Annotated in this window: 49 protein-coding genes (1 of these 49 running past the window's edge); 8 read left to right on the forward strand and 41 right to left on the reverse strand. The window is 69.9% G+C overall.

The features are described from left to right. Positions 1–33: 33 nt before the first annotated feature. The 4 genes from ACT3UL_RS00005 to ACT3UL_RS00020 form a co-directional block, all read right to left on the reverse strand. Positions 34–1,899: an ABC transporter ATP-binding protein gene (locus ACT3UL_RS00005; RefSeq protein WP_444575945.1), complete on the reverse strand. Its 1,866-nt coding sequence runs from the start codon at positions 1,897–1,899 to the stop codon at positions 34–36. Next, on the reverse strand, positions 1,896–2,855 hold the full coding sequence (locus tag ACT3UL_RS00010) for an ABC transporter permease (protein ID WP_444575946.1): 960 nt from the start codon (positions 2,853–2,855) through the stop codon (positions 1,896–1,898). Before ACT3UL_RS00010 ends, ACT3UL_RS00005 begins: the two co-directional genes overlap by 4 nt. After that, on the reverse strand, positions 2,845–3,774 hold the full coding sequence (locus tag ACT3UL_RS00015; RefSeq protein ID WP_444575947.1) for an ABC transporter permease: 930 nt from the start codon (positions 3,772–3,774) through the stop codon (positions 2,845–2,847). Before ACT3UL_RS00015 ends, ACT3UL_RS00010 begins: the two co-directional genes overlap by 11 nt. A 138-nt stretch (positions 3,775–3,912) precedes the next feature. Further along, positions 3,913–5,562 carry a peptide ABC transporter substrate-binding protein gene (locus ACT3UL_RS00020; RefSeq protein WP_444575948.1) on the reverse strand — a complete coding sequence of 550 codons (1,650 nt, stop codon included), beginning with the start codon at positions 5,560–5,562 and terminating at the stop codon, positions 3,913–3,915. Positions 5,563–5,765: 203 nt separating this feature from the next. Between ACT3UL_RS00020 and pgi the strand changes: the two genes are divergently transcribed. Beyond that, positions 5,766–7,463: a glucose-6-phosphate isomerase gene (pgi, locus tag ACT3UL_RS00025; protein ID WP_444575949.1), complete on the forward strand. Its 1,698-nt coding sequence runs from the start codon at positions 5,766–5,768 to the stop codon at positions 7,461–7,463. Positions 7,464–7,545: 82 nt separating this feature from the next. Continuing rightward, a complete protein-coding gene (locus ACT3UL_RS00030; RefSeq protein ID WP_444575950.1) occupies positions 7,546–8,292 on the forward strand; it encodes a GH25 family lysozyme in 747 nt (248 codons plus the stop codon). Between the two features lie 16 nt (positions 8,293–8,308). On the opposite strand, the gene ACT3UL_RS00035 is transcribed toward ACT3UL_RS00030, so the two are convergent. Further along, positions 8,309–9,763, reverse strand: coding sequence for an MFS transporter (locus tag ACT3UL_RS00035; protein ID WP_444575951.1), 1,455 nt, complete (start codon positions 9,761–9,763; stop codon positions 8,309–8,311). A 171-nt stretch (positions 9,764–9,934) separates the two neighbouring features. On the opposite strand from ACT3UL_RS00035, the gene ACT3UL_RS00040 reads away from it, so the two are divergent. Then, positions 9,935–11,491, forward strand: a complete 1,557-nt coding sequence (locus tag ACT3UL_RS00040; RefSeq protein WP_444575952.1) for a flotillin family protein — start codon at positions 9,935–9,937, stop codon at positions 11,489–11,491. Between the two features lie 63 nt (positions 11,492–11,554). Here the strand turns inward: ACT3UL_RS00040 and ACT3UL_RS00045 are convergent, their stop codons facing one another. From ACT3UL_RS00045 to ACT3UL_RS00180, 28 genes are all read right to left on the reverse strand, one after another. Further along, entirely contained in the window at positions 11,555–12,493 is a 939-nt protein-coding gene (locus tag ACT3UL_RS00045) for an epimerase (RefSeq protein ID WP_444575953.1), read from the reverse strand. Positions 12,494–12,498: 5 nt separating this feature from the next. Next, the gene (locus ACT3UL_RS00050; protein WP_444575954.1) at positions 12,499–13,794 is read right to left on the reverse strand and encodes an acyl-CoA dehydrogenase family protein; all 1,296 of its coding nucleotides are present in this window, start codon (positions 13,792–13,794) and stop codon (positions 12,499–12,501) included. Positions 13,795–13,816: 22 nt separating this feature from the next. Continuing rightward, positions 13,817–14,662: an endonuclease/exonuclease/phosphatase family protein gene (locus ACT3UL_RS00055; RefSeq protein WP_444575955.1), complete on the reverse strand. Its 846-nt coding sequence runs from the start codon at positions 14,660–14,662 to the stop codon at positions 13,817–13,819. Between the two features lie 47 nt (positions 14,663–14,709). After that, positions 14,710–18,264: a DNA polymerase III subunit alpha gene (gene dnaE / locus ACT3UL_RS00060; RefSeq protein ID WP_444575956.1), complete on the reverse strand. Its 3,555-nt coding sequence runs from the start codon at positions 18,262–18,264 to the stop codon at positions 14,710–14,712. Between the two features lie 108 nt (positions 18,265–18,372). Beyond that, positions 18,373–19,425 (reverse strand): hypothetical protein, encoded by a 1,053-nt coding sequence (locus ACT3UL_RS00065; protein ID WP_444575957.1) that lies wholly within the window; start codon positions 19,423–19,425, stop codon positions 18,373–18,375. Between the two features lie 33 nt (positions 19,426–19,458). Beyond that, positions 19,459–20,196: a hypothetical protein gene (locus tag ACT3UL_RS00070; protein ID WP_444575958.1), complete on the reverse strand. Its 738-nt coding sequence runs from the start codon at positions 20,194–20,196 to the stop codon at positions 19,459–19,461. 61 nt (positions 20,197–20,257) lie between these two features. After that, positions 20,258–21,181, reverse strand: coding sequence for an RluA family pseudouridine synthase (locus ACT3UL_RS00075; protein WP_444575959.1), 924 nt, complete (start codon positions 21,179–21,181; stop codon positions 20,258–20,260). Beyond that, positions 21,178–21,801, reverse strand: coding sequence for a signal peptidase II (gene lspA / locus ACT3UL_RS00080; protein ID WP_444575960.1), 624 nt, complete (start codon positions 21,799–21,801; stop codon positions 21,178–21,180). The genes ACT3UL_RS00075 and lspA overlap by 4 nt, the downstream gene beginning before the upstream one ends. After that, a complete protein-coding gene (locus ACT3UL_RS00085; RefSeq protein WP_444575961.1) occupies positions 21,798–22,517 on the reverse strand; it encodes a DivIVA domain-containing protein in 720 nt (239 codons plus the stop codon). Before ACT3UL_RS00085 ends, lspA begins: the two co-directional genes overlap by 4 nt. Before the next feature lie 131 nt (positions 22,518–22,648). After that, a complete protein-coding gene (locus ACT3UL_RS00090; protein ID WP_444575962.1) occupies positions 22,649–22,939 on the reverse strand; it encodes a YggT family protein in 291 nt (96 codons plus the stop codon). 8 nt (positions 22,940–22,947) lie between these two features. Continuing rightward, positions 22,948–23,436, reverse strand: a complete 489-nt coding sequence (locus ACT3UL_RS00095; RefSeq protein WP_444575963.1) for a cell division protein SepF — start codon at positions 23,434–23,436, stop codon at positions 22,948–22,950. A gap of 189 nt (positions 23,437–23,625) precedes the next feature. Further along, on the reverse strand, positions 23,626–24,366 hold the full coding sequence (gene pgeF / locus ACT3UL_RS00100) for a peptidoglycan editing factor PgeF (protein WP_444575964.1): 741 nt from the start codon (positions 24,364–24,366) through the stop codon (positions 23,626–23,628). Further along, a complete protein-coding gene (gene ftsZ / locus ACT3UL_RS00105) occupies positions 24,363–25,691 on the reverse strand; it encodes a cell division protein FtsZ (RefSeq protein WP_444575965.1) in 1,329 nt (442 codons plus the stop codon). Before ftsZ ends, pgeF begins: the two co-directional genes overlap by 4 nt. Before the next feature lie 231 nt (positions 25,692–25,922). Further along, on the reverse strand, positions 25,923–26,660 hold the full coding sequence (locus ACT3UL_RS00110; RefSeq protein ID WP_444575966.1) for a cell division protein FtsQ/DivIB: 738 nt from the start codon (positions 26,658–26,660) through the stop codon (positions 25,923–25,925). A gap of 434 nt (positions 26,661–27,094) precedes the next feature. Then, the gene (gene murC, locus ACT3UL_RS00115) at positions 27,095–28,648 is read right to left on the reverse strand and encodes a UDP-N-acetylmuramate--L-alanine ligase (protein ID WP_444575967.1); all 1,554 of its coding nucleotides are present in this window, start codon (positions 28,646–28,648) and stop codon (positions 27,095–27,097) included. 35 nt (positions 28,649–28,683) lie between these two features. Next, positions 28,684–29,775: a UDP-N-acetylglucosamine--N-acetylmuramyl-(pentapeptide) pyrophosphoryl-undecaprenol N-acetylglucosamine transferase gene (locus tag ACT3UL_RS00120; protein ID WP_444575968.1), complete on the reverse strand. Its 1,092-nt coding sequence runs from the start codon at positions 29,773–29,775 to the stop codon at positions 28,684–28,686. Next, positions 29,772–31,322 (reverse strand): putative lipid II flippase FtsW, encoded by a 1,551-nt coding sequence (gene ftsW / locus ACT3UL_RS00125; protein WP_444575969.1) that lies wholly within the window; start codon positions 31,320–31,322, stop codon positions 29,772–29,774. The genes ACT3UL_RS00120 and ftsW overlap by 4 nt, the downstream gene beginning before the upstream one ends. Beyond that, positions 31,319–32,848 carry a UDP-N-acetylmuramoyl-L-alanine--D-glutamate ligase gene (gene murD / locus ACT3UL_RS00130; protein ID WP_444575970.1) on the reverse strand — a complete coding sequence of 510 codons (1,530 nt, stop codon included), beginning with the start codon at positions 32,846–32,848 and terminating at the stop codon, positions 31,319–31,321. The genes ftsW and murD overlap by 4 nt, the downstream gene beginning before the upstream one ends. Then, complete coding sequence (gene mraY / locus ACT3UL_RS00135) at positions 32,845–33,945, reverse strand: phospho-N-acetylmuramoyl-pentapeptide-transferase (protein ID WP_444575971.1); 1,101 nt, start codon at positions 33,943–33,945, stop codon at positions 32,845–32,847. Before mraY ends, murD begins: the two co-directional genes overlap by 4 nt. After that, positions 33,942–35,420: a UDP-N-acetylmuramoyl-tripeptide--D-alanyl-D-alanine ligase gene (locus ACT3UL_RS00140; RefSeq protein ID WP_444575972.1), complete on the reverse strand. Its 1,479-nt coding sequence runs from the start codon at positions 35,418–35,420 to the stop codon at positions 33,942–33,944. Before ACT3UL_RS00140 ends, mraY begins: the two co-directional genes overlap by 4 nt. Positions 35,421–35,422: 2 nt before the next feature. After that, positions 35,423–36,937: a UDP-N-acetylmuramoyl-L-alanyl-D-glutamate--2,6-diaminopimelate ligase gene (locus ACT3UL_RS00145; RefSeq protein WP_444575973.1), complete on the reverse strand. Its 1,515-nt coding sequence runs from the start codon at positions 36,935–36,937 to the stop codon at positions 35,423–35,425. Positions 36,938–37,064: 127 nt separating this feature from the next. Then, a complete protein-coding gene (locus ACT3UL_RS00150) occupies positions 37,065–38,798 on the reverse strand; it encodes a peptidoglycan D,D-transpeptidase FtsI family protein (RefSeq protein ID WP_444575974.1) in 1,734 nt (577 codons plus the stop codon). An 83-nt stretch (positions 38,799–38,881) separates the two neighbouring features. After that, entirely contained in the window at positions 38,882–39,400 is a 519-nt protein-coding gene (locus ACT3UL_RS00155) for a septum formation initiator family protein (protein ID WP_444575975.1), read from the reverse strand. Position 39,401: 1 nt separating this feature from the next. Further along, positions 39,402–40,397 carry a 16S rRNA (cytosine(1402)-N(4))-methyltransferase RsmH gene (gene rsmH / locus ACT3UL_RS00160; RefSeq protein WP_444575976.1) on the reverse strand — a complete coding sequence of 332 codons (996 nt, stop codon included), beginning with the start codon at positions 40,395–40,397 and terminating at the stop codon, positions 39,402–39,404. 198 nt (positions 40,398–40,595) lie between these two features. After that, a complete protein-coding gene (mraZ, locus tag ACT3UL_RS00165) occupies positions 40,596–41,027 on the reverse strand; it encodes a division/cell wall cluster transcriptional repressor MraZ (RefSeq protein WP_193116275.1) in 432 nt (143 codons plus the stop codon). Between the two features lie 531 nt (positions 41,028–41,558). Further along, a complete protein-coding gene (locus tag ACT3UL_RS00170) occupies positions 41,559–41,966 on the reverse strand; it encodes a DUF3040 domain-containing protein (protein WP_444575977.1) in 408 nt (135 codons plus the stop codon). 135 nt (positions 41,967–42,101) lie between these two features. After that, positions 42,102–43,373, reverse strand: coding sequence for a DNA polymerase IV (dinB, locus tag ACT3UL_RS00175; RefSeq protein ID WP_444575978.1), 1,272 nt, complete (start codon positions 43,371–43,373; stop codon positions 42,102–42,104). Between the two features lie 56 nt (positions 43,374–43,429). After that, positions 43,430–43,912, reverse strand: a complete 483-nt coding sequence (locus ACT3UL_RS00180) for an SAV_6107 family HEPN domain-containing protein (RefSeq protein ID WP_444575979.1) — start codon at positions 43,910–43,912, stop codon at positions 43,430–43,432. A 202-nt stretch (positions 43,913–44,114) separates the two neighbouring features. On the opposite strand from ACT3UL_RS00180, the gene ACT3UL_RS00185 reads away from it, so the two are divergent. Then, entirely contained in the window at positions 44,115–44,969 is an 855-nt protein-coding gene (locus ACT3UL_RS00185; RefSeq protein WP_444575980.1) for a spermidine synthase, read from the forward strand. A gap of 106 nt (positions 44,970–45,075) precedes the next feature. Here ACT3UL_RS00185 and ACT3UL_RS00190 read toward each other — a convergent pair whose 3' ends face one another. Together ACT3UL_RS00190 and ACT3UL_RS00195 are read right to left on the reverse strand one after the other, a co-directional pair. After that, positions 45,076–45,279 carry a cold-shock protein gene (locus tag ACT3UL_RS00190; RefSeq protein ID WP_193116280.1) on the reverse strand — a complete coding sequence of 68 codons (204 nt, stop codon included), beginning with the start codon at positions 45,277–45,279 and terminating at the stop codon, positions 45,076–45,078. Between the two features lie 311 nt (positions 45,280–45,590). Further along, positions 45,591–46,568 (reverse strand): proteasome assembly chaperone family protein, encoded by a 978-nt coding sequence (locus tag ACT3UL_RS00195; RefSeq protein ID WP_444575981.1) that lies wholly within the window; start codon positions 46,566–46,568, stop codon positions 45,591–45,593. Between the two features lie 153 nt (positions 46,569–46,721). On the opposite strand from ACT3UL_RS00195, the gene ACT3UL_RS00200 reads away from it, so the two are divergent. Beyond that, entirely contained in the window at positions 46,722–48,968 is a 2,247-nt protein-coding gene (locus tag ACT3UL_RS00200) for a HelD family protein (protein WP_444575982.1), read from the forward strand. Positions 48,969–49,159: 191 nt separating this feature from the next. Here ACT3UL_RS00200 and nrdR read toward each other — a convergent pair whose 3' ends face one another. Both nrdR and ACT3UL_RS00210 read right to left on the reverse strand, forming a co-directional pair. After that, positions 49,160–49,618 carry a transcriptional regulator NrdR gene (gene nrdR / locus ACT3UL_RS00205; RefSeq protein ID WP_444575983.1) on the reverse strand — a complete coding sequence of 153 codons (459 nt, stop codon included), beginning with the start codon at positions 49,616–49,618 and terminating at the stop codon, positions 49,160–49,162. Between the two features lie 28 nt (positions 49,619–49,646). Continuing rightward, entirely contained in the window at positions 49,647–49,928 is a 282-nt protein-coding gene (locus ACT3UL_RS00210; RefSeq protein ID WP_444575984.1) for a LysM peptidoglycan-binding domain-containing protein, read from the reverse strand. Between the two features lie 284 nt (positions 49,929–50,212). Between ACT3UL_RS00210 and lexA the strand changes: the two genes are divergently transcribed. Next, the gene (gene lexA, locus ACT3UL_RS00215) at positions 50,213–50,908 is read left to right on the forward strand and encodes a transcriptional repressor LexA (protein ID WP_444575985.1); all 696 of its coding nucleotides are present in this window, start codon (positions 50,213–50,215) and stop codon (positions 50,906–50,908) included. Positions 50,909–51,069: 161 nt separating this feature from the next. Here the strand turns inward: lexA and ACT3UL_RS00220 are convergent, their stop codons facing one another. Then, on the reverse strand, positions 51,070–53,100 hold the full coding sequence (locus ACT3UL_RS00220; RefSeq protein WP_444575986.1) for an ATP-dependent DNA helicase: 2,031 nt from the start codon (positions 53,098–53,100) through the stop codon (positions 51,070–51,072). Between the two features lie 35 nt (positions 53,101–53,135). After that, complete coding sequence (gene hflX / locus ACT3UL_RS00225) at positions 53,136–54,713, reverse strand: GTPase HflX (RefSeq protein WP_444575987.1); 1,578 nt, start codon at positions 54,711–54,713, stop codon at positions 53,136–53,138. Positions 54,714–54,871: 158 nt separating this feature from the next. Between hflX and ACT3UL_RS00230 the strand changes: the two genes are divergently transcribed. Beyond that, a complete protein-coding gene (locus tag ACT3UL_RS00230; RefSeq protein ID WP_444575988.1) occupies positions 54,872–55,492 on the forward strand; it encodes a class I SAM-dependent methyltransferase in 621 nt (206 codons plus the stop codon). Here the strand turns inward: ACT3UL_RS00230 and dapF are convergent. Both dapF and miaA read right to left on the reverse strand, forming a co-directional pair. Next, positions 55,479–56,327: a diaminopimelate epimerase gene (gene dapF, locus ACT3UL_RS00235; RefSeq protein WP_444575989.1), complete on the reverse strand. Its 849-nt coding sequence runs from the start codon at positions 56,325–56,327 to the stop codon at positions 55,479–55,481. The genes ACT3UL_RS00230 and dapF overlap by 14 nt on opposite strands. A gap of 9 nt (positions 56,328–56,336) precedes the next feature. Next, on the reverse strand, positions 56,337–57,356 hold the full coding sequence (miaA, locus tag ACT3UL_RS00240) for a tRNA (adenosine(37)-N6)-dimethylallyltransferase MiaA (protein ID WP_444575990.1): 1,020 nt from the start codon (positions 57,354–57,356) through the stop codon (positions 56,337–56,339). Between the two features lie 146 nt (positions 57,357–57,502). Here miaA and ACT3UL_RS00245 point away from each other — a divergent pair, with 146 nt between their 5' ends. Further along, on the forward strand, positions 57,503–57,671 hold the beginning of the coding sequence (locus ACT3UL_RS00245) for a YbjN domain-containing protein (RefSeq protein WP_444575991.1). Its footprint extends 317 nt past the window's final position; 169 of the gene's 486 nt are visible here — the first part of the coding sequence; the start codon lies at positions 57,503–57,505; its stop codon lies beyond the right edge, outside the window.

Genomic DNA, 57,671 nt, shown 5'->3' on the forward strand with positions numbered 1-57,671 from the left:
GCAGCGGTCGGACGTGATGGTCGGGAGGGACGGTCAGACATGGCCCGCCTCGGAGAACGGGTCGATGACGCCATCGCCCTGCTGCGGGCCGTCGACCTGCTCGTCCTCGACCGCGACCTCCGGGGCGTCGACCTCGATGGTCTCCGACCCCGCGAGCGGGATGGAGCCGCCGGGGATCGCCGCCAGCAGACGCTTGGTGTAGTCCTGCTGCGGGGCATGGAAGACCTCATCGGTGGTCCCCTGCTCGACGACCTTGCCCTTCTCCATGACCAGAGTGTTGTCCGCGATCTGCCGAACCACGGCGAGGTCGTGGGTGATGAAGAGGTAGGACAACCCCAGCTCGGACTGCAGATCGTTGAGCAGCTCGAGGACCTGGGACTGGACGAGGACATCGAGCGCGGAGACCGCCTCGTCGCAGATCACGACCTCCGGGTCCAGGGCCAGGGCGCGGGCGATCGCGATGCGCTGGCGCTGCCCGCCGGAGAGCTCGTTGGGGTACCGGCGCATCATCTCCGCCGGCAGCGCGACCTTGTCGAGCAGGTCGCGGACCTTCGCCTCACGGCTCTTCGCATCCCCGACGCCGTGCAGCCGCAGCGGCTCCTCGATCGTGTTGTAGATCGAGTACATCGGGTCCAGGGTGCCGTACGGGTTCTGGAAGATCGGCTGCACACGACGGCGCAGCGACTTCAGCTCCTTGCCCTTGTAGGTCGTGACGTCCTTGCCCTCGAACAGCACCCGGCCGGACGTCGGCTCGAGGAGCTTGAGGACCATCTGCGCGACAGTCGACTTGCCCGAGCCGGACTCCCCCACGATCGCGGTGGTGGTGCCGCGCGCGATCGAGAAGGAGACCTTGTCGACGGCGGTGAACGGCGTGGTCCTCCAGGGCACGTTCCCGCGGATCGGGAACTCCTTGGTGAGGTCCTGCACCTGGATCACCGCGTCCTCGTCGAGCTCGCCGTAGCCGAATTCCGGACCGACGGACTCCGGACCGGCGGACTCCGCGCGCGCCGACGCAGCTGCCGCCCTGGTCGTGCCCGATCCGGAGACCAGACGCCGGGACGCCAAGGAGGGCGCCGCCGCGATCAGCCTCTTCGTGTACGGGTGCTGGGGGTTCTGCAGCAGCTCGATCGCGGGGCCCGATTCGACGATCTGCCCCTTGTACATGACCACCAGGTGCTGGGCGCGCTCGGCGGCCAGACCCAGGTCGTGGGTGATCAGCAGGACCGCGACGCCGAGCTCCTCGGTGAGGGTGTCGAGGTGATCGAGGATCTGCTGCTGCACGGTCACGTCGAGCGCGCTGGTCGGCTCGTCCGCGATGAGCAGCTTGGGGCGGGCCGCCAGGCCCATCGCGATCAGGGCGCGCTGCTTCATACCGCCGGAGAACTCGTGGGGGTACTGGTTCGCCCGGCGTGCCGCATCGGGCAGGCCGGCCTCCTCGAGCAGCTCCACAGAGCGGGCACGGGCCTTGGCCCCCCGAGCGACCCCGTTGGCGGCGAGCGCCTCGGTGATCTGGGCGCCCACCTTCCACATGGGGTTGAGGTTGCTCATCGGGTCCTGCGGGACGAGGCCGATCTCGCTGCCGCGCAGGGCGAGGATGTCGCGCGTCGGAACCGAGGTGATGTCCCGACCGCCGAAGCGGATGCTGCCGCCGGTGATCGAGCCGTTCTTCGGCAGCAGACGGGCGATGCTCATCGCGGTCGTCGACTTGCCGGAGCCGGACTCGCCGACGATCGCGACCGTCTCCCCGGGATAGACGGACAGGCTCGCCCCACGGACGGCGCGGACCTCTCCGTTCGTGGTCCCGAAGGTGATCTCGAGATCGGAGATCTCCAGCAGCGGGTCATTGCCCGCTGCGCTCTCCGCGTCGGGAGCTGCTGCGGTGTTCGTGGAGGTGGTCATCGCTTCCTCGCCTTCGGATCGAGGGCGTCGCGCACCGCGTCGCCGAGCATGATGAAACTCAGCACGGTGATCGCGAGCGCCATCGAGGGGTAGAAGAGCATCATCGGCTGGGTGCGCAGCGCCGGTCGGGCGTCGGAGATATCCCCGCCCCAGGAGACCGAGCTCGCAGGGAGGCCCACGCCGAGGAAGGACAGCGTCGCCTCGGCCACGATGTACACACCGAGATTCACGGTGGCGGTGACGATCACCGGGGCGATCGCGTTGGGCACCACGTGCTTGACGAGGTTGGTCACCGAGTTGGCGCCCAGTGCCGTCGAGGCGGTCACGAAGTCCTGGTTCTTCACCGAGATGACCGAGCCGCGCATGATGCGGGCGACGTTGGTCCAGCCGAAGACGCCCAGCACCAGGATCACCATCGGCACGTTCATCGACTCGACGCGGTTGGCGATGACGATCGCCCCCAGGATCAGCGGGATCGCGAAGAAGATGTCCGTGACGCGGGACAGGATCGCGTCGAAGACGCCGCCCACATAGCCGGCCAGGGCACCCAGGACGCCGCCGATGAGCGTCGCCAGGATCATCGTGAAGAAGCCGACCATCACGGAGGTTCGAGTCCCGTAGAGAACGCGGGCCAGGACGTCGTAGCCCTGCCTCGTGGTACCGAAGGGATGCTCGCTGCTCGGCGGCTGATTGGCCTTCGAGATATCCCCGTAGTTCGGGTCCTGTCCGGTCAGCAGGCCCGGGAAGGCCGCGACGAACAGGATGACCACGATCAGTGCCGCGGAGATCAGGAAGACGGGGTTCCGGACCAGGTTGCGGCCGGCTTCGGCCCACATGGAGCGGGGCGCGGACGTGGTGTCCACGGCGTCGACCGCCTGCAGGGGGGTCTCGTCCAGCGGGGCGACGAAGTGCTCCGCGGCGGGTCGGACGGAACGGGTGACGGGTTCACTTCGCATAGCGGATCCTCGGGTCGAGAACGGCGTAGAGCAGGTCCACGATCAGGTTGGCGACCAGGAAGATGATCACCAGCAGCGTCACCACGGACACGATCATCGGGCTCTCGCCGTCGTTGATGGCGCGGAAGAGCAGCGAGCCGATGCCGCTGATGTTGAAGATGCCCTCCGTGACGATCGCGCCGCCCATCAGCGCACCCAGATCCGCACCAATGAAGGTGACGACCGGGATCAGGGAGTTGCGCAGGATGTGTTTGGAGACGACCCCGCCGCGGGAGAGCCCCTTGGCGGTCGCCGTGCGCACATGGTCCGCGGTGGCGACCTCGGCGATCGAGGTGCGGGTCAGGCGCAGCACATAGGCGAAGGACACGGCACCGAGCACGGCACCGGGCACCAGCAGGTTCTGCCACGAGGGGTCGCGACCCACGTTCACCGGGGCGATACCGAGCTGCACGCCGAGCACGAACTGCGCGATGAAGCCGATGACGAAGGTGGGGACCGCGATGACGAGCAGCGACACCATCAGCAGCGTGGTGTCGATCAGCGTGCCCTTCTTCAGGCCCGAGATGACACCGGCGACCACGCCGAAGACCGTCTCGATGACGACGGCGATGATCGCGAGCCGGAAGGTGACCGGGAACGCCGCCCTGATCTGGTCGATGATCGGCCGGCCGTTGAACCCGATGCCGAAGTCTCCCTGGAAGAGATTCCCCAGGTAGATCAGCCACTGGATGATCACGGGCTTGTCGAGGTTGTACTGCGCGCGCAGCTTGTCGGCCACGGCCGGGGAGATCGGCTTGTCACCCGCGATCGCCGCGATGGGGTCGCCGGAGGAGACGAAGGCCATCAGGTAGACGATGAGGGTGGCGCCGAGGAAGACGGGGATCATCTGCAGCAGTCGCCGCCCGATGTACCAGATCACGTCGGTCACCTTCGGTTGAGAGAGCGCGGGGCGAGGAAAGAAGGAGAACATCCGCACGTCCATGGCCCCGGCACATGGACGTGCGACGGCGGGAGACGGCGCCAGGGCCGCCTCCCGCCGAAGGTCGCGATCAGAGGATCACTTGGTGATCGCGTAGTACAGCGGGACCGTGTCCCAGCCGTACTGCACGTTCGAGACCAGGTCCGAGAATCCGCCGAAGGTGTTCTGGTACCAGAGCGGGAAGGCCGGCAGGTCCTCCATGAGGATGGCCTCGGCGGCGTGGAACTTCTCGTTCGCGGCGTCGATGTCCGGTGCGGCGAGGCCTTCCTTGAGCAGGTCGTCGAACTCCGGGTTCTTGTAGTCGCCGTCGTTGCTGCCCTTGCCGTCCGCCGCGGCGGAGGAGTAGATCGGGCCGAGGAAGTTGTAGACGGAGGGGTAGTCCGCCTGCCAGCCGGAGCGGAAGGCACCCTCCATCGTGCGGGCCGTGATCTGCTCGCGGAACTCGCCGAAGGCGGGGAACGGGTTCGGCGTGGCCTCGATGCCGAGGGTGTTCTTGACCGAGTTGCACACGGCCTCGACCCAGTCCTTGTGAGGGGAGTCGGCGTTGTAGGCCAGGGTGAAGGGGCCCTTGAAGGGCTGGATCTTCTCGGCCTCGGCCCACAGCTCCTTGGCCTTGGCCTCGTCGAACTCGAGGACCTCCGCGCCGGGGATGTCGGTGGCGCCGCCGCCGTCGATCACGGGGGCGACGAAGTCCGTCGCCGGGCTGCGGGTGCCGTAGAACAGCGAGTCGCAGATCGCCGTGCGGTCGATGGCGTACGAGAGCGCCTGGCGGCGGATCTTACCCGCCTCGCCGGAGAAGTCGGGATCGTCCTGCGGGATGGTGAAGGACTGGAACACCGCGCCCGGGGCGTTGATGGCGCGGTCACCGAGCTCGTCCTCGAAGGTCGACAGGGCCGAGGTGGGGATGATGTCCGAGACGTCGACGTTGCCCGAGAGCATGTCGTTGTAGAGCGTCTCGTCATCCGCGTAGACGACGAAGGTGACGCCGGCGTTCTGGGCGGCGCGCGGCCCGTCGTACTCGGGGTTCGGGACGAGCACGATCTCGGAGTCGTGGGTCCAGGAGTTGACCATGTAGGGGCCGTTGCCGATGGGGGCCTCGCCGAAGGCGTCGATGTCCTCGAAGGCCGAGGGCGGCAGCGGCGAGTAGGCCGAGTAGCCCAGGCGCGAGGAGAAGTCGGCCTGTGTGGAGACCAGCTTGACGGTGAAGCTCGTGTCGTCGACGACCTTGAGGCCGGAGAGCGTGAGGTCCTTGGTGGCATCGTCGGCGGCGACCTCGTCGAAGCCCTCGATGGGCTGGAAGAAGGACTGGCTCTTCTGGGCGTTGGCGGTGTTGGCGCCGAAGTTCCAGGCGTCCACGAAGTTCTGCGCGGTGAGCGCGGTGCCATCGGAGAACTTCAGGCCCTCACGGATCGTGATGGTCCAGTTCTGGTTGTCCTCGGACTCGATGGACTCCGCGACCTCGTTCTCGACCTTGCCCTCGGCGTCGTAGTACACGAGCCCGGAGAAGACGGACGTGATGATGCGGCCGCCGCCCACCTCGCTGGTGTTCGTCGGGACCAGAGGGTTCTCCGGCTCGGTGCCGTTGGCGAGGATGGGCTCGCCCGTGCCTCCGCCGGCATCGCTGCCGGAACCGGAACCGCTGTCGCCGCCGGAGCAGGCGGCCAAGGTGACAGCTGCGGCACCGCCGGCGGCGGTGCCCAGCATCATCGATCGTCGCGAAATAGCCATGGGGTCTCCTGGGATGACTGAGCTTGATTCGTCGCGCTCCGTTGCGCACGACGCACCCCTCAGTGTGCACCCTCGCCTGTCAAGAACTATCCATCAGCCGGTCACAAATCGGTCTCGGGCCCTTTTCAACCATTCCGGCCGGGGCTGCTGCAACACGCTGACCGGGCACGACGTTCCTCCCGAGAAGGGTGTTCAATGGCCATATGACTGCTTCGAACTCTCCTTCTGCCCCCATCGATCCCACGACCACCGACGCGTGGGCGTCCCTCGAGGCGCACAACCTCGAGCTGTCCGGGTCCCTGCGCGAATGGTTCGACGCGGACCCCGAGCGGGCGCAGCGCTTCAGCGCCGACGCCGCGGACCTCCATGTGGACCTGTCCAAGAACCTCGTGACCGCCGAGACCCTCGAGCTCCTGCAGCAGCTCGCCCGTGAGGTCGGCGTGGAGGCGCACCGCGATGCCATGTTCGCCGGCGCCCACATCAACACCACCGAGGACCGCGCGGTGCTCCACACCGCCCTGCGCCGCCCCGCCGAGGCCTCCCCTGCCCTCGAGATCGACGGGCAGCAGATCGACGAGGACGTTCACGAGACCCTGCAGCGGGTCTACGACTTCGCCGACTCCGTGCGCTCGGGCGAGTGGACCGGCGTGACCGGCAAGCGCATCGAGACCGTCGTCAACATCGGCATCGGCGGCTCGGACCTGGGCCCCGTCATGGTCTACGAGGCGCTGAAGCCCCTGGCACAGGACGGCCTCACGGCCCGCTTCCTCTCGAACATCGATCCGACGGACGCCTACGAGACCACGCGGGACCTCGACCCCGAGACCACGCTCGTCATCGTCGCCTCGAAGACCTTCACGACGCAGGAGACCCTCACCAATGCGCGACTCGTGCGCGAGTGGCTGCTGCGGGGGCTGCGCGAGAACGCGGGCCTCACGGCCGAGCAGGAGAAGGAGGCCATCGCCAAGCACTTCGTCGCCGTCTCCACCGCGCTGGACAAGGTCGAGGCCTTCGGGATCGACCCCAAGAACGCCTTCGGCTTCTGGGACTGGGTGGGCGGCCGCTACAGCGTCGACTCCGCGATCGGCACCGTGCTCGCCACCGTGCTGGGCCCGGACACCTTTGAAGAGCTGCTGGCCGGCTTCCACGCCATGGACGAGCACTTCGCCACCGCCCCCGCGGAGAAGAACGTGCCGCTGCTGATGGGCCTGCTCAACATCTGGAACGTCAACTTCCTCGAGGCGGAGACCCACGCGGTGCTCCCCTACTCGCAGTACCTGCACCGCTTTCCCGCCTACCTGCAGCAGCTGACCATGGAGTCCAACGGCAAGGCGACCCGCCGGGACGGCTCCCTCGTGACCACCGAGACCGGCGAGGTGTTCTGGGGCGAGCCCGGCACCAACGGCCAGCACGCCTTCTACCAGCTGATCCACCAGGGCACCCGGATCATCCCGGCGGACTTCATCGCCTTCGCCACCCCGAACCATGCCCTGGCCGACGGCGAGCAGGACGTGCACGAGCTGTTCCTCGCGAACTTCTTCGCCCAGACCAAGGCACTCGCCTTCGGCAAGACCGCCGAGGAGGTGCGCGCCGAGGGCACCGAGGGCGCGCTCGTGGCGGCCCGCGAGTTCTCCGGTGATCGCCCCACCACCTCGATCATGGCCCCGAAGCTCACGCCGTCGGTGCTGGGCCAGCTGATCGCGCTGTACGAGCACATCACCTTCGTGCAGGGCGTCGTGTGGGGCATCAACTCCTTCGACCAGTGGGGCGTGGAGCTGGGCAAGCAGCTCGCCAAGGGCCTCGCCCCCGCCGTCGCCGGCGACGAGGAGGCGATCTCCTCCGAGGACTCCTCGACCTCCGCGCTGATCCGCTACTACCGCGAGCACCGCCAGCAGGGCTGATCGACGAATCGAGAGTGGGAGATCCGCACTGTCGGGACCGTCCGCACCGAGCCGGGGAGCACACCGCCTCCCCCGCTCGGTGATGCTCGGCTCCGGACTGCTGGGAACGGTCGTCCTCGTCGCCGTGCTCGCGATGCTGGTCTCGACCGGTGTCATCTGGCCGGGCCGGATCTTCGCGAGCGGCCACGAGGTGCGAGGCGTCGACGTCTCCTCGTACCAGGGCGAGATCGACTGGCCGGCTCTCGTCGGGGGCGACCTCGACTTCGCCTATCTCAAGGCGACCGAGGGATCTTCGTACGTCGATGAACGATTCGTGGAGAACTGGGAGCATGCCCGCTCCACGGATCTGCTCGTGGGTGCCTACCATTTCGTGAGCTTCGAGAGCCCCGGTCGCGCGCAGGCGCAGCACGTCATCGACACTGTGCCCACGGGCGGGACCCTGCCGATCGCGGTCGATGTCGAGTTCTACGGCGATTATTTCGAGGACCCTCCGTCACGGGCGCAGGTGGACGCGATCCTCGTCCCGCTCCTGGACGAGCTCACCGCCCACTACGGCGTCGCTCCGGTCATCTACACCACCGCTGACGCCTACGAGCTCTACATCGACGGCTCTTACCCCGACTCCCCGATCTGGATCCGCTCGGTGGTGCTGCCACCGGACCTGGGTGATGAACGGCCATGGGCCTTCTGGCAGTACTCCCACCGGGACCGGCGAGAGGGCTACGACGGTCAGGAGCGGTACATCGACATGAACGTCTTCGCCGGTTCACGTGCAGAGCTGGCCATGCTCGTCGAACGCGCTGAGGACGCCGAACCGGCCGAGGGCTAGGACCACGTCTTGCTGCTCAGGCCAGGTAGTCGACCTCGCGGGTCTCCTTGCCGAGCAGCAGGGCCACGATCGTGATGATCGCCGCGAGGGTCAGGTACCCGCCCACGAGCCACAGCGGGCCGTCCAGCCGCTGCCACAGCGCGATCATCGCGTACGGCGCAGGGGCGGCGCCGATCACCGAGGCCATGTTGTAGCTGACGGCGCTGCCGGTGTAGCGCACGTCCGAGGCGAACATCTCCGGCAGGAACGCGGCCATCGGGCCGAAGGTCAGGCCCATGAGCGTGAAGCCGAGGATCAGGGTCGCCATCGCGCCGACCGTTCCGGCCTGCACCATCGGCTCGATGAGGAGCCCGAAGACCCCGATCCCGGCGGTGACGGCCAGCAGCAGCTTGCGGCGGCCCAGCCGATCCGCGAGCGGGCCGGAGACGAGGGTGAAGATCCCGAAGAACACGACGCCGATGATCAGCATGGTGAGGAACTGCGGCCGGTCGAAGCCGAGGCCGGGCGCGAACCCGGCGGCGTCGAACGGCTTGCCGGCGGCCTCCGCGGCGGCGCGGGCGGTCTCCTCGTCGGCCGGGGTGGTCCCGACCACCATGAGGAAGGCGGTCATCAGGTAGAAGAGGACATAGGTCGCGACCATGGCGACCGTGGCGAGGATCAGCGGCTTCCAGGCGGTGCGGAACACGCGCGCGATCGGGATGGCGGCGACCCGCTCCTCGTCGATGACCTTCTGGAAGGCGGGGCTCTCCATGAGCTTCAAGCGCACCCAGAGGCCCACGATCACCAGGATCGAGGACAGCAGGAACGGCAGGCGCCAGCCCCACGACATGAACTGCGCGTCGGTCAGCTGCAGGCTGAGGACCACGAACAGCAGGTTGGACAGGATGAAGCCGATGGGGGCGCCGAGCTGCGGGAAGGTGCCGTAGAGCGCGCGCTTGCCCGGCGGGGCGTTCTCGGTGGCGAGCAGCGCCGCTCCGGACCATTCACCGCCCAGGCCGATGCCCTGGCAGAACCGCAGCAGCACCAGGATCGCCGGGGCGAGGACGGTGAAGCCGGGAGTCGAGGCGGCAGGCAGCACCCCGATGAGGAAGGTCGCGATACCCATCACGAGCAGGCTCGCGACCAGGGTGGTCTTGCGGCCGACCCGGTCCCCGAAGTGGCCGAAGATCAAGGAGCCCAGCGGGCGGGCCACGAAGGCGACACCGAAGATGGCGAACGAGCTCAGGAGCTGGTTCGCGGGGGTCTGCGTGGGGAAGAACAGAGCCGGGAACACCAGCGAGGCGGCGGTCGCATAGGCGTAGAAGTCGAAGAACTCGATCGTCGTGCCGACCATCGAGGCGGTGATGACGCGGCCGCGGGTGTTCGCGGGGGCCGCGGGAGGCGCCGAAGGGGTCGGGGACTGTGCTGGTGCGGTACTCACGGCGACTGACTGTAGACCCCTCGTCCCGACATGCGGACACGCCTGACACATCGTGAGACGCCTTCCGGTGGACCCCGAGGCCACGAGACAGCTGAACTCGGAGGTCACAGGTCAGCGGGTTCCAGAGGTCACGAGACAGCCCCGGTCCTGGAGCACCGCACCGCTCCTGCTCATTCGATGAAAGACTGACGGAGGCATGCCTGAAGAACTCGAGGGGAACCCATGGAAGCACTGATACCACTTGCCGGTGGCGCGGTCGTCGTCATCGTCGTCATCCTGATCCTGCTGCTCATCCTGATGCGCAGCTACCGGATCGCGGCGCCCAACGAGGCGCTCATCATCACCGGTCGCAATGCGAAGGCCAGCCCGACCGGCGACATCGACCTCGAGTCCGGCAGCGCTCGGGTGATCATCGGTGGTCGTGCGATCGTGCGCCCGATCGTCGACCGCGCTTTCGTGCTGAGCCTGAGCTCGCGCCAGATCCCGGTCGAGGTCGAGGGCTACTCGATGAACGGCATCTTCCTGCGCCTGCGCGGCGTCGCGCAGGTCAAGGTCGGGGGCAACATCGACGACGTCCGCAAGGCCTCGCAGCGATTCCTCGATCAGCAGCAGCAGATCGACCACTACACCCAGGAGATCCTCTCGGGCACGCTCCGCGCCGTGGTGGGCACGCTGAGCGTCGAGCAGATCATCCGCGACCGCGCCTCGTTCGCCAACCAGGTCCAGGCCGAGGCCGAGCATTCGATGAACAACCAGGGTCTGGTCATCGACACCTTCCAGATCTCCTCGATCGAGGACGACGGATCGTACCTGCGCGACTGGGGGCGGCCCGAGGCCGCTCTGGTCGCCAAGCGCGCCGCGATCGCCGAGTCGGACGCGAACCGTGAGTCGACCCAGGCCACGAACCTCAACCTCCAGCAGGAGGCGGAGTCGAAGCAGTCCTTCGACATCCGCAACGCCGAGATCAAGGAGCAGACCGACGCCCGCCAGGCCGTCGCCGATGCCTCCGGTCCGCTGGCGCGCGCCGCGCAGCAGCAGAAGATCATCGAGCAGGAGGAGCTCATCGCGGTCCGCAACAACGACCTGCGGGAGAAGCAGCTGATCGCCGAGGTCCACAAGCCGGCCGAGGCGAAGCGCTACGCCGAGCAGCAGGATGCGGACTCCAAGAAGTACGCGCACATCGCCGAGTCGGAGGCCCAGCTGCAGGACGAGCGCAACCGCGCCGAGTCCCGCAAGGTCACCGCCGACGCCGAGGCCCACGCCATCGAGGCCCGAGGTCGGGCCGAGGCCGAGATCGAGCTGCAGCGCCGCTCGAAGGACGCCGAGGCCGTGCGCCTCGAGGGTCAGGCCGAGGCCGATGCCCTGCGCGCCAAGGGCGACGCCGAAGGTGCATCGATCCGTGCCAAGGGCGATGCCGAGGCGGAGACCACCCGTGCCCGCGCGGAGGCGTACAAGCAGTTCAACGACGCCGCGGTGCTCAACCAGGTGCTCGAGGTGCTGCCTGCCGTCGCCAACGAGCTCGCCGCGCCGTACTCGAACATCTCCAACCTGTCGGTGTTCTCCACCGATGGCGAGTCGAAGATCGGGCAGAACATCTCGCTCGGTCTCGCCCAGGTGCTCGACATGGTCAAGTCGACCACCGGGGTCGACTTCCAGGACACGCTCCAGCGCGCCGCCGACAGCGGTCGTGACGTGCGCGAGCAGGCGGAGCAGACGCCTTCGGCGAGCGCTCCCGTCCAGGACGACGACACCGAGGACACCCCCGCCGACGAGGCCTGATCGCCTCTCGGACGCTCCAGGCGCCCCGGCTCCTCCTCACGGAGGAGTCGGGGCGTCTCTCGTTCACGCCAGCAGATCCTGGATCGCACTGTCGAGCTGAGGGTGCTCGAACCCGAATCCGGCCTGCTCGAGCACCCTCGACGTGGCATGACGCCCGGTGAGTCCCAGATCCGGGTCCGTGCGCAGCAGCAGCGCGCCCAGTCGGAGCACGGGGGCCGGCGTGGGCAGACCGACGCGCCGGCCGACCGCCCGACGCAGGGTGCGCATCAGCTCGGCGTTGCGCACCGGATGGGGCGCCGAGGCGACCACCACCCCTGCCGGCAGCGCGGGTCCCTCGAGGCCGAGGGCCGCCAGGACGATCCGCACCCAGTCCCGGACGTGGATCCAGCTGACCCATTGGCGACCGGTGCCCACGGGCCCGCCGAGGCCGAGCCTGGCCAGGAGAAGCAGACGGTCCAGCGCCGGGGTGTTCGCCTCGAGCACGACGCCGGTGCGCAGGATGACCGTGCGTTCGCTGTGCGCTCCGTCCAGAGCCCGCTCCCACTGCTCGGCGACCCCGGTCATCTGCGGCAGGCCGATCGGGATCGGACTGCTCTCGTCCAGTCGCTCCTCGCTCGCGTCGGACCAGATCGCCGTGGTCGAGGCCTGCACCCAGCGTCGCAGGGGACGTTCCAGGTCGCGGCTCGCCTCCACCAGCGCTCTCGTCGCCTCGACCCGGGAGCGGGTGAGGTCTGCGATGGTCGCCGGGGTGGGCCGGGCATCGACGAGCCGCCCGGCGAGGTTGACGAGGGCAACCTCCTCCCCCGCGAGCTCAGCGGCCCAGCCGCCCGCAGTGCGGGCATCCCACCGGACGTCGCGGACCATGCCGCGCTGCCGTTCAGGATGTTCACCCTCCGGCCGCGGGGACCGGGTGAGGACCACGACCTCGTGCCCGGCGGCGGTGAGAGCTGCGCTCAGGGCACGCCCGAGAGTGCCGGAGCCGCCGGCGATGACGACCTTCACGGCGCTCAGCGATCCTGCGGCGCGTCGGCCGTGTCCGTCGCACCGTTCGTGCCCGTCGGACGGTTCTCGCCCGTCGCACCGTTCTCGCCCGTCGCACCGTTCGCGCCGATCTCGCCGAGCAGCGCCTTCGCGTAGGTGGCGTGCACGGACTCCTCGTCGCTGGGGTGGTACATGCCTGCGCGCACATCCCTCGAGAGCCTCTCGAGCTCGCTGCGGCGGAAGTACTGGGAGCCACCGCTGGCGCGCAGCACCTGGTCGACAGCGCTGATCGCGGCCTCGGTGGCCCGGGACTTCACGCCGGAGAAGTGCAGGAACCAGCGTGCTCCGTGATCGGTGATCCCGGGGCCGGTCTCCCCCGTTCCCAGGGCGTCGAGGTCGGCCATCACCTTCTCGATCTGCAGCACCGAGCCGTCGATACCGATCGCCGCCTGCGCGAGGCGCCGGCGGATGTCGGGATCGTCGGCGTGGACCATGTCCCGGGTGACGTTGCGGCGCGTCGCGGCGATCTGCGCCCCGAGGGCGACGGCACGTTCGGCGACGCCCGTGTAGACCGAGGCGATCAGCAGCTCGAACGCGCCGAAGATGCCCATCACGAAAGGGTCGGGGTTCGGGCCGACGGGGGTGTCGGTCAGGACCCGGTCGGATTCGATCCGGGCTCCGTGCAGACGGGTGGTGCGGGACTGGGAGGGGCGCATGCCGTGCGTGTCCCAGTCGTCCAGCGTCTCGACGTCCCCGGTCCGCTCCAGCACACCGAAGACGAGCCGCGCCTGCGTGGAGGTGTCGCCGGCGACCCGTCCGTGGACGATCAGTCGGTCCCAGACCGGGGCGAGGGAGGTGAAGATCTTGGTGCCGGTGAGCCGGTATCCACCGTCCTCCTCCGATTCGGCGCTGGTCCCGGAGTCGAAGAGCATCGCGTCGTTGCCGGGCTCGGAGATCCCGAAGGCGAAGAGACGATCGGCGGCGGCATCCTCGAGGATCATGCGCACGGAGCCGACGCCGAGCCGGTGGGCGTGCAGGGCGGCGCCCGTGACCACCAGATGCATGTTCATCGACAGGGCGGTCGCCGGTGCGGCCTGGGCGAGCCGGCGCTGGATCCTGCTGGCCTCCAGCAGGCTCGCGCCGAGCCCGCCGAGCTCCCGGGGCACCAGCAGGCGCAGATAGCCGGCCTCGCGCAGATCGGCGAGATCCTCGCGCGGGAAGGTGTTCTCCCGGTCATGGACGACGGCACGGTCGCGGAAGGTGTCCAGCAGGTGGTCAGGGAGAAAGCTTGCCGGGTCCGTGGACGGTTCAGGAGCGCTCATGTCCCCACGATAGTGGTGCCGCTCAGCGTCCGGTCGGGACCCGGTCGAAGGTCGCCACCACGGGGCGGTGATCCGAGGCGCGGCTGGTCCCGACCTCGAGCGCCGTCGCCTCGAGTCCGCCACGCGCCCAGATCGAGTCGATGCGATGAAGGGGCAGGCGAGAGGGGAAGGTCGGTCGCCCCGGGAAGCTCCCCAGCGGCAGCGCCGCCGCGAGCATCGAGGTCAGCGGCGAGCGCGGCAGGTTCCGGGTGAGGTCCGTGGCTGCCTCCCGCCATCCGCCCGCCGAGAGGGCCGCGAGCTCCGGGGCGCCGGGGTCGGCGTTGAAGTCCCCGAGCAGCAGGGCGGGGCCCTCCAGGGCGGCGGTGTGCTCGAGGATCCGCAGCACCTGCGCGGTGCGGTGCCGGGGGTCCTCGTGGTCGAGGTGCGTGACCAGCACGTGGAGCGGTTCCTGTCCGGCGGGGCGCACCGTCGTGCTCAGCAGACCGCGGGGTTCATGGAGGGCGTCGAGGGCCGGGTGGCCGGGCAGCGGGTGCATCGCGTGCGCGACGATCTCGTGCCGGGTCAGCAGCGCGAGGCCGTACTGCTGCCGCCTCCCGCCCCCGTCGGCACCGTCAGTGCCGGAACGGTCGACGCCGGGACGGTCGATCGCCGCCCCGAAGCACACCTGCAGGCCGAGCAGCTCCGCCAGGCGGGCCGCCTGATCCTCGAAGCCCGACCGCGCACCGTAGCCGACATCGACCTCCTGCAGGCCGATCACGTCGGCCCGCAGGGCGGCGATCGCCGCCGCAGTGCGGCTCAGGTCCAGACGGTCCTGGCCGTCGGCCCCATGGTGGATGTTGTAGGTCCCGACCCGCAGCGCGCCTGTCATCTCACTCCTGTCGTGTCACGCCCGTCGGGCCGCTCTCATCCGCCGGGTCACTGCAGGCAGCTGGGGCCCAGCAGCGTCTTGAGCGAGGCGTACAGCGCGGCCGACGGGTTCACGGAGAGCCGCTTGTCGAGCTGCATGAGCGTGGTGCGGCCGGGCTCCTGCAGGCGCAGACGCACCTCGCTGGATCCCGGGTTGTCCTCGAGCACCCCGCGCAGCTGCTGGGCCACCTTGGTGGTGGCGCGCATCGCCGGCAGGGCGATGGTGACCGGGCCATCGGGTCCGCCCCCGGTCTCCGGGATCGACATCTCCATGACGCGCAGCTCGGGCATGCCCTTGGACGTGTCCACACGGCCCTTCATCGACACGATGAGGTCCTCGGCGAGCTCGGTGGCGACGGTCTGATAGGTCGAGGGGAACATCAGGCAGTCGATCGAGCCCTCGAGGTCCTCGACCGTGGCGATCGCCCACATGTCGCCCTTCTTGGTGGTCTTGCGCTGCAGGGTCGTGATGAGCCCGGCGATCGTGACCATGGCGCCGTCCTCGACGGCCCCGTCGTCGGCGAGGGCGCTGATCGATGTCGAGGAGTTCTGGGCGATGACGTGCTCGAGGCCGTACAGGGGGTGGTCGGAGACGTACAGGCCCAGCATGTTGCGCTCGAAGGCCAGCTTCTCCTTGCGGTCCCACTCGGGCAGGTCCGGGATCACGATGGTCGCCGCGGAGCCGGTCGCCACGTCGTCCCCGCCGGCGTCGCCGAAGACGTCGCCGAAGAGGTCGTACTGGCCCTGGGCCTCCTTGCGCTTCACGTCGACCACGGAGTCGACCGCATCCTCGTGGATGAGCACGAGGGCGCGACGGTTCGCACCGAGCTCGTCGAAGGCACCGCCCTTGATGAGCGACTCGATGGTGCGCTTGTTGCAGACGCTCAGCGGGACCTTGTCCAGGAAGTCGGTGAAGGACGTGAACGCGCCCTTCTCCTGACGGGTCCTGATGATCTCCTCGACCACGTTCGCGCCGACGTTCCGGATCGCCGAGAGGCCGAACCGGATGTCCTCCCCCACCGCGGAGAAGTACAGGTCGGACTGGTTGACGTCCGGCGGGAGCACCGTGATGCCGCGGTGCCGGCAGTCGCCGAGGTACAGGCCCAGGCGGTCACGGTTCTCCTGGGTGGAGGTCAGCAGCGCCGCCATGTACTCGGTGGGGTGGTTCGCCTTGAGGTAGCCGGTCCAGTAGGAGACCACCCCGTACGCGGCGGAGTGCGACTTGTTGAAGGCGTAGTCCGCGAACGGCATCAGGGTCTCCCACAGCGCCGTCACCGCGGCGGTGGAGTACCCGTTGTCCTTCATACCGGCCTCGAAGGAGGCGAACTGCTTGTCCAGCTCCGCCTTCTTCTTCTTGCCCATTGCACGGCGGAGGATGTCCGCCTGACCCAGGCTGTAGCCGGCGACCTTCTGCGCCGTCTGCATGACCTGCTCCTGGTAGACCAGCACGCCGTAGGTCTCGCCGAGGATCTCCGAGAGCGGCTCCTCGAGCTCCGGGTGGATCGGCGTGATCTCCTGCAGCCCATTCTTGCGCAGCGCGTAGTTGGTGTGGGAGTTCATGCCCATCGGACCCGGGCGGTACAGCGCCGAGACGGCGGTGATGTCGCCGAACTGGTCAGGCTTCATCTGCCGCAGCAGGGTGCGCATGCCCGAGCCGTCCAGCTGGAACACGCCCAGGGTGTCTCCGCGCTGCAGGAGCTCGTAGGTCTTCTCATCGTCGAAGGGCAGCGTCTCCAGGTCCGGGGGAACCTTCCCGTTGCGCTCCATGTTCGCGACCGCGTCGGAGAGCACGGTGAGGTTGCGCAGCCCCAGGAAGTCCATCTTCAGCAGGCCGAGGGTCTCCAGCGTCGGGTACTCGAACTGGGTGATGATCTGGCCGTCGGAGGGGCGGCGCATCATCGGGACGATGTCGACCAGGGGGTGGCTGGACATGATCACCGCGCAGGCGTGGACGCCCCAGCCGCGGGTGAGGCCCTCGACGCCCTTCGCGATCTCGACGACCTTCTGGACGTCGGGGTCCTCGTCGTGGATCCGACGGAACTCCCCCGCCTCCGCGTAGCGCTTGTCCTCGGGGTCGAAGATCCCCTTGATGGAGATGTCCTTGCCCATGACGGTGGGCGGGAGCGCCTTGGAGAGGCGGTCGCCCATCGCGTAGGGGTAGTCGAGCACGCGCGAGGCGTCCTTGAGGGAGTTCTTCGTCTTCATGACGCCGTAGGTGATGACCTGCGCGATGCGGTCGTCGCCGTACTTGCGCTCCACGTACTCGATGACCTCGCCGCGGCGGCGGTCATCGAAGTCGACGTCGAAGTCGGGCATGGAGACGCGGTCGGGGTTCAGGAACCGCTCGAACAGCAGGCCGTGCTCGAGAGGGTCGAGGTCGGTGATGCGCATGGCGTAGGCGACCATCGAGCCGGCGCCGGAGCCACGGCCCGGTCCCACCCGGATGCCCTGTTCCTTGGCCCACTTGATGTAGTCCGAGACCACCAGGAAGTAGCCGGGGAAGCCCATCTGCAGGATGACGCGGACCTCGTAGTCGGCGCGCTTCTGCACGTCGTCGGGGATGCCCGCGGGGTAGCGGTACTCCAGTCCGCGCTGGATCTCCTTGATGAACCAGGACTCCTCGTCCTCGCCCTCCGGAGTGGGGAAGTTGGGCATGTAGTTGGCGCCGTCGTCCGTGGTGCGGAACTCGACCTCGCTCATCTCGGCGACGCGCAGAGTGTTGTCGCAGGCCTCGGGGAACTCGCGGAAGAGCTCGCGCATCTGCTGCGCGGACTTCAGGAAGTACCCGGAGCCGCCGAACTTGAACCGGTCGGGGTCGTTCAGGCGCGACCCGGAGTTGATGCACAGCAGGACGTCCTGGATCGTCGCGTCCTGCTCGGTGACGTAGTGCAGGTCGTTGGTGGCCAGCAGGGGCGCGCCGACGGCCTTGGACACCTCGATGAGGTCCTTGGTCACGCGCTGCTCGATGGACAGCCCGTGGTCCATCAGCTCGATGAAGTAGTGCTCCTTGCCGAACATGTCCTGGAACTCGCCGGCGGCCTTGACCGCCTCGTCGAACTGGCCCAGACGCAGACGGGTCTGCACCTCGCCGGAGGGGCAGCCGGACGTGGCGACGAGACCCTCGGAGTACTTCGAGAGGATCTCGCGGTCCATGCGGGGCCACTTGCCCATCTGCCCGTCGAGCGAGGCGGCGGAGCCCAGACGGAACAGGTTGTGCATGCCCTCGGTGGAGCGCGACAGCAGGGTCATGTGGGTGTAGGCGCCACGCGCGGAGACGTCGTCGCCGGCGAGCTGCTGCTCCCGGGTGCCCCACTGCATGCGAGTGCGGTCATGACGGCTCGTCCCGGGCGTCACATACGCCTCGATGCCGATGATCGGCTTGATGCCGGCCGCCTTGGCGGTCTTGTAGAACTCATAGGCGCCGAACAGGTAGCCGTGGTCCGTGATCGCAACGGCCGATTGTCCCTGGCGGACGGTCTCGTCGACGAGTTTGTCGATCTTCGCGGCCCCGTCCAGGAGCGAATAATCGGTATGGACGTGGAGGTGCACGAAATCGTCGGACATGCCCTCCAGAGTAGCCAGTCCGGAGGCCCGACATGCCATCGGGAGGGCGTCGGGGAGGTCACCCCGGCGCGTCCGACGGACCGGGGAGGAGCAACAGGGCGGGGAACCTCAGCGACGGGGCGCAGCGACCTCGGCGTGAGTGCGCAGGATGCCGTCGGTGGTGCCCTCGGGGGCGCGGCCGATGCCGCATTCGGTGGCGACGCCGAATTCCTGCCGGACAGCGGCGGAGGCGGCGGCGATCCGGCTGCGGGCACCGTCGGAGCCGTCCTCCCGATGCACGAGGCCGAGGTACAGCTCGGGAACCTCGACGAGCTCGCCGAGCGGGGTGAAGTACTCGGCGTCGTCCCGGCCGATCGGGACCGGAAGATGCAACCAGGTCAGCTCGCGACCGGCCGCGGACGTCACGGCGTTCGCGACGCGCACCAGGTTCGCCGTATCGGTGGGTTCGACGAAGTGCTTCTCCCCCGCGTCGCCGTAGCAGAGGTGGATCCCGACCTCGACGTCACCGGGCACGGAGTCGACCAGAGCGGCGAGGCGTCCGACGATCCCCTCGAGCACGTCCCCGATCCACCAGTGGTCCATCACGGCGCCGTACCCCTCGGCCCCTTCGAGGATGCCCATCTCGCTGGCCACGTCCCACTGGATCGCGAGGTCGTCGTGGTCGATCGCCTCGAGGATCTGCTCGAGCTCACCCAGCATCGCGTCCGCGTAGACGGGTTCGATCGCTGCGCGCTCCTGCCCGGCGAAGAACGAGGAGACGACGGCGACCGGCGTGGGCAGCGAGACCTGGAAGCGGATCCCCGCGGGGATCGTCCCCTCCTGGCGGAGCCGGACGAAGGTCGCATAGGACTCGATCGCGGCGGCCGCGTAGCCGAGCGGTGGCAGCTCGATACCTCCGGCCTCGACACCCTCGGCGAGACGCAGCGGACGCGCATCGATGCCCGCCGGGAAGGGGACCGGCTCGTCGCCGACGCGGTCGATCCCCGCGGCCTGTCCGAGCACGTCGGGCTGGAACATGATCCAGTGGAACCGCTTCCCCACCTCGCCGTCCGGGATGCGCCTCACATGGGCGCCGAGGATCTCGGCGACCGTCCGCATCGTCTTCTCGGCATCGTCGTAGTTCACGCTGCCTGTGAGCAGGGCACCTCGGGGTTCAGTCATGGGCTCAGCGTACGGGGCGGCCGCTCCTCCCGTTCACGCCGTGTCGCTGTCACCCTCGGCGTCCTGCGCGCGGCGCGTCTCGGCCAACAGGGAGTTCAAGTAGTCGTGGACGTCCTCGAAGCTGAGGCTGCGCTCGTCCCGACGCGGCGGGATCCCGCCCACGAAGGCGCCGCCGTGCCAGGACATCGAGTCGTCGGGCAACGTCGGGTCGTCATCGCGCCACAGGTCGATCGGGATCGCGTGGGCGGCGAGGTCGCGGGCGATCTCGTCGGCCTGGGCCGGTGATCCGGAGCGCTGGAGCACGGAGACCAGCAGGGACTGCGCGGCCCAGGCGAAGGCGTCGCGGCGGTCGTCCTCCCCCGGGTCCACGGACTCCTGGACCAGAGCGATGTAGCTCGCGGCGAGTTCGTCCGCCCCGTCCTCGTAGTGGTCCTTGGCGACCCGCAGCGCGACCGACGGCACCAGTTCGCGAGCCTCCCACAGCACGGCGGCGCCCACCAGCGCCATCCCCACCCCGGTCGGGAAGTCCGGGTCCAGGGCCATCGCCGTGGAGGGGGCGCGCCCGGCCCGACGGGCATCGTCCGCCTCCAGGAACTCGCGGAGGGAACGCGCGATCGCGGCGCGAGCACGGTCATCGTCCCGCAGGGCCACCTCGGCCTCGGCCGGGTCGATGCCGAGACGGCGCGCCACCCTCATGAAGGGGAAGTCTTCTCGGGCCAGGGCCGCATCTCGCGTCGGGCTCAGCGCGGTGGGGGTCTGCTCGTCGGTCATGCCTCGACGCTACCCCGGCTCCGGCCGTCCCCTCGACTCCTGCACGAGGTCAGGGACGAGCTCAGCCGCGCAGCGCGTCGAGCGCGTCCTGCAGGTCCAGCGGGTACTGCGAGGAGTAGGTGACGGGACGCCCGGTCGCGGGATGGATGAAGGTCAGCTCCATCGCGTGCAGCCACTGACGGATCAGCCCCACCTTCTGGGCGAGGCCCGGATCGGAGCCGTACAGCGGATCCCCCACCAGCGGATGCTTCAGGGCCGCCATGTGCACACGGATCTGATGGGTGCGGCCCGTCTCCAGGCGGACCTTGAGCAGCGTGGAGCCGTGCAACGCCTCGAGAGTCTCGTAGTGGGTGACGGAATGCTTGCCGTCCTGGAGCACCGCGAACTTGTAGTCGTGGTTCGGGGACCGGCCGATCGGCGCCTCGATGGTGCCTTCTGCCTGGTCCGGGGTGCCCTGGCAGATCGCGTGATAGATCTTGCCGACCTCGCGGGCACGGAAGGCGTCCTTCAAGGTGGTGTAGGCGCGTTCCGTGCGGGCCACGACCATCAGGCCGCTCGTGCCCACGTCGAGACGGCTCACGATGCCCTGCCGGTCGGGGTCGCCGCTGGTGCGGATGCTCACGCCCGCCGCGGCCAGGTGCCCGAGCACGGTGGGACCGGACCAGCCGGTGCTGGGATGTGCCGCGACGCCGACGGGCTTGTCGACCACCACGATGTCCTCATCCTGGTGGACGAGGGTCATGCCGTCGGCGATCTGCGGCCGCAGCAGAGAGGCGGGCCGCTCGTCCGGGAGCTCCACGTCGACCACCGAGCCTGGCTCGAGCCGGGTGGAGCGGGCCGGGACGCTGCCATCGACCTGGACCAGACCCGCCATCACGAGGTCTGCGGCGCGGGTGCGGGACAGGCCCAGCATCCGTGAGATGCCGACGTCGACCCGTTCACCGGCCAGCCCGTCGGGGACCATGAGGGTGCGCGAGGAGCTCACCGGGTCTCCTCCGGATGCTCGACGTCGTCGGTCCCGGCGGTGCCGACGGCCTCCGCGCGGGCACGTTCCTCGGCCTCGGCGGGGTCCGGCGACATCCCGATCACGCCCAGGAGCACGACGAGGATCGCTCCGGCGACCACTGCCATGTCGGCCACGTTGAACACGGGCCAATGGGGCAGTTCGAGGAAGTCGACGACCGCACCGTGGAAGGGGCCGGGAGCGCGTAGCACGCGGTCGTGGATGTTGCCCAGCGCCCCACCGAGGATCAGGCCCAGGGCGAGCGTGTACCAGTACGACCGGACCGAGCGGACGGCGAAGACGATCACGCCGATCACGATCGCGATCTGCAGGCCGGTGACGACCGGCGTGATCTCCGAACCCATCCCCCAGGCCGCACCGGAGTTGTACAGCAGGGTCAGGTGCAGGATCTCGCCGAGGAACGGCTGCGGGTCCAGCTCCGGCAGGTTCGCGACGGCCCAGTTCTTGGTGAGCTGGTCGACGACGGCCAGCAGCAGCCCCACGACTGCCATCCCGCCGAGGACCGTGCCCCGGCTCGGACGGCGACGAGCGCCGGACCCGTGGGGCCCGGCGCTCGTCGGCGACTGATCAGCGTGGTTCACAGACCGAAGTTCGCCTGCTTGTCCTGCGTCTCGCTCGTGTCGAGATCGCGGAGCTGGTTCTCGAGGTAGTTGCGCAGACGGTTGCGGTAGTCGCGCTCGAAGGTGCGCAGGCCCTCGATCGTCTTGTCGAGGTCCGCCTTCTTCGTCTCGAGCTCGGCCAGCGTGGTGCGGGACTTCTCCTCGGCCTCGCTGACGATGCGCTTGTGCTCGTCATTGGCCTCGGTGATGAGGCGGTCGCGCTCATCCTCACCGTTCTTGACGTACTCGTCGTGCAGACGGTTGGCCAGGGCGATGATGCCGGCGGCGTCGGCGCCACCTGCAGCGGCGGCAGGCGCGACGGCGGCGGTAGCGGCAGAGGACTCGGCAGGAGCATCGTCCACGACGGTGTTCTGCGCGGTCGCTCCGGCATCCGGCTCCTCCGTCGACGCGGCCGTGGCCCCGTCGACAGCGGCATCGTCGGTCTCGACGTCGTCCGCGACCACAGGGGCCTCAGCGGACTCGGCGGCCACAGGGGCTGGCGCGGACTCGACCTCGGCGAGGCGGTTGTGCGCCTCCTCGAGCTCCTTGGTCAGTCGGTTGTTCTCGTCGATCAGCTCTTGCAGGCGCGGCAGGATGTCGTTATCGAGGTAGTTGTCCACCTCGTCCATGTCATAGCCCTCGGAGAACCGAACCGGCGTGAACCGCTTGGACAGCAGGTCATCGGGCATCAGAGCCATGGGTCACCTTCTCATCAGTCAGGGGTCGTCGTGCGCATGAAGCGCGGTGGCGACAGCCTAGCGGATAGCGGGAGCCTGCCACGACTTCTGCGAGAAGCCGTGAGGGCTCGACTGGGCAGCGCTGCGCGACGTCAGCTTGCGAGCGAGGCCAGGACGGACAGCAGGATCCACCCCACGACGAGCAGGATCATGAGGCTCAGATCGAGCACGATCGAGCCCAGCCGCAACGGAGGGATGAGGCGTCGCAGGCCCTTCACCGGAGGGTCGGTCAGCGTGAACACGACCTCGAAGAGCACCAGCACGATCCCCCGCGGGCGGAACTCCCTCGCGTAGGACTGGATCCACTCCAGGACCAGGCGGGCGATGAGCACGATCAGGTACAGCAGCACTGCGAGGTACAGCACTCCTGCGACAAGCTGCATGAAGGCGCTCAGCTCTGGTTGTAGAAGCTGCCCTCGTCGGCAGAGGTATCCCCGTCGACCTGGACGAACTCCGGGGAGAGCAGGAACACCTTGGAGGTGACCCGTTCGATGCTGCCGCGAAGACCGAAGACGAGACCGGCGCAGAAGTCGACCATGCGCTTGGCGTCGCCGTCCTGCATGTCGGAGAGGTTCACGATGACGGGCACCCCGTCACGGTAGGACTCGCCGATCGCCTTCGCGTCGTTGTAGGAACGCGGATGGATGGTGGTGATGCGGTGCATCGACTCCTCCACTGCCGGGGCCATGGCGACAACATTCGAGCGCTGGCGGATCGGGGTCACCTGAGCCTCCCGTTCGGGTGCGGGATCGACGCCACGCTCGGTGCGGCGAGCCGGAGCGGCGGCCTCGTCCGGGCGCTGCCGCTCGTCCTCGTAGTATTCATCGTCGACCTCGTTGGCGAGGCCGAGAGCGACCATGGCGTTGCGCCAGTTACCCATCGCAGATCTCCCAGTTTGTTGTTCACGCTGACCGGGGCTCCGGGGAAGCACGGGGAGTGCGCGGGAGCCCTGTGCCTCGAAAGTACCGCAGGGGTTTCCTCTGCCCAGGGAGGCCGTCGGCGTGTCGCCTCCCGTGTCGTGCCTGCGCCGCCTCCGACATCGGGCCGTTGCACGCCGCCCCAGCGGGGATCAGCGGCGCCGGACGACCCCGGCGAACCGTCCCGTGCGAGCCTGCCTCCGATAGGAGAAGAAGTCCTCGCATTCGAGGGTGCAGGGGTGGTCCACGTCGATCTCCGCCGCAGGGAGGCCGGCGCCGGTGAGCACGCTGACGGCTCCCGCACGCAGGTCGAGCGCAGGGGTTCCCCACCGGGTAAGGGACCACGTGGCCGGCAGGACCAGTGAGGAGTCCGCGCGCATCTCCTCGGGAACCTCGTAGCAGCTCCCGCAGATCGAGGGGCCGATGCTCGCGGAGATCTGCTCGGCGACCGCCCCCAGCTCCGCCATCGCGGCGAGGGTGTTCTCGAGCACTCCGCCGAGCAGACCGGCCCGGCCGGCATGGGCGACGGCGATCACGCCCGCCGTCTCATCGGACAGCAGCACCGGGAGGCAGTCCGCGACCATGATCGCCAGCGCCACGTCGGAGCGGCGCGTCACCAGGGCATCGGCGGTGATCACCGGGACGGGGACGGGGCCGTGCTCCGGCAGCACGTGGACATCCGGGGAGTGGACCTGCTCCGCGAAGACGAGCGGGGCCCCGATCTCGGCGGCGACGAGCGCGCGATTGCGGTCGACGACGCCGTCCTCGTCCCCGACGTGGCGGGCGAGGTTCAAGGTGGCGTAGTCGCCGGCCCCCACTCCCCCGGCACGCCCCGTGAACAGGGCACGGGCCCCGCGAAGACGCGGGGCCCGTGCGGGGAGAGCTGATGTCACTTGAGGAACGACGGCAGATCGAGATCGTCATCGTCCGACGGCGGCTCCTCGATGCGCGGCGGACGCACCGGCTCCGGCTGCGGAGCGCGGGGCGCGGGCTGCGGCGGGAACTGCGACTGCTGCGGAGCGGCGTACTCCTGATCGGCCTCGGTGGGCTCGAGCACCTCGGTCTCCGGATCGCTCGACCCCGGACGGGTCGGGGAGAACGTCTGCTGCGGCAGACCCCAGGCACCCGGGGCCGCGGCCGCACCGGAACCCGACGACGGACGCTGCGACGTGGAGGCCGGACGCGGCTCCTGCGCGGCGCGCGGCGGCTGGACCGGCTCCTGGCGGGGGGCCGGACGCTGCTGCGGGGCGACGTCCTGGCGCTGGGCCGGGCCGCCGCTCTCGAAGCCGGCGGCGATGACGGTCACGCGGACCTCGTCACCCAGGGCGTCGTCGATGACGGAGCCGAAGATGATGTTCGCGTCCGGGTGAGCGGCCTCCTGGACCAGGCGGGCGGCCTCGGAGACCTCGTACAGGCCGAGGTCGCTGCCGCCCTGGATGGAGAGCAGCACGCCGTAGGCGCCGTCGATCGAGGCCTCGAGCAGCGGGCTGGAGACCGCGAGCTCGGCGGCCTGGAGGGCACGGTCGTCGCCACGTGCCGAGCCGATACCCATCAGGGCGCTGCCGGCGCCCTGCATGACGGACTTGACGTCCGCGAAGTCGAGGTTGATCAGGCCCGGCGTGGTGATCAGGTCGGTGATGCCCTGCACGCCGGACAGCAGCACCTGGTCGGCGCTCTTGAAGGCGTCGAGCATGGAGACCTGCTTGTCCGCGATGGACAGGAGGCGGTCGTTGGGAATGACGATGAGGGTGTCGACCTCGGCCTGCAGGCCGGCAATGCCGGAGTCCGCCTGGGTGGAGCGGCGGCGGCCCTCGAAGGTGAACGGACGGGTGACGACACCGATGGTGAGCGCGCCGAGGCTGCGGGCGATCTTGGCGACCACGGGGGCACCGCCGGTGCCGGTTCCGCCGCCCTCGCCGGCCGTCACGAAGACCATGTCGGCCCCGCGCAGGACCTCCTCGATCTCCTCGGCGTGGTCCTCGGCCGCGCGCTTGCCGACCTCGGGATCGGCGCCGGCACCGAGACCACGCGTGATCTCCTTGCCGACGTCGAGCTTGACGTCCGCGTCGGACATCAGCAGCGCCTGGGCGTCGGTGTTGATCGCGATGAATTCGACGCCCTTGAGACCGGACTCGATCATGCGGTTGACAGCATTGACACCTCCGCCGCCGACGCCGACGACCTTGATGACTGCTAGGGAGATCTGGGTTCCGGCCACGTTTAGGGTCCTTGCTCTTGTCGTTCACCTGCGAAGAGGAGCCTGCGTCGCGCCTGGTCACCGACTGCCGAAACCCTCAACCTCGACTCGAGGTTTGGAGTTCGGGGCACCTCTTCTTTCCTTTGACGCTAGGGAGGACTTCACTCCCACGCAAACACCACGGGCGCGTGTCGGCCGCGTGTCGGCTGCGAACCGTGGAAAGGCTCACCCTGTTCGAGCGGGACCGACCGTTCAGCGCGTGACCGGGGCGACCGGGGAGGACACGTCGATCTCGGTGCCGGGCTGGTCGATCAGCGCCTGGACCACCTCGGCCTTGAGCGTCGAATCCGCGGCATCACCCCAGACGACGGTCTTCGTGCCGCCGTCCTCGAGGGCGAGGACCAGCTGGACGTCGCTCGCGCTCGAGGCGGTCATCTGCTGCACGGAACCGCGCAGGCCGTCCGGCATGCTCGCGAGGACGTCGCTGAGCGCGGTCGCGGCACCCTCCGGATCCGCGGACCCGGCATCCACGGTCAGCGGGATGAGCTCGGCCCCCTCCCCTGCTTCGGCAGGCAGCTCCTGCCCGGTGCCGTCGATGACGGCGGAGCTCCCGTCGGTCGTCGTCAGGACGGCGACCGGCTCCGCCTCGGTGATCGTCACCGTGGCGCCGTCGGGCCAGGAGCGCTCCACCTCTGCGCTCTCCACCCCCGGCACCGCTTCGACGCGCTCGGCGATGTCCGAGGTCGGCAGGAGCAGAACACTGTCGCCGAGGTCCTGATCCAGCACGGTGCGCACCTCCTCCTCGTGGACGTAGCCGAGACCGGAGACCGAGACCTCGCGGAGCTGGAGCGCCGGGAGGAAGATCACGACGAGGACGGCCGCGACCAGGAGCGCCACCGCTGCGCACGCGCCGGCGATGATCGCGCGACGGCGACGACGCCAGGGCCGCCCGGCGACCATCTCGCGGAAGCGCCCCGCGGCCTGGACCACTCGGCCTCCGCCTGCGGAGCCGCCGCCGGTGCCGGCCTCGGTCGCGGAGCGCTCGGCGGGAGCCTGCGGGCCCGGTCGGCCGACGGCGGTGCTCGAGGTGCGCGGGGTGCGGGTGGTGGCGCGAGAGGATCCCGGCCGTGCGACCCGCGGCGCCGGGTTCGCCGACGGGGCGGGAGCTGCCGAGGTGGCAGAAGAAGCCGAGGAAGCAGACTGTGCGGAGGCCGCCGTGCGGGCCGACGGGGCCGATCCTGCGGACCGTGCAGGTCGGACCGATGGAGCGGGGCGGGCTGACGGTGCAGGTCGCGCCGTGACGCCGTCACCCCGTGCGGGCGTCATCCCGGAGCGCCCCTCCGACGTCGCCGGCCGCGGGGTCCGTGCAGGGCTGGGCCGCCGTGCGGTGGTGCGGGGACGCGGTGCCGAGGGACGGCGCGCCATCAGCGCTCCCCCGCTCCGTCGCCCAGCGCCGCCAGCACCGCTGGGGTGGTCTCGACGATGTCACCGGCGCCGAGCATGAGCACGAGATCGCCCGGCACGGCGGCGCCGCGCACTGCGGCGGCGACCTGGTCCGGCCCCTCGACGGGCCGAACGGTCCCGGTCTGCACATGATCCGTGATGGTGCGGGCGTCGATGCGCGGATCGGGATCCTCGCGCGCCGCATAGACCGGCATCACCCAGGTGAGATCAGCCGCGGCCAGAGCGGTCGCGAAGTCCGCGGCGAAGTCCCGGGTGCGGGAGAACAGATGCGGCTGGAAGACCACGAGCACCCGGCCGCCGAGCCCTTGATCCTCCACGATGCCGCGGGCCGCGGCGATGGTCGCCGCGACCTCCCGGGGATGGTGGGCGTAGTCGTCGACCACCGTGACACCCCCGGCGGTTCCCGCGACGTCGAAGCGTCGCGAGGCGCCCGTGAAGACGGACAGGCCGCTCGCCAGGGCGCTGAGCTCCGCCTCGGGGACTGCGGCGCCGACGGCCGCGAGCGCGCCGAGGGCGTTGAGCACATTGTGGTGCCCTGCCACCGAGAGCGTGGTGCGGAGCGTGCCGCGGGGGGTGCTGAGCTCGAGCTCGGTGCCCCCGGCGCTGCTGCTCTCGGCGAGCACCTGCCAGTCGCAGCCGGCGTCGGTGCCGTAGGTCGTCACGGCGACGCCGCGCTGCGCGGCGCGCTCACCGAGGGCACGGGCACCGGGATCATCGGCGCACACCACGAGGTGACCGCCGGGGACGATCTGCCCGGTGAGGACGTCGAAGGCCGCGGTGAGCGTCTCCTCGTCGCCGTGGAAGTCGAGGTGGTCCGGCTCCAGGTTGGTGACCACGAGGGACCGGGGGGCGAAGGCGAGGAACGATCCGTCGGACTCGTCGGCCTCGATCACCGCGGGACCTCTCGAGCCGGAGTCGGACGCCGCGCCGGTGCCGGCGGCCGTCACTGCCGGATCCGCACGGAAGCCGGCGTTGCGACCGAGGTCCGGGACCGCTGCGCCGAGGGCCCAGGCAGGGTCGAGACCGGCGCCGCGCAGGGCCATCACGGCCATCCCCGTCGTCGAGGTCTTGCCGTGGGTGCCGGCCACCGCGACGAGGTCACGGCCGGAGAGCAGGCCTGCCAGGGCGGCCGCGCGATGGACGACCGGGATCCCGCGCTCGTGAGCGGCGATCACCTCGGGGTTGTCGGCGCGCACCGCGGTCGAGACGACCACGACGTCGACGTCCTCGGCCAGTGATGCGGCGTCGAAGCGGAGGGCGATCCGCGCGCCCGCCTCGCGCAGCGGGGCGATGAACTGGCCGTCCTGCGAGTCCGAGCCGCTCACGCGGAGCCCGGCTTCCAGGGCGAGGCGGCCGACGGCGGACATCCCAGCGCCCCCGATGCGGATCACGTGGACACTGCGGATCGGACGATCCGTCGGCCACGCGGGCTGCGTGATGACGTCCCCCGGACGCAGGATCGTGCGCGGTGCGCGCTGCTTCGAGGGGCCGGTGGGGACTGCAGCGGAGGTCATGGGATCACCGTAGTCGGATCGCTCGGGGGACCGGGTCAGGCTCGGCGTGCGACGCCGGTCACGACGTCGGCCATGACCTCGGCGGCATCGGAGATGCCGAAGGCGCGGGACGCCTCGGCCATGGCGCCCAGGCGCTCGGCGTCCTGGAGCAGCGGGAGGACCTGTGTGCGCAGCACCTCGGCGTCGAGATCCGCATCCGCCACCATCAGCGCGCCCCCGGCGGCCACGACGTCCTGCCCGTTCAGGGCCTGCTCGCCGTTCCCGATCGGGAGCGGGACCAGGAGGGACGGCAGCCCGACGGCGGTCAGCTCGCAGACCGTGCCGGCGCCGGACCGGGTCAGGGCGAGGTCCGCGGCGGCGTAGGCGTCCTCCATCGACAGCACGTACTCGACGACCCGGTAGCCGGGCCGCTCGACGAGGCCCTCGGCCTTGCCGCGGCCGGTGACGTGGAGGATCTGCACGCCGGCGTCGAGGAAGCTCTCCGCGGCCTCGGAGACCGCGGTGTTCAGCCGCAGGGCGCCGAGGGATCCGCCGGTCGCGAGCAGCACCGGTCGGTCGGGATCGAGACCGAAGGCCTCCCGTGCGGCGGCGCGGCGGGCGTCACGATCGAGGTGGGCGATGCCGTCGCGCATCGGCATCCCGATCCGGCGCGCGCCGGGAAGGCTCGAGCCGTCGAAGGCGGTGAGCACCTCGGCGGCACGTCGGGCGCCGAGCCGGTTCGCGAGACCGGGTCGCCGGTTGGCCTCATGGACCACCACGGGCAGACGCGCGGAGAAGGCTGCGAGGTAGGCGGGCGGGCACACATAGCCGCCGAAACCCGCGACCACGTCGATCTGTCGCTCGCGCAGGATCGCCCGCACCTGGCGCAGGGTCCCCACGAAACGACCCGGGAAGCGCAGCGCGGCCCCGTTCGGACGCCGGGGGAAGGGCACCTTGTCGATCGTGAGCAGCTCGAAGCCGGCTGCGGGGACGAGATCGTTCTCTAGCCCGTCGGAGGTGCCGAGCACGAGCACCTCGGCCTCCGGCGCGCGACGGACGATCTGGGCGGCCGTGGCCAGCAGCGGGGACACGTGCCCGGCGCTGCCACCTCCGGCGAGCAGGATGCGGGGCGGGGTGGTCGTGGTCATCGGGTCCTTCGGGACGAGGGGGAACGACGAGCAGGCGAGGTGCTCGAACGGGCGGAGGAGCGGGACGATCCCGAAGCCGTCGAGGGCTTGGAGCGCTGGGCGCCCTGTGAGCTCTTTCTGCCCGAGGGGCTCTTCGTGCTCGCGGGGCTCGTGGCGGTCGTGGGGGTCTTCGAGCTCTTGGCGCCCCCGGCGGCCTTCGTCGTCGACCGCTTCGACGCGCCGGTGCGCTTCGACGAGCCGGTGCGCTTCGACGCGGTGGAGGCGGTGTCGCGCGGGGCGGGCAGCACGCCGACGGAGCTGCGCACCGACGCCATCCGGGCGCTGATCGCCTCGGGGGCGCCCGGCTCGCGCCGCGCGAAGGAGATCAGCACCCCGAGCGCGGCCATGGACGCGAGCAGCGCGGAGCCGCCGGAGGAGATGAACGGCAGCGGGACGCCGATCACGGGCAGCATCCCGGTGACCACCATCATGTTCACAAAGGCCTGGCCCAGCAGCCAGGCGCTGATGCCGGCGATCGTGACCTGCATGAAGTGGTCGTCGATCCGCGTGATCATGCGGAAGAGGATCAGCGCGAGTGCGGCGAAGAGCAGGAGCACACCGAGGGTGCCGATGAGACCCAGCTCCTCACCGATGATGGCGAAGATGTAGTCGTCCTCCGCGGCGGGGAGACGTCCCCACTTCTGGCGGGACTCGCCGAGGCCCACGCCCCACCAGCCGCCTTCGGCGAGACCCATGAGGCCCTGATCGGACTGATAGCAGGAATCGCCCTGGCAGATCCCGTGGATCCAGTTCCCGATGCGCGCCATACGGTTCGCGCTCGTGACGGTCAGGCCGATGACCGCCACCAGACCCGCGACCCCTGCCGCCATGAACCAGCGTCGCGGCACGCCGGAGACCCAGACGGCGCCGGCGACGAGCAGGGCCATGATCATCATCGTGCCGAGGTCGTGGCCGAGCATCACCAGGCCGAGGGCGACGACGACTCCGGGGACGAGCGGGAACAGCAGATGGGCGGGCCTGTGCAGCAACGGCCGCTTCATGGACAGCAGGGCACCCAGCCATACGGCGAGGGCGAGCTTGAGGAACTCCGAGGGCTGAAGCGTCTGCCCGGCGATGCGGATCCAGTTCTGGTTGCCGTCCACGGCCCAGCCCAGGCCGGGCACGAAGACCAGGCACTGCAGGGCGATGCCCACTCCGAGCAGGGGCCAGGCCGCCTTGCGATAGAAGGCCGGAGGCAGCGCGGCGGCGACGACGAGCAGGACGAGCCCCATGGCCGCGAAGGTCCCCTGGCGGAACAGCCCGGCGAACCCGGAGTTCCCCCGGGAGATGTTCAGGACCGCGGAGGAGGACAGCACCATGACCAGGCCCACGCTGATGAGCAGGGTGCCGATCACGATCAGGGCGTAGAAGTCGAGCGCCGGGGACTTCAACCAGGAGCCGACGCCGTCCCGCATACGGGAGCTGATGCTGCCCAGCGGCTGGTCCTCATCGGGACGCACGACGCCGGTGGACCGACGGGTGTCCCGGCGGGTCTCCTCGATCGTCATGTGCTCGCTCCTGGCAGTCGATGGACGGCCGCCGCGAAGAGATCCCCCCGCTCCGCGTAGTCACGGAACTGGTCGATGGAGGCGGCTGCCGGTGCCAGCAACACGACGTCCCCTGCCGAGGCGAGGGAACGGGCGGCGTGCACCGCGTCCTCCATGAGTCGGGAGCGCCCGGCGACGTCGTCAGTGTCACCCGGATCGATGCGTCGGACGGGGACCTCGGGGGCGTGTCGCTCGAGGGCGGCACGGAACGGCTGGTCGTCCACTCCGAGCAGGACGACTCCGACCAGGCGGTCCGCCGTGGAGGAGATCAGCGGCTCGAGATCGGCGCCCTTGGTGTCGCCCCCGGCGATCCAGACGACGCGGTCCGCGGCATGCAGGGACGCTGCGGCAGCGGCCGGGTTGGTGGCCTTGGTGTCGTCGACGAAGCTGATGCCGTCGATCGTCGCGATCAGCTGCGCACGGTGGGAACCCACGCGGTAGGCCCGCAGTCCGTCGCGCACGGCCTCCGCCGCGACGCCGTGCGCGCGGGCGAGTGCGGCCGCGGCCAGGGCGTCGAGCACGAGGTGGGGCCCGGCCCCGTGCGGGCCGAGGTGGGCGAGGTCCGACAGGGTGGCGAGCTCGGCGGCGGCCGTGCGGCGCTCGGCGAGGAAGGCGCGGTCCACGAGGATCTCGTCGATCACGCCGATCTCGGACAGACCGGGTGTGGCGAGGGAGATCCCGACCGCGCGGGCGCCGTCGAGGACATCGGCGTCCTCGACCAGCCGCCTGGTGGTCTCGTCCGCGACGTTGTAGATGCACGCGGTGCGGACGCCGTGGTAGATCCGGCCCTTGGCCAGCGCGTACTCCTCGGCGCCTCCGTGCCAGTCGAGATGGTCGGCGCTGATGTTGAGCACCGCAGCGGCCTCGCAGTCGAGGTTCTGCGTCCAGTGCAGCTGGAAGCTGGAGAGCTCGATCGCGAGCACGTCGAAGCCCTCGGGGTCCAGGGCCGCCTCGATCACGGGCAGGCCGACGTTCCCGCAGGCGACGGCGCGCAGTCCGGCGTGCTGGAGGATCGTCTCGAGCATGGTCACGGTGGTGGTCTTGCCGTTGGTGCCCGTCACGGCGAGCCAGTCGGGACCGTCAGCCGGCTGCATCCGTCGGGCCAGCTCGATCTCGCTCCACACCGGGATCCCGGCGGCGGCCGCGGCGGCGAGGAGGGGCTGGTCGGGGCGCCATCCCGGGGAGGTGATGACGAGGTCGACCTCGCGATCCTCGGGCAGGGCGAGCGTGTGCTCCCGACCCAGGCGCACCTCGACCCCGAGCACCTCGAGGATCTGGGTGCGCTCGCGGATCTCCGGGGTGTCGGAGCCGTCGGCCACGAGCACGTGCGCGCCGCGCTGCATGGTCTGGTCGGCGACCGCGTAGCCGGAGATGCCGAAGCCGGCGACCAGGATCCGCAGCCCGGCGACGTCGAGGCCCGGCCAGGCGAGGTTCTCGACGTCGGGACGGTCTGTGCGGGGTGCGGGGGTGGGTTCTGCTGCGGTCATGAGGTGATCCTCGGGAGGGCGTCGAGGTAGAAGATGCCGAGGCCGAGGCCGGCGAGCACGCCGGCGACGATCCAGAAGCGCACCACGATCGTGACCTCGTTCCAGCCCTTGAGCTCGAAGTGGTGCTGCAGCGGGGCCATGCGGAACACACGTTTCCCGGTGAGCTTGAAGCTGCCCACCTGGATGATCACCGACAGGGCGATGATCACGAACAGCCCGCCGATGACCGCGCCGAGGATCTCGGTGCGGGTGACGATGGTCAGCCCGGCGATCGCGCCGCCGAGAGCGAGGGACCCGGTGTCCCCCATGAAGATCTTCGCGGGCGAGGTGTTCCACCACAGGAAGCCGACGCAGGCGCCGATGATGGCGGCGCACAGCACGGCGGCATCCAGAGGGTCACGGGCGTCGTAGCAGTGCACCACTCCCCCGGCGTCCAGGTCGACGTTGCACACCTGGCGCCACTGCCAGAAGGCGATGACGAGGTAGGTGGCGGTGAAGATGATGGTGGCGCCGCTGGCGAGACCGTCGAGGCCGTCGGTGAGGTTCACGCCGTTGGACCAGGCGGCGACCAGGAAGTTCGCCCAGATCGCGAAGAGGATGAAGCCGACGACGGAGCCCGCGAAGGCGAGATCCAGCCACTCGACGTCTCGCACGAAGGAGATCTTGGTCGACGCCGACGTGTTGCCGTTGCCGTCGGGGAACAGCAGGGCGAGCACGGCGAAGGCGGTCGCGACCAGGAACTGGCCGATGAGCTTCGCGCGCGGGCGCAGTCCGAGGCTGCGCTGCTGCGAGATCTTCAGGTAGTCGTCCAGGAAGCCGACGACCCCGAGCCCCACCATGAGGAAGAGCACCAGCAGGATGGAGACGGACGGCACGGTCAGCAGGAAGAGGTGCGAGAGACCGTAGCCGAGGATCGTGGCCAGGATGATGGCCACGCCGCCCATGGTCGGGGTGCCGCGCTTGGTGGCGTGCGAGGTGGGGCCGTCGTCCCGGATGAACTGGCCGTAGCTCTTGCGCACCAGGAGCTTGATGAACAGCGGGGTGCCCCCGATGGACAGCAGGAAGGCCGTCGCTCCCGCGATGATGATCGCGATCATGCGTCGTCTCCTTCGTCTGCCGAGTGCTCCGGGAGAGCACCGTCTCGTCGCTGCAGGTGGTCGATGAGCGGCGCGGCGATCTCCCGGAGCCCGGCGTCACGCGAGGACTTCAGGAGCACCACGTCACCGGGCACCACCGTTCGTTCTAGCACGGCGATCGCCTCCTCGACCGTGTCGAGGTACTCGGACTCACCCCCGAAGCTGCCTTCGAGGCTCGCCCCGTGATGGATCGGTGCGGCGCCGTTGCCGATCGCGTACAGCTGGCCGATGTTCAGGCGCACCACGAGGCGGCCGATCTCATCGTGCAGGCGCACGGAGTCCGGCCCCATCTCGAGCATCTCGCCGAGCACCGCGATCGTGCGGTGGCCGCGGCCGAGGTGGGCGAGAGTCTTGAGCGCCTGGCGCATCGAATCCGGGTTCGCGTTGTATGCGTCGTTGATGACGATCACGCCGCCGGCGCGCAGTGCCTCCATCCGCTGCCCCGAGGCGAGCTTGGCATCCTCGAGGGCGGCGGCCGCGGCGGCCGGGTCCACCCCGGCGGAGACCGCTGCCGTCAGAGCGGCCAGGGCGTTGGCCGCCTGGTGGTCGCCCAGCAGGTCCGGGCGCACGGGGAAACGGCCCGCGGGCACGTCGGTGCCCTGGAGGGTGGTCACGCCCTCGGGGACGACGAGGGTGAAGCTCACGCGGGCGTCGACGTCGAGGGTGAGGTCCTCTCCGCGCAGGTCGCCGGTGGTGAAGCCCCAGCTGAGCACGGGAGCCGCGCTGCGATCGGCCATGGCGGCGACCAGCCGGTCCTCGGCGTTCAGGATCGCCCTGCCGGAGGGCTCGAGCGCTTCGACCAGCTCGCCCTTGGCACGGGCGATCGCCTCGACGCTGCCGAACTCCCCCAGATGGGCGCTGCCCACGTTCAGGACCAGGGACACGTCGGGGCGCGCGATGTCGGTGAGCTGCGTGATGTGTCCGATGCCGCGGGCGCCCATCTCCAGCACGAGGTACTGCGTCGCTGAGTCCAGCCGCAGCACGGTCAGGGGCAGGCCGAGCTCGTTGTTGAAGCTGCCGACGGGCGCGATGGTCTCGCCGACGGTGCGCAGGATCGTGCCCAGGAGGTCCTTGGCCCCGGTCTTGCCGGCGCTGCCCGTGATCGCGAAGACCACGAGGTCCTCGCGCTCCTGGCGGGCGCGTGCCAGCTGTGCCCGGGCGAGGTCCCACAGGGCGGTGCGCACGTCGTCGACGAGCACCGCCGGAAGGCCGAGGTCCCGGGTCACCAGGGCGATGGCTGCTCCGGACTGCTGCGCCGCGGCGACGTGGTCGTGCCCGTCGGCGTGCTCGCCGAGGAAGGCGGCGAAGAGGTCACCGCCCTCGATCTCTCGAGAATCGATCCGGGCCGCTCCGGTGACGGTCTCGTCACCGGTCGCTCCACCCACGAGGCGACCTCCGGTGATCCCAGCGATCTCCCCAGCTGTGGTCTGCAGCATCGTCAGCGTTCTCCGTCCGTGTCGTCGGCGCACATGGTCCCGGTCCCGGCCAGCGCGGAGCGCAGTCGGAGGCGGTCATCGAACGGATGGACGATACCGCTGATCTGCTGTCCGGTCTCGGCGCCCTTGCCGGCCACGAGGATGGTGTCGGACACGTCGGCCAGTTCCGCGGCGAGCTCGATGGCCGCACGCCTCCCGTCCACGTCGTGGACCTGCGCGTTCGTGCTCTCCGGGATGCCGCTGAGCACGGCGCGTCGGATCTCGGCAGGGTCCTCGGAGCGCGGGTTGTCGTCCGTGACGATCACCACGTCCGCGAGGCGCGCAGCGACCTCCCCCATGGCGGGCCGCTTGCCGCGGTCCCGATCTCCACCCGCTCCCATGACGACGATCAGGCGGCGGGTCCCCGGGACGGCGCTCAGGGTGATCAGGGCCTGTTCGAGGGCGGCCGCGGTGTGGGAGAAGTCGACGACGCCGCGGATCGGCTCCGAGGCCACGAGCTCCATGCGCCCGGGGACGGCGCCGGCCTCGCCGAGCGCCGCCGTCGTCTCGGGACCGGAGATCCCGATCGCGGCCAGGAGCAGCTCGGCGGCGAGCGTGTTGGCGACGTAGTGGCGCCCGGGCAGCGCGGCCCGCAGAGCGCGGGGACCGTCCGGACCGTCGACCGTGAAGGTGCTGCCGAAGCCCTCGGCACGGATGTCGCGGGCGGTGTGGTCCGCCTCGACCCCGGGGTCCGTGGCGTAGGTCGTCACCGGGACGTTCGCCTCGCGGGCGAGGCGCCGGCCCCATTCGTCGTCGACGCACACGATGCCGCGCGCGGAGTGCTCGGGGGTGAACAGGATCCGTTTGGCCTCGTAGTACGCCTCCATGGTGCCGTGGAAGTCGAGGTGGTCCTGGCTGAGGTTGGTGAAGCAGGCGACGTCGAAGACGACCTCGTCGGCGCGGTGGAGCACGAGGGCGTGGCTGGAGACCTCCATCGAGGCCACCTGGACCTCGTCCTCGAGCATGCGGGCGAGGATCCCGTGGAGCTCGGGGGCCTCCGGCGTGGTGCGGACCGTCGCGATGCGATGGTCGTCGCCGGATGCATCGCGATAGGCGGTGCCGCTGGTGCCGATGACCCCGGCGGGCACCTGGAGCTCGTCGAGCACGCGGGTGAGGACCGTGGTGACCGAGGTCTTCCCGTTGGTGCCGGTCACGCCGATGGTCCGGAGGTGCGTGGCGGGTCGCCCCTGCACGATCGCGGCGGCGGCGGCTGTGGCGGCACGAGGGTCGTCGACGACGAGGGCGGGGAGCCCGGCGTCCTCGCAGCGCTGAGCGCCCGCCTCATCGGTCAGGGCGAGCACGGCACCCCGCTCCCGGGCCTGGCCCGCGAAGTCGGCCCCATGCGCGTTCGCACCGGGAAGGGCGCACCAGAGGTCGCCGTCCCGAGCGCTGCGGGAGTCCAGCGTGACCCCGGTCAGGAGCAGCTCGCCCTCCGGCGCGGTGGCCCCGAGGGACGCGGCGAGCTCCGCCGCGCTCACCCCGTGGGCTCGACGAGGGCGAGGCGGCTCCGCACCGGCGGAGTCCTGGGCGGCAGGCTCTCGAACTGCAGGCAGCTGGGCTGCACGGCCTCGTGCTGCGGGATCGTGAGGATCGGTCACCGGGGGCTCACCACTCGTTCTCGTACTCGCGACCGGGAACGCCGGTCGGGGGGATGCCCTGGTTCTGCAGGGTGAAGGTCATCAGCTCGGAGAACGCCGGGGCGGCGGCCTTGTTGCCCGAGATGAACGTGTCCAGGCCGAACACGAACACGCCGACCACGATCTCCGGATCGTCCGCCGGGGCGAAGCCGATGAACGAGGCGGTGTAGGTGCCGTCGGCGACCTGCGCCGTGCCGGTCTTGCCCGCCGTCGCATAGCCCGTCACCGAGGCGTTGTCCTCGCCGTCCACGATGTCGTTGTCCATCAGGCCACGCATCGTGGCCGCGGTGTCGGAGGAGATCACCCGAGTGCTGTCGGGCTGGCCGAGCGGACGCACGGATCCATCGTCCTGACGCACCCCGGAGACGAGCGAGGGGTTCACCCGCACCCCGTCGTTGGCGAAGGTGCCCACGGCGGAGACCATCTGGAGGGCGTTGACGCTGTAGCCCTGCCCGAACGCGGTCGTGTACCTCGTGCGTCCGGTCCAGTCCTCCGGGGGGTGCACGACGCCGGCGGATTCGGCCGGCAGCTGCACGCCTGTGGTCTCCCCCAGACCGAAGGCCCGCAGGTAGTCGTAGCGCACCTGGGGGTCGAGCTTCTCGGAGATCTGCACGGTGCCGACGTTGGAGCTGTTCTTCAGCACCCCGGCGAAGGTCAGCTTCTGCTCGGGATGATGGTGGGAGTCCTTGATCCGTTCGCCGTCGAAGTACATCTCGGAGGGGACCTTGTACTGCGACTCGGGGGTCGCGGTGCCCTCCTCGAGGGCTGTGGCGAGGGTGAACAGCTTGCCGGTCGAGCCGGGCTCGAAGACGTTGGAGATCGAGCGGTTGCCCAGGTACTGGCCGTCGTCGGTCGTGGGATTGTTGGGGTCGTACGACGGGTATTCGGCCATCGCCAGCACCTCGCCGGTGCGGGCGTTCATCGCCACCGCGCTGCCACCGGTCGCTCCCCATTTGTCGACGGCGCCCGCCACGATCTGCTGCGCCTTCCACTGCAGGTCACGATCGATGGTCAGCACGAGGTCGTTGCCGTCGACGGCGGGTGTGGTCTGCTGCGTGCCGGTCGGGATGATCTGGCCACCGGCGCCGCGCTCGTAGCTGGTCTTGCCGTCCGTGCCGCTGAGCTCGTCGTCGAAGGAGTATTCGGTGCCGGCCAGCGCGGCGCCGTCGGCCCCCACGAAGCCGAGGATGTTCCCACCGACGGAACCGGCCGGATAGATCCGGTCGGCGACCCGGTCGGCGCCGATGCCCGGGATCTTCAGGGAGATGATCGCGTCGCGCACCTTGGGGTCCACGTTCTTCTGCAGATACATGAATCCGCGCTCACCGGTCAGCTTCGCCTTCGTGTCCTTGACGGACCAGCCCAGCACGGGAGCGAGCTCCTGGGCCGCGGCGTCGATCCCCTTGACCTCGGCGTCCTTGGACCCCTTGAGGTATTCGTCGACCTGCAGCTGGTTGACCCACAGGTCGTAGCGCTCGACCGAGCTCGCCATCGTGGTGCCGTTGCGGTCCAGGATGTCCCCGCGCAGCGCCGGGATGGTGCGCGTGACGGTGCGCTGGTCGATCGCTTCCTGGGCCCGTGCGCTCGCATCGAGCCCCTGGACCCAGATGAGCCGCCCGGAGATCAACAGCACCGCCACCATGATCATGCAGATCAGCAGGCGGTGGCGGACGGCCGGTGCGCCGAGCCGGCTCTGCGGCATGCGGGCGGCTCCGGCACGGCCGCGCGGGCGGCCGGTGGTCTGCGTCGGACGCGTCCGACGGGACGAGCGTGACCGCGCCATGGTCAGACTCCCTCGTTGCCCATGCCGTGATAGGTCGTGGGCTTGTCGTAGATCTCAGCCGGCGGCACGGCGGCCTCTGGGGCCACCTTCGCCAGCTCCGGGTTCACCTCAGTCTGCGCCGCCGGGGACGTCTCGCCGATGATCTTGCCCGTGTCGAGGTCGATATATGCCGGATCCGTGACCGGGACCATGCCGAGCTCGCGGGCCTGACGCTCGAGCTCCTGGGGCGTGCCCAGTCGCTCATCGGTCTCGGTGAGCGACTGCTTCTCCTCCGTGAGCCGCTGGGACTGGCTCTGGAGACGCGTGATCTCGTAGCTGGTATCCGACATCTGGATGTTCATGTAGAGCAGCGCCGCCAGGGTGGCCGCGACGATCAGGGTGCACAGGATCGTGAACGGCATCGAGCTGCCGGCCGTCTTCGGCGCCGCGACGATGGCGAGACGGGGGCGCGCTGCGGAGGTGCTCCGCGGGCCCCGGACAGGACGGACCGCGGGGGCGTGAACGGCTGAAGTGCTGGCCATGTCAGTGAGCTCTCTCGGCGGATCGGATACGGGTCAGGGCGCGCAGGCGGACGGACGCTGCCCGGGAGTTGCTTCCCCGTTCGGCCTCGTCGGCCTGCAGGGCGCCGCGGATCACGGGGGCGAAGGAAGGCTTGTGCTCCTCGAGCTCCACCGGCAGCCCAGGAGGGGCGGAGGACCGGGTGCGTCGTGCGAAAGCAGTCTTGACCAGGCGGTCCTCGCCCGAGTGGTAGGACTCCACCACGATGCGGCCACCCACGTGCAGGCAGTCCAGCGCGGATTCGATCGCCGAGGCGAGGATCTCGAGCTCCTCGTTGACGGCGATCCGCAGCGCCTGGAAGGTGCGCTTGGCGGGATGCCCGCCGCTGGCCTTCGACGATCCGGGGATGGCGCGGTCCAGGAGCTCGACGAGCTCGCCGCTGCGTGTCAACGGTGCAGTCTGACGCTGCTCGACGATCCGACGTGCGATCCGACGGGAGAAGCGCTCGTCGCCGAGCTCGTGGAGGATGCGAGCGATCTCCGTCTCGGGCAGGTCTCGCAGCAGATCTGCGGCCGTCGGACCGTTCGAGGCCGTGTCCATCCGCATGTCCAGAGGGGCATCGACCGAGTACGAGAAGCCGCGATCTGTGGTGTCGATCTGGAAGCTCGACAGCCCCAGATCCATCATCACGCCGTGCGCTCCGGGGAGCCCGAGCTCCTCGAGGACCTCGGGGATCTCGTCATACGTGGCGTGGACCAGGGTGGCTCGGTCCCCGACTCCCTCGCGGTCCAACCGGGTGCGCGCGAGTTCGAGGGCCTCGGGGTCACGATCGATGCCGACCAGTCGCGCATGGGGTGCGGCATGGAGGACGGCGGTGGCGTGGCCCGCCATGCCGAGCGTCGCATCGACGTAGACCGCACCAGGTTCCTGGAGGGCGGGGACGAGGAGCTCGACCGACGTGGCCAGCAGGACGGGGACGTGCCGCTCTTCCGCCGGCAGGTCGTGCTGCGTCTCGTCCATGTCACCTCTCCCCTTCGTGCTGTTCGTGCGATGTGCTGTGGCCGGATCCGTGAGGATCCTTCCTGTCGATCGACTCCGCATCCTGGTCGCCGTGCCGTCCTGTCAGATTCCCCGTCGTTCCCGACCCGCCACCGGGGAAGTTGCATCGGGGCGGGAACGACGAGAGGTCTCACAGGACGGATGTCCGTCGAGTCGAACTCAGAACAAGCCGGGAACCACCTCCTCGGAGGTCTCGGCGAATCCTTCTTCCTTCTGTTCGAGATAGGTCTCCCACGCCGGGAGCGACCAGATCTCGAGTCGGTCGAGTGCACCGATGACGGCGCACTCCCGGTCCAGATCCGCGTAGCCGCGGAGGTGGCCCGGAATGGTGATGCGGCCCTGCTTGTCCGGGATGACGTCCTCCGCTCCGGACAGCAGCACTCGCAGGTAGTCACGAGTCCGCTGATCGGTGGTGGGCGCCCGACGGGCCTCCTCGAGCTTCTGGCGGAACTCGGCGAGCGGATACACGGCGATGCAGTGCTCCTGCCCTCGAGTCATGACCAGTCCCGAAGCGAGCTCGTCGCGGAACTTGGCCGGGAAGATCAGGCGCCCCTTGTCATCGAGCTTGGGCGTAAAGGTGCCGAGGAACATCCAGCGCCTCCTCTACCTACCGCGACTCGAGAACCGAACCCCATCTCCTCCCAACACGCTCCACTTTACCCCACTACTCCCCACACTGGGTCCCGTTTGAGGTCGAATACCTCCGATTGCGCCACATCACCGCAGGTCAAACCGGTGGGGTGAGGTGGGGGGAAATTCGCTCACGGCGCGTCGATTCCGGCCCGCTGCGCCGATCGGCGAGAGCAGACCTACACCGATCCGGCGCGACGGTTCCGCAGAACTGCAGGTCAGGGAGTCCGACTCGCTCTCGGCAGCCGCTGCGCACGCCCGGTGGAGGGAAAGGGAGGACCATGGTGGGGCGAAGTGGGGAATGGGCCGGGACGGGCCCTTGATGCAGCGTCGACCAGGGGCCGGACTCACGAGGTCGTCGACGAACCATCCGGTCAGCGCCCTGCGCGGAGGAGGGCCGGACGCCCTGCCGAAGGCACTCGGGCATGAAGAAGCCCCGGCTCGAGGAGCCGGGGCTTCAGTGCTTCAGTGCTTCAGTGCTTCAGTCTGTCGTCAGCGACGGGGGTCGTCTCCGGAGCGCTTCTCCCAGCGCTGCTCGAGCTTGCCCATGAAGGAGCCGCCATGACCGCCGTGCGGCGTGGCGGGGCCCTGGCCGCCTCCCCCGCCGCCAGGCTCCTGCTTGCCCTCCTGGGAGGTCGTGCTCGGCGTGGTCACGGCGTAGATGGCACCGGCGAGCATCCCCAGGAAGGCGATCACTCCGAGCCAGATCGCCGGCAGCGAGACGGCCAGCACCAGGACTCCGAGGCCGAGGATGACCGCACCGAGGCCGATGGCGATCCGGCGCGCGCTCCTTCGCGAATTCTTCGTCGGCGCAAAAGCCCGCGCGAGACGTGGGTCGTCAGCGAAGAGCTGGCGCTCCATCTCGTCGAGCATCTTCTGCTCATGTTCAGACAGCGGCATGGTCCCGCTCCTTGTCCCCGGTCCTCACGCGCCCCGTTCGGCGCCCCATCTGCCGATCAGGTTCCGGTGCCCTCATCGGCGATTGATCCAGTTTAGAGCCAGTTCCTGGGTAATGGGAACACTCGGGGCACTGCATCACACGCCGAGGCCCCCGCGGGGGTCCCGAACGCCCTCCGGATCGTGGGATGTCGCCGTGCGCTGCGCCCCGTCGGTGGCTGGTCCCACGGTCGATCCCCTGCTCAGGCTGGCCGTCCCGAATCGGTCCGTGGCCCGGTCCATCGCCGTCTCCAGCTCCTTCCAGAGAGCGGACCGGCTGGTCAGCTCCTGCTGGATCGCGGAGCCCGATTCCGGCTCCAGATGCGTGACTCTCACACCGGCCAGACGGATCCGCCGGAGCCGGTGCCGCTCCTTGTCCCACAGGGCGACGACCTGCTCGCGCAGACGCTCCCCGCTGGACGTCGGCTGGTCGAGGGTCGAGGAACGCGTGATCGTCGTCCCGTCGGGACTGCGCAGCTTGAGGACGACCGTGCGGGCCACGGCATCGCTGCGACGGAGCTGGCGGGCGACGTCATCCGCCATCGAGGTGATGCGACGCCTGACCTCGTCCGCGTCGGTGAGGTCCTCGTCCCAGGTGCGCTCGGTGCCCAATGATTTGTCCCGGACCCGATGGCCCAGCCCGGTGCGGTCGCTGCCCGCAGCCAACCGGATGATCTCGGGTGCGCGGGTGCCGAGCGCCCGCGCCAGGGTGGGTGGCGGGATCTCCTGTATCTGGCCGATGGTCCGTACGCCGATCCGTTCCAGGGAGGCGACCGCCTTCGGGCCGATCCCCGAGACCGCCGAGACCGGCAGCGGGGCGAGGAACTCCGCCGTCCGCTCCGCCGGGATGATCAGCTGGCCGTCGGGCTTCGCCCGTGCCGAGGCGATCTTCGCGACCGCGCGCGAGACCGAGCCGCCGACGGAGCTGGGCAGGCCGAGCTCGTCTCGGATACGGGTGCGCAGCAGGGTGGCGATCTGGTCCGGTCCGCCGAAGAGACGGCGCGCTCCGCGCACGTCGAGGAAAGCCTCATCGATGCTGATCTGCTCGATATCGGCGACGACGGAACTCAGCAGCTCCATCACCAGCGCAGAGGCTTCCTGGTAACGGGAGATGCGCGGCGGGACGATCACAAGATCCGGGGCGAGCCGGCGCGCACTCGCCATCGGCATCGCCGAGCGGATCCCGCGGGTCCGGGCCGGGTAGCTGGCCGCCGCGACCACTCCGCGCGCCCCCGCTCCGCCGACGACGACGGGGAGGCCCCTGAGCTCGGGATTGTCACGGATCTCGACGGACGCGAAGAAGGCGTCCATATCCAGATGGAGGATTCCCGGGATCTCCACGGTCGGTCCGACACCGTCCTGCGCTGCCATCGGCACCTCCTTCGTGACGGCACTGTACTCGGCGCCCGTGAGCGAGCGGGGCGTCGTCACCCCGCCAATGCCGTGACGTGCGACGGCAGATCCGAGACCAGCCGCTCCGAGACGCTCCGCAGATGCCGTGCGGTCTGCTCGACATGCGCCTGCAGCAGAACAGGATCCGGGACAGCCGAAGGATCTCGATCCAGGCGGGACCGCTCCGCCACCAGTGGGGCGAGATCGGTCGCCCGCTCCGCGTCCTCGCCGCCGATGCGTTCCATCGCCGTCCACACGTTCAGCGGGAGCCGGCGGCGGCGGTCACGATTGGCGCGCGCGACGATGATCCCGGCACCGCGCAGCGCCGCACGGTGGACGAGCTCGAAGGCCTCACGGGGGTCAGTGGCGACCGCGGCCTCCCCCTGCTGGAGAAGATCCCGGGCGCGCTCCAGATCGGCCTGGTCCTGATCGAGGTGCGCGAGGCGCAGCCTGACGGCGCGGGCATCGGCGGAGAGGACCGGAGCGCTCCCCCGGGTCCTCGATGCGGTCGTAGCCATCTCTGCCTCCTCTCCATACCGTGGCGGTGCGGATGCTCGGGTTCCTCGCCATCCGCTTCGTCCTCGAACCGTATGCAGGGGGTCCGACAGACGGGGCGCCGAGGCAGCTGCGGTGGATGAACGGGCAGTGGGGAGGAACGAGGTCCGCCCCACCTCGGCGCGTGCACCCGGGGTACGGCTGCCGGTCTCCTACAGTGGGACGATGTCCCGTCGCGAGCGTGTGCGCCACGCCCCTTTCGAGCACCTCGGCCCGCTCGACACCGCCATCCCCATCTCCACCGGGACGGCCCGGCTCACCGTCGAGAACGACGGCTCCGTGCTGCTCGACGTCAACGGGGTGCCGTCCTCGCATCTTCATCCCGATCCCGAGCACCTGGTGTTCGAGTACATGCGGTGGATGCTCATCGCGATCGACCAGCACCTCGGCTCGGGCAGGAACGGCCCGTCGGAACTCGGCAGCGGCTCCGCCCCGCAGCTCGCCCACCTCGGCGGAGGCGGCTGCTCCCTGCCCCGGGCGATCGCCGCGCGGCATCCACGGTCCAAGCAGATCGTCGTCGAGCTCGACGAACTCCTCGCGAACCAGGTCCGGGACTGGTTCGACCTGCCCCGCTCGCCTCAGCTCCGACTCCGGATCGACGATGCCCTCAGTGCGATGGCGGCGTGGAGGGAGGACCGGTTCGACGTGCTGGTGCGTGACGTCTTCTCCGGCGCGACGACGCCGGAACCCCTCATCACCGTCCACGCGGCGCAGCACGCCGCCCGCGTGCTGCGCGACGGTGGGCTCTATCTGGCCAACTGCGCCGCTCCACCGGGAACCGGGCTCATGGCGGATGAGGTCGCGACCCTCAGCGCCGTCTTCCCCCACGTCGGCCTCATCGCCGAACCGGCGCACCTCTCCGGCAAACGCCGCGGGAACTGTGTGCTCCTGGCCTCGAACCGTCCGCTGCCCGAGGGGATCGACCGTGATCTGCGCTCGGATGCGGTGTCGGTGCGGCTGGCACAGCCCTCGCAGGTCCAGGCACTCGCACGGGCCGGCCGGGTGCTGGGCCAGGCCTGACGACGACTCCCGCAGACCCGACGACGAAGAGATGTCCCGACAACGACGGACCGGCCAGGAGCATGTGCTCCTGGCCGGTCCGTGAGATTAACGGGGTTGCCGTTGATCAGACCGGGCGAACCTGCTCGGCCTGCGGGCCCTTGTCCCCCTGGCTGACCTCGAACTCCACACGCTGACCCTCGTCGAGCGCGCGGTAGCCGTCCATGTCGATCTTGCTGTGATGCACGAAGACGTCAGCGCCGCCTCCGTCGATCTCGATGAATCCGAAGCCCTTTTCGGCGTTGAACCACTTGACCGAGCCCTGTGCCATACCTGTCACCTTCTGTGTCGTCCATCAACGATCGCGGTACGCGATCGCGGTGCCACGGGAAACCGCCCGCCGCCGAAGCGGAGGACGTCAGGTGCAAGCCGTACTGCTGTGCCGAAGCACCTTCGACGGACTGTCCTGCGGAACCTGCATCTCCGTAACGCCGCCATTCTGCCACGGCAGTGTCCCCGTTCACACTGCGAAGTCGACCGAACGGTCACGAAGAGGTAACGACTTCCGGCTCCAGGACCGGAAACACGGTCCTGCACCGGGATATGCGGCCGTGCACCGGACTACGGGTGCCGGCCGAGGCCTCACGCGGAACGGGGCTCGTCCGGGCTCTCTCCGTCATGGTCCGCCAGGAAGCGCTCGAAGTGCTCCCCGAGCTCATCAGCCGTCGGCAGATCCATCGTGGTCGAGAGCGGGGACTGATCAGCACCCTCGCTCATCGAGTCGTACTGCTCCTCGAGCGCGGTGACGATCTGGCGCACCTCGGAGTTCTGCTCGAGGGTCCCCTGCAGGGCGACCGTCGCGGCATCCGTCAGGTCGCCGAGATGCACGAGGGGCAGATCGAGGCCCGCGGCATCGCTCACCCGTCGTAGCAGTGCGAGCGCTCCGGCCGGGAAGTCGGTGCGGGTGAGGTAGTGCGGGATCTGGGCGGCGTACCCCATGGCCGCATGATCGGCACGGCCGAGCTGGAGCTCGAGCAGCGCACCGAAGGCCGCCGGGATGAGGATCTCCGGGGAGTCGTCCTCATCGGCCCCGAGCATCGTGCCGGGCGCCGGGGTCGGGCGGGTCGAGGGCCGTCCCAGGAGGGACGGGTCGTTGGCATGCGCGAAGAGGCCGATCGGCCGGGTGTGGGGCACCGCCATGGGCACCGCCTGCATGCCCACGACACGTTCGACGTCGAAGAATTCGACCAGGTCCGTCAGCGCCTCGGCGAGACGACGCCATTGGAGGTCCGGCTCCGGCCCGTCGAGGAAGAGGAAGGGGCGATCCGCCTCGTCGTACATGAGGGACAGCGTGAGCTCCGGGATGTCGACGCTCGTGTAGGAGGTCCCGTCGAACACGGCTTGAGGGCGAGACCCTCGGTAATCCAGCAGCTCGTCCATGTCGAACGAGACCAGCCGGAGATGGCGGAGCTCGTCGCGCAGGTAGGTGGAGGCGATCCGGCACGCGTTGCCGGCGTCCACCAGACCCGGCAGGGCATGGACCAGGGTCAGACCGGTCCGCGGCACCTCCGCCAGCACATCCGCAGACTCGAAACGGTACAGGTCACGCGGGTCGCGCATCAGCGTCTCCTCCCTCGCGGCCGGTTGGATGTCACGTGCCGGATGGCACGCACATCAAGGCCTGTCCACCATAATGGACCACTGTGCTCCGCCGACCCTGGGTCCGTCCCGTGAGGTGCGGCGGAAGGATTCACCGTCAGAGGGGGCAGATCCGTGGACGATGCTGAGGGACAGATCGATCGGGAGATCGCGCACGAACAGGCCTATGCCGATCGTCTCTACGCACGACTGGACGTGCTGATCGGGCAGGTCGAGCACAATCTCGAACAGATGCAGGCCTCCCAGCACGCCTCGACGCATCAGAACCGGTCCGAGCGGGACTCGTTCATGGCGCTGTACGAGGATCGGCTGGCGCTGCTGCGATCCGTCGCCCGTGCCGTGGTGTTCGGACGTCTCGACATGGACGATGCGGCACGCCACTACATCGGCCGCATCGGACTGTTCACCGCCGAGCGTGAGCAGCTCCTCGTCGATTGGCGCGCCCCCGCTGCGGCCGCTTTCTACCAGGCCACCAGCACCGACCGGCAGGACGTGCGCCTGCGGCGACACCTGATCAGCCGCGGACGCACCATCAACGGCCTGGAGGACGACGTCCTGGACCAGTCCGTGCTCGAGGATCCCGACCACGATGTCGTGCTCCAGGGCGAGGGCGCTCTGCTCGCCGCCGTCTCCGGTCACCGCACCGGACGGATGGGCGACATCGTCGCCACGATCCAGTCCGAGCAGGACCGCATCATCCGCTCCGAGAACCGCGGCGTGCTCGTGGTCCAGGGCGGGCCCGGCACCGGGAAGACAGCGGTCGCCCTGCACCGTGCCGCCTACCTGCTGTACACCCATCGTCGTCGGCTCGAGCACACCGGCGTGCTGATCATGGCGCCGACCCCCGGGTTCCTGCGCTATATCGAACGGGTGCTGCCGAGCCTCGGGGAGTCCGGCGTCGTGATGCTCACTCCCGGCGAGCTGTACCCGGGCATCGAGACGTTCCTCCACGACGAGGATCAGATCGCCGCCCTCAAGGGCGACATCGCCATGGCCGAGCTCCTCGACCGGGCGATCCGGCAGCGCCAGATCGTGCCGGACTCCGATATCCGACTGCGCATCGACGGCACACCGATCACCCTGACCCGGAGTGCGCTGCGCGCTGCCCGCCGTGAAGCCCGCGCATCCCACAAGCCGCACAACACGGCTCGCGCCGTCTTCGTCCGTGTGGCGATGGACCGCCTCGCCGAGTCGTACGAGAAGGCGCTGGCCGCCGGCGGCCACACCGTGGTCCCCGAGGACAGGCCCGATCTGCTGTCGGACCTCCGCAACGACTCCGAGGTCAAGAGGCAGCTCAACCTGGCCTGGCTCCCCTACACCCCGCAGGGATTCCTGCGGATCCTGCTCTCCCGGCCGGACCGCCTGCGCGCGGCCGCCCCGCCCTCGCTCGCCGACCGCATCGAGATCCTGGCACGGCCCAAGGACGCGCCCTGGACCGTCCAGGACATCCCGCTGCTCGACGAGGTCGCCGAGCTCCTCGGCGAGGACTCCGCACCTGCCGAAGCACGCGCCCGCGACGCCGCCACGCAGCGCGAGGCGGACGTCGACTACGCCCGCAAGGTCATCGAGAACATCGACAGCTCCGGGATCGTGCGTGCCGAGGACCTGGCCGATCAGGTCAACCGGGTCCGTGATGGCCGCACACTCGCCGAGCGGGCATCGGCCGAACGCAGCTGGACCTACGGCCATGTCGTCGTCGACGAGGCCCAGGAGCACTCACCCATGAGCTGGCGCGCCCTGATGCGGCGGGCACCCACCAAGTCCTTCACGGTGGTGGGAGACGTCGCGCAGACCTCCTCCGCAGGAGGGACGACGTCGTGGGACGAAGCCCTCAGTCCGTACATCCAGGATCGGCTGCAGGTCGAGCACCTGACCGTCAACTACCGCACGCCGAGCCGCATCATGGATCGCGCGATGGCGATGGCGCATGCCCAGAACCTGCCCGTCACCGACGTCAGCTCGGTGCGCGACGGGGACCGCGATCCCGTGATCCAGCGCAGCGACCAGGCGGATCTGGCGCGGACCGCCGCCGATGCGGTCCAGGCCGTGCACACAGAGGGCATCGGACGCCTCGCGGTCATCGCGGCGGCGGAACGGGTGCCCGACGTCTTCACCGAGCTGAGCACTCGCCGCGGACTGCCGCGAGTGGGCGAAGGATCCTCGGGCGTCGACGATGAGATCGCGGTGATGACTGCACAGGAGGCCAAGGGGCTGGAGTTCGACGGCGTGGTCATCGTCGAACCGATGGAGCTGATCGAAGCCCATGGTGCCGGCGACCTCTACGTCGCGATGACCCGCACGACCCACCATCTCGGCGTGGTCCACTCGCGGGCGCTCCCGGCAGGTATCACGCCTGCCTGAGACGGCGATCGGCGGCCGCGGCTTCCCCTCCGCGACCGCCGATCAGGTGTGCGCTGCAAGAGCGCACGAGGGATATCTTATGCACAGACGAGGCAGGACCCGGACCATCTCCACAGAATCCACAGAATCTGGTGCCGGAACCGACAGAGGATCCGGCAGATATGTCGGAATCCGTCCATGATTCCGCCGGATCAGCCCGCTGCCGACGCCTCGGCCCGCAGGCGGACGATGGCCGCGTCGAAGTCATCGAGGGAATCGAAGGCCTGGTAGACGCTGGCGAAGCGCAGATAGGCCACCAGATCCAGCTCCTGGAGCGGCTGCAGGATCGACAGGCCGACCTGATGTGCATCGATCTCGGCCAGGCCGCTGGAGCGGATGTCCTCCTCGACGCGCTGGGCCAGCATCGCGAGCTGATCATCGGTGACCGGCCTCCCCTGGCACGCCTTGCGCACCCCGGAGATCACCTTCGCCCTGCTGAAGGGCTCGCTGACCCCGGAGCGCTTGTGCACCGACAGCGATGCCGTCTCCGAGGTCGAGAAGCGACGGGAGCAGTTGGGGCACTGGCGACGGCGACGAATCGTCGCGCCGTCGTCGGAGGTACGCGAATCCACGACTCGCGAGTCGGGGTGGCGGCAGAACGGACAGTGCATCGGGCCAGGATACCGGCCCGCGCTCACATCAGCGCGATGCACCCTCGAGCACTGGCAGCTCGAGCTCCTGGCCCGCAGAGACCCGTCCTGTCGGAAGCTGGTTCAGGGCTCGCGCCTCGACGACGAACTCCTGGGCGCTCATGCCCTCGGGAGCGTAGTCCTCGGCGTATCCCCAGAGGGTGTCGCCCTCCTGGACCGTCACGGTCACCGCATCGCTCTCCCCATCGCCCGCGAGAGCAGCCGGGATGCCGAACACCAGCAGCGCCGCCGCGGCGACGGCGAGCCCGAGCAGGAAGGCCGTGGCGATCAAGAGCATCCGGCCGCGCCGGGTCGCCTCGAGTCGAACGTCCGATCGAGCAGGACGCTCATTCCGCTCGTGGCGGTGCTGCGGGAGGGGAAGAACCGTAGCCATATCCGTACGCATGTCCGAACTCCTGTTCGATCGAATGTCTGTGCGACTGTAGCCCCACTTCGGCGCGACACGCAAGAGGAACCTCGAACACCTGTTTGGAATCCCGTGCGCGCCGCCCTAGGCTGGGTGACACGACAACGGAACCGCAGGGGTCCGACAGACGAAGCCAGGAGGCCCGCACCATGACGCCGAGCACCCCCAAACAGATCAGGGTTCGCGACGACGCCGTGGAGGACCCTGTGACGGCAGGGCTCACGCGTCGGCAGCGGCTCGTGCTGGAGACCATCAACGCCGAGATCGCCGCGCACGGCTACCCGCCCACCATGCGCGAGATCGGGGATGCGGTGGGCCTGACCTCGTCGTCGTCCGTCTCCCATCAGCTCCAGGCCCTCGAACGCAAGGGCTTCCTGCGTCGCGACCCCAAGCGCCCCCGCGCGATGGAGGTCGTCATGCCCGGTGCCGACGGCACCCCCGAGGCCCCGTCCGCGCCCGAGATCACCCCGAACTCGGTCTCCGTGCCCCTCGTGGGCAGGATCGCGGCCGGCGCCCCCATCACCGCCGAGCAGCAGGTCGAGGACATCTTCACCCTGCCCTCACGGCTGGTCGGCGACGGCGACCTCTTCCTGCTCCAGGTGGTCGGCGACTCGATGATCGACGCCGCGATCTGCGACGGCGACTGGGTGGTGGTACGCAGTCAGAAGGAGGCGCAGAAGGGGGAGATCGTCGCCGCGATGATCGACGGCGAGGCGACCGTGAAGACCTTCGTGCAGCGCGATGACCATGTGTGGCTCATGCCGCACAACCCGTCCTTCGCCCCGATCCTGGGTGACCACGCCGAGATCCTCGGCAAGGTCGTGGCGGTCCTCCGCTCGATCTGAGGGCCGCCGCCCCGCATGCGATGCACGACGCCGCTGGCGTCTGCCGCCCGGGGTCCCGAGCGGCAGGCTCAGCGGACTCGGCAAACTCGGCGGAGTCGGCAGGCTCGGCGGAGTCGGCAGGCTCGGCGGAGTCGGCAGGCTCGGCAGGCTCGGTGGTCTGCTCAGTCGTCCGCGAGGCGGCGCAGGGCGCCGAGAGCCACCTCGGGATCCGTGGTGGGCCACAGCGGCGGCATGGAGTCACGGAGGAATCCTGCGTAGCGCGCGGTGGCCAGCCGCGGATCGAGCACGGCGACCATCCCTCGATCCTCATGGGAGCGGATCAGCCGGCCTGACCCCTGGGCCAGCAGCAGCGCCGCGTGCTGCGCGGAGATCGACATGAAGCCGTTGCCCCCGTTGCGGCTGATCCGCTCCTGTCGTGCCGCGGTCAGGGGGTCGTCGGGCCGCGGGAAGGGGATCCGGTCGATGGTGACCAGACGCAGCGACCGCCCGGAGACGTCCACCCCCTGCCAGAGGGTGAGGGTCCCGAACAGCGAGGCGTCCTCGTCCTGGCGGAAGTTGCGCACCAGGTTCGCCATCGAGTCCTCGCCCTGGACCTCGATCGTGAGATCCAGGCGCGCACGCACGTGCTCAGCGGCCAGCTCGGCGCCTCGACGCGAGGAGAACAGGCACAGCGCTCCCCCGCCCGATGCCTCCACCAGCTCGGTGAGGTGATCGAGCATCGCCGTCGACGGGCCCTCCCGTCCGGGCGGCGGGAGATGCCGTGCGGTGTAGAGGATGCCCTGGCTGCGGTATTCGAAGGGGCTGCCGACGTCCACCCCTGCCCACGCGCCGGAGTCCGCGGCGACCGGGATCTCCTCGGTGCCGATCCGGTCCACCCGGGCCAGCCCCACCTCGCCGGCGGCCGGTTCGAAGCGGTTCCCCAGCGCGAGGGTCGCGGAGGTCAGCACGGCGGTGCGGTGCTCGAGGATCGCACCGCGCATCGCGCCGGCCACGCTCAACGGCGCCACCTGGATGCTCGAGCGCCCCGTGGCCTGAGAGTGGGAGACGGAGACCACGTCGTCGTCGGCCGGGGACGCCAGGCGTTCGCAGACGTCGATGATCTCCTGCAGATTCGCCCGGACCGTCTTGCGGGTTCCGGCCGTCCCCGTCGTCGCATCGTCGCCGGCGTCCTTGGCATCGGAGTGGGCCGTGCGGGCCTCGATCCGCAGCTGCTGGATCGCGTCGGCGAGACGGTCGGGCAGCGGACCGATCACCCGACCGTCCGGGGCGAGCTCGAGGGACTCCCGCAGCTCCTCGGAGGCATCGTCGAGTGCCGTCCCGGCGACGCCGAGGCCGCGCAGGTCGCGCACGGTGCCCCGCAGCATGCCCGGGTTCAGGACATCGGTGACAGCGCTGGTGACGCGCCCGGAGAGGTCATGCGCCTCGTCGAAGACGACCACGTCGTGCTCGGGGATGATGCCGTGGCTGTCGAAGGCGTCGATGGCCAGCAGGGCGTGGTTGGTGACCACGATGTCCACCTCGCGGGCGAGCTCGCGGCTGCGTTCGGCGAAGCAGGACTCCACCATCGGGCAGGTCCCACCCAGGCACTGGGAGCCGGTGACGGAGACCTGGCGCCAGGCACGGTCGGAGACCGGGTCCTCCAGAGAATCACGGTCACCGCTGTCGGTCTCCTCCGACCACTCACGGAGCCGCTTGACCTGGTCCCCCAGGCGTTCGCTGCCCGAGCGCGACGGGTCGGCAGAGGCCTCGGCGAACAGTGCACCGGGGTCGATGTCCACGGGATAGCCGCCATCGATCTTGTGCCGGCAGAGGTAGTTCGCCCGTCCCTTGAGCAGGGCGAAGGTGGGAGTTCGCGGAAGGTGCGGGGCGACCGCCTCGACCAGGCGCGGCAGGTCCTTGCGCACGATCTGGGTCTGCAGGGCGATCGTCGCGGTGGAGATCACGACAGGGCGTCCGCTGACCAGAGCATGCCGCAGCGCGGGAACCAGGTAGGCGAGCGACTTGCCGGTGCCCGTACCGGCCTGGACCAGAAGATGCCGGCCCCCGGACATCGCCGTGTCGACCGCTTCCGCCATGGTCTGCTGGCCGGGACGCGGAACGCCACCGATCGCCGAGACCGCCGCCTCCATGAGGGTCGACAGCTGGATGTCGGCGGCCCCTGGGGCGGCCTCGTGATCGGTGGCGGTGGTCATCGGATCAGCGTATCCGCGGCTGATCCGATGACCCTTCAGGCCGCGCCGTGCAGCTCTGCGGCAAGCGCCTCATCCACGCGGGCGTGCAGCTTCGTGCCCTCCATGACGTGCTCCTCGGAGAGCACCTCGCCGGTGGTGTGCGCGCGGGCGACCAGATCACCGCGCGAGTACGGCACCAGCACGTCGACCTCGACCGCAGGACGCGGGAGTCGCTCGGCGATCAGGTCGCGCAGCTCCTCGATGCCCATGCCGGTCCGTGCCGAGACCACGATCGAGTCCTCGACCTGGCTGCGCAGGCGGGCGATCGTCTCGGGCCCGGCGAGGTCGGCCTTGTTGAGCACGATGATCTCGGGCACATCGAATCCGTCGACCTCGCCGAGCACCGTCCGGACAGCCGTGATCTGGCCCTCGGGGTCCGGATGGGAGGCGTCGACCACATGCAGCAGCAGATCCGAGTCGCCGACCTCCTCGAGGGTCGAGCGGAAGGCCTCCACCAGCTGCGTGGGCAGGTGCCGCACGAAGCCGACGGTGTCGGCGAAGGTGAACTCACGGCCGTCCGGGGTGGTGGAGCGGCGCACCGTCGGGTCGAGGGTCGCGAAGAGGGCGTTCTCCACGAGGACCCCGGCCCCGGTGAGCCGGTTGAGCAGGGAGGATTTGCCGGCGTTGGTGTAGCCGGCGATCGCGACGGCCGGTACCTGGCTGCGCCGGCGGTCGGCCCGCTGGGCCTCGCGTCCCGGGGCCATCGCCTTGATCTCCCGACGCAGCTTGGACATCCGGTCGCGGATCCGGCGACGATCCAGCTCGATCTTGGTCTCGCCGGGGCCGCGCGAGCCCATCCCCGCACCGGCACCGCCCACCTGGCCGCCTGCCTGCCGGGACATCGAGTCGCCCCAGCCGCGCAGTCGCGGCATCAGGTACTCGAGCTGCGCGAGCTCGACCTGCGCCTTGCCCTCGCGGGACTTGGCGTGCTGGGCGAAGATGTCCAGGATCAGCGCGGTGCGGTCGATGACCTTCACCTTGACGATGTCCTCGAGCGCGCGGCGCTGACCAGGGCCGAGCTCGCCGTCCGCGATCACGGTGTCGGCGCCCGCGGTGGCGACGATCTCGGCCAGCTCGGCCGCCTTGCCCTTGCCCAGGAAGGTCGCGGGGTCGGGGTGGGCACGACGCTGCAGCACGCCGTCGAGCACCTCGGACCCCGCCGTCTCGGCGAGCGCGGCCAGCTCGAGCAGGCTGGTCTCCGCCTCCTCGGTGTTCCCCGAGGTGTAGAGACCCGCCAGCACGACGCGTTCGAGCCGGAGCTGACGGTATTCGACCTCGCTGACGTCCTCGAGCTCGGTGGAGAGCCCGGCGACGCGGCGCAGCGCCTGACGGTCGGCGAGATCGTACTGCTCCCCGTCGGACGAGGAGTCATGGGTGGTGGACGCGGCGGAGGCTGCACTGCGGGAGAGGATCCGCTGGGTCAGCGCATCTCGTCGGCCATCGGCCGGCGTGGTCTCCTCCGGGGCGGCCGGGGTGCCTGCGCTGTCGGTGTGCGCCGCGGCCCCGGTCCCTCCCGTGGTGGTCCCGTCGACGTCGGTGTCGGAGTCGGGTTCGGGATGGAAGGCGATGGGCACGGTGGGGGAACTCCTCGAGGTGGGGGACGAACTGTTCTGACCAGAGTCGCACGCTCCTGGACCGGGGTCGAGGGATTTTGCGGCGAGCGGAGAGAGCCGCTGCGCACCGGCGCGCACGGGGAGCGCTCCTCGGCCGCCGAAGTCCGTATCCTGCTCAGGTGGACGAGCACTATTTCACCCCTTCTCCGACGACCGATGCCCGGCGGTTCCCGCTCCGGGTGCGACTGGCCGGTCGCGACCTCGACCTGGTCTCCAGCGCCTCCGTGTTCAGCGGTCACGGCCTCGACAAGGCGACCGCCGTGCTCCTGAACCGGCTCGACGAGATCACGATGCCGCCGGCGCGGGCACGGATCCTCGACCTCGGGTGCGGCTGGGGACCGATCGCCCTGACCGCGGGGATCACGCATCCTCATGCCGAGGTGTGGGCGGTCGACGTCAGCGAGCGAGCTCGTGAGCTCACGGCGGAGAACGTCGAGCGGGCAGGCCTCACGAACGTGCGCGTCGTCTCCCCGGACGAGGTACCGGCCGATCTGGAGCTCGACGCGATCTGGTCGAACCCGCCGATCCGGATCGGCAAGCCTGCCCTGCATGCGCTGCTGCTGGAGTGGACCGGCCGCCTCGCCCCGGTGGGCACTGCCGCGCTGGTGGTCGGCAAGAACCTCGGAGCGGATCCGCTGGCTCGCTGGCTCGGCGAGCAGCTGCCCGACCGCGAGGTCGCGAAGGTCGCGAGCGCGAAGGGCTTCCGGGTGCTCGAGGTGGGTCCCGTCAGACCAGGGTGACGCCGTCGGCGACGAGCTCGGCCGGCCCGGTGAGCGTGACCTCGCCCGTCACGGTCCATCCCACCTGCAGGCGCCCACCGGGCACATCGACGGTCCAGGGCTGCGCGCTGGTGTCCCCGGCGCGCAGGGCCGCTGCCACGGCCGTCGCCGCGACCCCGGTCCCGCAGGAGCGGGTCTCCCCCACCCCGCGTTCGAACACCCGCATCGCCACGTGCCGGGACCCGCGCTCGACGACGAGCTCGATGTTGGCGTCGGCGGGCGGTTCGGGGTCCAGGGACGGCCGGTGCGTCAGGTCGAGCTGTTCGAGGTCGATCCCCTCCGGGAGGAAGGCGACGGCGTGCGGGTTGCCCATGTCGACGTCCGTGACCGGGAGCGCCTGCCCCTCGATCTCGACGGTGCGCGCCCCCTGGGCGGCCGAGCTCGCCCCCATGCCGATGCGCACCGACCAGGGAGCACCGTCCCTGTCCGGGCGCTCGAGGACGTCGATCGATCGCACCCCGGCGCGGGTCCAGACGGCGAAGCTGTCCTCGTGCACGTGCCCCGCACGCAGCAGATGCGCAGCGAGCACGCGGACCCCGTTGCCGCACATCTCCGCGATCGAGCCGTCGGCATTGCGGTAGTCCATGAACCATTCCGGGGCATCCGCCGGGGCATCGATCCCCGCGGCGCGGGTGCGCACGGCGCGGATCACTCCGTCGCCGCCGATGCCGGCCCGGCGGTCCGTGAGGGCGATGACGGCCTGCGGGGACAGCTCGAGGACACCGTCCGGATCGTCCAGGATGACGAAGTCGTTCTCGGTGCCGTGGCCCTTGGTGAAACGCATGCTGTCGGTCATGGGTCGAGCCTATGCCGCCGCGGGCCCGTCCGGACCGCCCGCATCCTGGATCACGTGCAGGGCCCGCTCGAGAACGGCGTCGCCGTCGCCGTGCGGGTCCGGGGAGGCGTCGACCCACCGGACCCTGAGGTCACGGCGGAACCAGGTGTCCTGCTTGCGCACCAGGCGGCGCGTCCCGATGATCGTCGCCTCGATCGCGTCCTCGCAGCTCATCGTCCCGTCCAGCACGGCCAGGGCCTGTTCGTAGCCGATCGCGCGTCGCGCGGTGCGGCCCTGCTCCAGTCCTCGGCCGCGCAGAGCACGGACCTCGTCCAGCAGCCCGAGCTCGACCATCGTGCGGACCCGGCGCTCGATGCGGTCGTGCAGATCGGCTCGCTCGAGGCTCAGACCGATCTGCACGGTGCCGGGGTCCGCGTAGACCGGTCGCGGCAGGAAGGCGGCGAAGGGACGACCGGTCAGCTCGCCGACCTCCAGGGCGCGCACGATGCGTCGGGTGTCCCCCGGGCCGATCTTCGCCGCGGCCTCAGGATCCCGGCGTGCCAGCTCGGCGTGCAGCGTGGCCGTGCCGTGCTCCGCTGCACGTGCCTCGAGGTGGGCACGGGTGTCCGCGTCCGTGGGCGGGAACTCGATCTCGTCGAGGGCAGCGCGCACATAGAGGCCCGAGCCGCCCACCAGTATCGGTCTCCTCCCCCGGGAGCGGATCTCCGCGATCGCCTCGCGCGAGGCCGCCTGATACGCGGAGACGCTCGCCTCCTGGGTCACCTCCAGGACGTCGAGCTGGTGATGGGGCACCGCATCGCGCTCGGCACGGGTCACCTTCGCGGTGCCGATGTCCATGCCCCGATAGAACTGCAGTGCGTCGGCGTTGATGATCTCGCCGTCGAGCTGCCGGGCCAGCGCGATCGCCAGATCCGACTTCCCGGTCGCCGTGGCCCCGACGACGGCGACCACCGGGAGCGGGGCGTGACCTGCGCGGAGACCCGTCCGATGCGAGGAGGGATCGCGCCGCGCGGTCGCAGGATTGTCCATGCGCGGCAGACTACCTGCACCGATGACGAGGGTCAGCCGAATCACGCCTGGTCGCAGGCTGGTTCCCCGGGGAAGGGAGTAGGGTGAGCCGCGGCCCTGCACCGCCGGGCGCTCCACCACGACTACTGCATTGCCTGAGGTTGGAAGTGACTGCACCGCACGAGTCCCCCGCACTGCCGGATTCGACTCACGGACTCGCCCCGATGTCCATGGCCCGCATCGAGCAGAGCCTTGCTCGGCACGGATATGCCTTCGTCGAGGACGATGAGCACCCGGAGATCCTCCGGGCACGCTTCGATGACTACCGGTTCCAGT

The sequence above is a fragment of the Brachybacterium sp. 107 genome, from assembly GCF_052379725.1.
GTDB lineage: Bacteria > Actinomycetota > Actinomycetes > Actinomycetales > Dermabacteraceae > Brachybacterium.

Bases quoted from the DNA above. Each gene is read 5' to 3' on its own strand.
- dnaE (WP_444575956.1), bottom strand. From the start codon at position 18,264: ATGTCCGACGATTTCGTGCACCTCCACGTCCATACCGATTATTCGCTC.
- ACT3UL_RS00170 (WP_444575977.1), bottom strand. From the start codon at position 41,966: ATGCCGCTGTCTGAACATGAGCAGAAGATGCTCGACGAGATGGAGCGC.
- lexA (WP_444575985.1), top strand. From the start codon at position 50,213: ATGACGCCGAGCACCCCCAAACAGATCAGGGTTCGCGACGACGCCGTG.
- ACT3UL_RS00155 (WP_444575975.1), bottom strand. From the start codon at position 39,400: ATGGCCAGCACTTCAGCCGTTCACGCCCCCGCGGTCCGTCCTGTCCGG.
- ftsW (WP_444575969.1), bottom strand. From the start codon at position 31,322: ATGACGATCGAGGAGACCCGCCGGGACACCCGTCGGTCCACCGGCGTC.
- ACT3UL_RS00195 (WP_444575981.1), bottom strand. From the start codon at position 46,568: ATGCGCGACCCGCGTGACCTGTACCGTTTCGAGTCTGCGGATGTGCTG.
- ACT3UL_RS00065 (WP_444575957.1), bottom strand. From the start codon at position 19,425: ATGACTGAACCCCGAGGTGCCCTGCTCACAGGCAGCGTGAACTACGAC.
- murC (WP_444575967.1), bottom strand. From the start codon at position 28,648: ATGACCTCCGCTGCAGTCCCCACCGGCCCCTCGAAGCAGCGCGCACCG.
- ACT3UL_RS00010 (WP_444575946.1), bottom strand. From the start codon at position 2,855: ATGCGAAGTGAACCCGTCACCCGTTCCGTCCGACCCGCCGCGGAGCAC.
- nrdR (WP_444575983.1), bottom strand. From the start codon at position 49,618: ATGCACTGTCCGTTCTGCCGCCACCCCGACTCGCGAGTCGTGGATTCG.
- ACT3UL_RS00055 (WP_444575955.1), bottom strand. From the start codon at position 14,662: ATGACAGGCGCGCTGCGGGTCGGGACCTACAACATCCACCATGGGGCC.
- ACT3UL_RS00040 (WP_444575952.1), top strand. From the start codon at position 9,935: ATGGAAGCACTGATACCACTTGCCGGTGGCGCGGTCGTCGTCATCGTC.
- ACT3UL_RS00035 (WP_444575951.1), bottom strand. From the start codon at position 9,763: ATGTGTCAGGCGTGTCCGCATGTCGGGACGAGGGGTCTACAGTCAGTC.
- pgi (WP_444575949.1), top strand. From the start codon at position 5,766: ATGACTGCTTCGAACTCTCCTTCTGCCCCCATCGATCCCACGACCACC.
- mraY (WP_444575971.1), bottom strand. From the start codon at position 33,945: ATGATCGCGATCATCATCGCGGGAGCGACGGCCTTCCTGCTGTCCATC.
- ACT3UL_RS00095 (WP_444575963.1), bottom strand. From the start codon at position 23,436: ATGGGTAACTGGCGCAACGCCATGGTCGCTCTCGGCCTCGCCAACGAG.
- ACT3UL_RS00020 (WP_444575948.1), bottom strand. From the start codon at position 5,562: ATGGCTATTTCGCGACGATCGATGATGCTGGGCACCGCCGCCGGCGGT.
- ACT3UL_RS00185 (WP_444575980.1), top strand. From the start codon at position 44,115: ATGTCCCGTCGCGAGCGTGTGCGCCACGCCCCTTTCGAGCACCTCGGC.
- murD (WP_444575970.1), bottom strand. From the start codon at position 32,848: ATGACCGCAGCAGAACCCACCCCCGCACCCCGCACAGACCGTCCCGAC.
- ACT3UL_RS00085 (WP_444575961.1), bottom strand. From the start codon at position 22,517: ATGGCTCTGATGCCCGATGACCTGCTGTCCAAGCGGTTCACGCCGGTT.
- ACT3UL_RS00120 (WP_444575968.1), bottom strand. From the start codon at position 29,775: ATGACCACGACCACCCCGCCCCGCATCCTGCTCGCCGGAGGTGGCAGC.
- ACT3UL_RS00140 (WP_444575972.1), bottom strand. From the start codon at position 35,420: ATGCTGCAGACCACAGCTGGGGAGATCGCTGGGATCACCGGAGGTCGC.
- ACT3UL_RS00090 (WP_444575962.1), bottom strand. From the start codon at position 22,939: ATGCAGCTTGTCGCAGGAGTGCTGTACCTCGCAGTGCTGCTGTACCTG.
- dinB (WP_444575978.1), bottom strand. From the start codon at position 43,373: ATGGCAGCGCAGGACGGTGTCGGACCGACCGTGGAGATCCCGGGAATC.
- miaA (WP_444575990.1), bottom strand. From the start codon at position 57,356: ATGGACAATCCTGCGACCGCGCGGCGCGATCCCTCCTCGCATCGGACG.
- rsmH (WP_444575976.1), bottom strand. From the start codon at position 40,397: ATGGACGAGACGCAGCACGACCTGCCGGCGGAAGAGCGGCACGTCCCC.
- ACT3UL_RS00150 (WP_444575974.1), bottom strand. From the start codon at position 38,798: ATGCCGCAGAGCCGGCTCGGCGCACCGGCCGTCCGCCACCGCCTGCTG.
- ACT3UL_RS00190 (WP_193116280.1), bottom strand. From the start codon at position 45,279: ATGGCACAGGGCTCGGTCAAGTGGTTCAACGCCGAAAAGGGCTTCGGA.
- dapF (WP_444575989.1), bottom strand. From the start codon at position 56,327: ATGACCGACAGCATGCGTTTCACCAAGGGCCACGGCACCGAGAACGAC.
- ACT3UL_RS00030 (WP_444575950.1), top strand. From the start codon at position 7,546: ATGCTCGGCTCCGGACTGCTGGGAACGGTCGTCCTCGTCGCCGTGCTC.
- ACT3UL_RS00005 (WP_444575945.1), bottom strand. From the start codon at position 1,899: ATGACCACCTCCACGAACACCGCAGCAGCTCCCGACGCGGAGAGCGCA.
- mraZ (WP_193116275.1), bottom strand. From the start codon at position 41,027: ATGTTCCTCGGCACCTTTACGCCCAAGCTCGATGACAAGGGGCGCCTG.
- ACT3UL_RS00050 (WP_444575954.1), bottom strand. From the start codon at position 13,794: ATGAGCGCTCCTGAACCGTCCACGGACCCGGCAAGCTTTCTCCCTGAC.
- ACT3UL_RS00180 (WP_444575979.1), bottom strand. From the start codon at position 43,912: ATGGCTACGACCGCATCGAGGACCCGGGGGAGCGCTCCGGTCCTCTCC.
- ACT3UL_RS00070 (WP_444575958.1), bottom strand. From the start codon at position 20,196: ATGACCGACGAGCAGACCCCCACCGCGCTGAGCCCGACGCGAGATGCG.
- ACT3UL_RS00220 (WP_444575986.1), bottom strand. From the start codon at position 53,100: ATGACCACCGCCACCGATCACGAGGCCGCCCCAGGGGCCGCCGACATC.